Origin of the sequence: Liquorilactobacillus sp. (assembly GCF_047719775.1) — a bacterium.
Classification (GTDB): Bacteria; Bacillota; Bacilli; order Lactobacillales; family Lactobacillaceae; genus Liquorilactobacillus.
In genome coordinates this window covers 1-57,671 of the sequence record NZ_JBDNTS010000008.1, presented here as the reverse complement: position 1 = coordinate 57,671, position 57,671 = coordinate 1, and the positions used below count along the sequence as shown (strand labels likewise).

At 35.5% G+C, this 57,671-nt stretch carries 52 protein-coding genes and 1 other annotated feature (1 of these 53 running past the window's edge); of the genes, 40 read left to right on the top strand and 12 right to left on the bottom strand.

Going from position 1 to position 57,671, the window contains the following annotated elements:
- Positions 1–497 carry the 5' portion of a DeoR/GlpR family DNA-binding transcription regulator gene (locus ABF682_RS06035; protein ID WP_415619267.1) on the bottom strand. 253 nt of this gene lie to the left of the window's left edge, so only the first 497 of its 750 coding nucleotides appear in the window; its start codon is at positions 495–497; its stop codon lies beyond the left edge, outside the window.
- Between the two features lie 156 nt (positions 498–653).
- Between ABF682_RS06035 and ABF682_RS06030 the strand changes: the two genes are divergently transcribed.
- The 11 genes from ABF682_RS06030 (at position 654) to ABF682_RS05980 (ending at position 12,226) form a co-directional block, all read left to right on the top strand.
- Positions 654–1,475: a glycyl-radical enzyme activating protein gene (locus tag ABF682_RS06030; RefSeq protein WP_415619266.1), complete on the top strand. Its 822-nt coding sequence runs from the start codon at positions 654–656 to the stop codon at positions 1,473–1,475.
- Positions 1,476–1,815: 340 nt separating this feature from the next.
- A complete protein-coding gene (locus ABF682_RS06025) occupies positions 1,816–4,269 on the top strand; it encodes a glycyl radical protein (RefSeq protein ID WP_415619265.1) in 2,454 nt (817 codons plus the stop codon).
- 22 nt (positions 4,270–4,291) lie between these two features.
- Positions 4,292–4,978, top strand: a complete 687-nt coding sequence (locus ABF682_RS06020; RefSeq protein WP_289979136.1) for a fructose-6-phosphate aldolase — start codon at positions 4,292–4,294, stop codon at positions 4,976–4,978.
- Between the two features lie 232 nt (positions 4,979–5,210).
- Positions 5,211–5,487: a binding site (T-box leader), on the top strand.
- Between the two features lie 55 nt (positions 5,488–5,542).
- Positions 5,543–6,043: a GAF domain-containing protein gene (locus ABF682_RS06015; protein ID WP_415619264.1), complete on the top strand. Its 501-nt coding sequence runs from the start codon at positions 5,543–5,545 to the stop codon at positions 6,041–6,043.
- Positions 6,030–6,503 carry an S-ribosylhomocysteine lyase gene (locus ABF682_RS06010; protein WP_289979133.1) on the top strand — a complete coding sequence of 158 codons (474 nt, stop codon included), beginning with the start codon at positions 6,030–6,032 and terminating at the stop codon, positions 6,501–6,503. The genes ABF682_RS06015 and ABF682_RS06010 overlap by 14 nt, the downstream gene beginning before the upstream one ends.
- A 21-nt stretch (positions 6,504–6,524) precedes the next feature.
- Complete coding sequence (locus tag ABF682_RS06005; protein WP_415619263.1) at positions 6,525–7,295, top strand: acetoin reductase; 771 nt, start codon at positions 6,525–6,527, stop codon at positions 7,293–7,295.
- A 53-nt stretch (positions 7,296–7,348) separates the two neighbouring features.
- Positions 7,349–8,509 carry an aminotransferase class I/II-fold pyridoxal phosphate-dependent enzyme gene (locus ABF682_RS06000; protein WP_415619262.1) on the top strand — a complete coding sequence of 387 codons (1,161 nt, stop codon included), beginning with the start codon at positions 7,349–7,351 and terminating at the stop codon, positions 8,507–8,509.
- A 43-nt stretch (positions 8,510–8,552) separates the two neighbouring features.
- Positions 8,553–9,590 (top strand): methionine ABC transporter ATP-binding protein, encoded by a 1,038-nt coding sequence (locus tag ABF682_RS05995; protein WP_415619294.1) that lies wholly within the window; start codon positions 8,553–8,555, stop codon positions 9,588–9,590.
- On the top strand, positions 9,580–10,251 hold the full coding sequence (locus ABF682_RS05990) for a methionine ABC transporter permease (protein WP_289979128.1): 672 nt from the start codon (positions 9,580–9,582) through the stop codon (positions 10,249–10,251). The genes ABF682_RS05995 and ABF682_RS05990 overlap by 11 nt, the downstream gene beginning before the upstream one ends.
- Before the next feature lie 13 nt (positions 10,252–10,264).
- Positions 10,265–11,119 carry a MetQ/NlpA family ABC transporter substrate-binding protein gene (locus ABF682_RS05985; RefSeq protein ID WP_289979127.1) on the top strand — a complete coding sequence of 285 codons (855 nt, stop codon included), beginning with the start codon at positions 10,265–10,267 and terminating at the stop codon, positions 11,117–11,119.
- Positions 11,120–11,131: 12 nt separating this feature from the next.
- Positions 11,132–12,226 carry an iron-containing alcohol dehydrogenase family protein gene (locus ABF682_RS05980; RefSeq protein WP_415619261.1) on the top strand — a complete coding sequence of 365 codons (1,095 nt, stop codon included), beginning with the start codon at positions 11,132–11,134 and terminating at the stop codon, positions 12,224–12,226.
- Positions 12,227–12,406: 180 nt separating this feature from the next.
- Here ABF682_RS05980 and ABF682_RS05975 read toward each other — a convergent pair whose 3' ends face one another.
- The 4 genes from ABF682_RS05975 to ABF682_RS05960 all read right to left on the bottom strand — a co-directional run bounded on the left by ABF682_RS05975 (position 12,407) and on the right by ABF682_RS05960 (position 17,032).
- Entirely contained in the window at positions 12,407–13,045 is a 639-nt protein-coding gene (locus tag ABF682_RS05975; RefSeq protein WP_415619260.1) for a TetR/AcrR family transcriptional regulator, read from the bottom strand.
- Positions 13,046–13,091: 46 nt separating this feature from the next.
- On the bottom strand, positions 13,092–14,699 hold the full coding sequence (locus tag ABF682_RS05970; protein ID WP_415619259.1) for an ABC transporter permease: 1,608 nt from the start codon (positions 14,697–14,699) through the stop codon (positions 13,092–13,094).
- A gap of 1 nt (position 14,700) precedes the next feature.
- Positions 14,701–15,621: an ABC transporter ATP-binding protein gene (locus ABF682_RS05965; RefSeq protein ID WP_415619258.1), complete on the bottom strand. Its 921-nt coding sequence runs from the start codon at positions 15,619–15,621 to the stop codon at positions 14,701–14,703.
- Positions 15,622–16,138: 517 nt separating this feature from the next.
- On the bottom strand, positions 16,139–17,032 hold the full coding sequence (locus ABF682_RS05960; RefSeq protein ID WP_415619257.1) for an aldo/keto reductase: 894 nt from the start codon (positions 17,030–17,032) through the stop codon (positions 16,139–16,141).
- Positions 17,033–17,446: 414 nt separating this feature from the next.
- Between ABF682_RS05960 and ABF682_RS05955 the strand changes: the two genes are divergently transcribed.
- The 15 genes from ABF682_RS05955 to ABF682_RS05885 all read left to right on the top strand — a co-directional run bounded on the left by ABF682_RS05955 (position 17,447) and on the right by ABF682_RS05885 (position 31,742).
- Positions 17,447–17,938: a PTS sugar transporter subunit IIA gene (locus ABF682_RS05955; protein ID WP_289979115.1), complete on the top strand. Its 492-nt coding sequence runs from the start codon at positions 17,447–17,449 to the stop codon at positions 17,936–17,938.
- Between the two features lie 193 nt (positions 17,939–18,131).
- Complete coding sequence (locus ABF682_RS05950; protein WP_415619256.1) at positions 18,132–18,437, top strand: PTS sugar transporter subunit IIB; 306 nt, start codon at positions 18,132–18,134, stop codon at positions 18,435–18,437.
- Between the two features lie 39 nt (positions 18,438–18,476).
- Positions 18,477–19,889, top strand: coding sequence for a PTS galactitol transporter subunit IIC (locus ABF682_RS05945; protein ID WP_289979111.1), 1,413 nt, complete (start codon positions 18,477–18,479; stop codon positions 19,887–19,889).
- Positions 19,890–20,212: 323 nt separating this feature from the next.
- Positions 20,213–20,974 carry a DeoR/GlpR family DNA-binding transcription regulator gene (locus ABF682_RS05940; RefSeq protein WP_289979110.1) on the top strand — a complete coding sequence of 254 codons (762 nt, stop codon included), beginning with the start codon at positions 20,213–20,215 and terminating at the stop codon, positions 20,972–20,974.
- A 25-nt stretch (positions 20,975–20,999) separates the two neighbouring features.
- Positions 21,000–21,428 carry a galactose-6-phosphate isomerase subunit LacA gene (gene lacA / locus ABF682_RS05935; protein WP_289979109.1) on the top strand — a complete coding sequence of 143 codons (429 nt, stop codon included), beginning with the start codon at positions 21,000–21,002 and terminating at the stop codon, positions 21,426–21,428.
- A gap of 33 nt (positions 21,429–21,461) precedes the next feature.
- A complete protein-coding gene (lacB, locus tag ABF682_RS05930; protein ID WP_289979108.1) occupies positions 21,462–21,980 on the top strand; it encodes a galactose-6-phosphate isomerase subunit LacB in 519 nt (172 codons plus the stop codon).
- A gap of 13 nt (positions 21,981–21,993) precedes the next feature.
- Entirely contained in the window at positions 21,994–22,995 is a 1,002-nt protein-coding gene (gene lacD / locus ABF682_RS05925; RefSeq protein WP_289979106.1) for a tagatose-bisphosphate aldolase, read from the top strand.
- 113 nt (positions 22,996–23,108) lie between these two features.
- Positions 23,109–23,912: an aldose 1-epimerase family protein gene (locus ABF682_RS05920; protein WP_415619255.1), complete on the top strand. Its 804-nt coding sequence runs from the start codon at positions 23,109–23,111 to the stop codon at positions 23,910–23,912.
- A gap of 96 nt (positions 23,913–24,008) precedes the next feature.
- A complete protein-coding gene (locus tag ABF682_RS05915; RefSeq protein ID WP_289979101.1) occupies positions 24,009–24,689 on the top strand; it encodes a DUF4867 family protein in 681 nt (226 codons plus the stop codon).
- Positions 24,690–24,710: 21 nt separating this feature from the next.
- The gene (locus ABF682_RS05910) at positions 24,711–25,652 is read left to right on the top strand and encodes a hexose kinase (RefSeq protein WP_289979099.1); all 942 of its coding nucleotides are present in this window, start codon (positions 24,711–24,713) and stop codon (positions 25,650–25,652) included.
- Positions 25,653–26,001: 349 nt separating this feature from the next.
- Entirely contained in the window at positions 26,002–27,324 is a 1,323-nt protein-coding gene (locus tag ABF682_RS05905; RefSeq protein ID WP_289979098.1) for a Sapep family Mn(2+)-dependent dipeptidase, read from the top strand.
- 102 nt (positions 27,325–27,426) lie between these two features.
- Complete coding sequence (locus ABF682_RS05900) at positions 27,427–29,073, top strand: peptide ABC transporter substrate-binding protein (RefSeq protein ID WP_289979097.1); 1,647 nt, start codon at positions 27,427–27,429, stop codon at positions 29,071–29,073.
- Between the two features lie 22 nt (positions 29,074–29,095).
- On the top strand, positions 29,096–30,010 hold the full coding sequence (locus tag ABF682_RS05895) for an ROK family protein (RefSeq protein WP_289979095.1): 915 nt from the start codon (positions 29,096–29,098) through the stop codon (positions 30,008–30,010).
- 15 nt (positions 30,011–30,025) lie between these two features.
- Entirely contained in the window at positions 30,026–30,991 is a 966-nt protein-coding gene (locus tag ABF682_RS05890) for a N(4)-(beta-N-acetylglucosaminyl)-L-asparaginase (protein WP_415619254.1), read from the top strand.
- 7 nt (positions 30,992–30,998) lie between these two features.
- Positions 30,999–31,742: a copper homeostasis protein CutC gene (locus ABF682_RS05885; protein ID WP_415619293.1), complete on the top strand. Its 744-nt coding sequence runs from the start codon at positions 30,999–31,001 to the stop codon at positions 31,740–31,742.
- A gap of 951 nt (positions 31,743–32,693) precedes the next feature.
- Here the strand turns inward: ABF682_RS05885 and ABF682_RS05880 are convergent.
- The 4 genes from ABF682_RS05880 to ABF682_RS05865 all read right to left on the bottom strand — a co-directional run bounded on the left by ABF682_RS05880 (position 32,694) and on the right by ABF682_RS05865 (position 37,081).
- A complete protein-coding gene (locus ABF682_RS05880) occupies positions 32,694–33,611 on the bottom strand; it encodes an aldose 1-epimerase family protein (RefSeq protein ID WP_415619253.1) in 918 nt (305 codons plus the stop codon).
- Positions 33,612–33,701: 90 nt separating this feature from the next.
- The gene (locus ABF682_RS05875) at positions 33,702–34,478 is read right to left on the bottom strand and encodes a DeoR/GlpR family DNA-binding transcription regulator (RefSeq protein ID WP_415619252.1); all 777 of its coding nucleotides are present in this window, start codon (positions 34,476–34,478) and stop codon (positions 33,702–33,704) included.
- A 262-nt stretch (positions 34,479–34,740) separates the two neighbouring features.
- Positions 34,741–35,580, bottom strand: coding sequence for a class II fructose-bisphosphate aldolase (locus ABF682_RS05870; RefSeq protein WP_289979089.1), 840 nt, complete (start codon positions 35,578–35,580; stop codon positions 34,741–34,743).
- A gap of 100 nt (positions 35,581–35,680) precedes the next feature.
- Entirely contained in the window at positions 35,681–37,081 is a 1,401-nt protein-coding gene (locus tag ABF682_RS05865) for an MFS transporter (protein ID WP_415619251.1), read from the bottom strand.
- A 412-nt stretch (positions 37,082–37,493) separates the two neighbouring features.
- On the opposite strand from ABF682_RS05865, the gene ABF682_RS05860 reads away from it, so the two are divergent.
- The 5 genes from ABF682_RS05860 (at position 37,494) to ABF682_RS05840 (ending at position 43,238) form a co-directional block, all read left to right on the top strand.
- Positions 37,494–38,921, top strand: a complete 1,428-nt coding sequence (locus ABF682_RS05860) for an MFS transporter (RefSeq protein ID WP_415619250.1) — start codon at positions 37,494–37,496, stop codon at positions 38,919–38,921.
- Positions 38,914–39,966 carry an NAD(P)-dependent alcohol dehydrogenase gene (locus ABF682_RS05855; protein ID WP_415619249.1) on the top strand — a complete coding sequence of 351 codons (1,053 nt, stop codon included), beginning with the start codon at positions 38,914–38,916 and terminating at the stop codon, positions 39,964–39,966. Before ABF682_RS05860 ends, ABF682_RS05855 begins: the two co-directional genes overlap by 8 nt.
- Positions 39,967–39,986: 20 nt before the next feature.
- A complete protein-coding gene (locus tag ABF682_RS05850) occupies positions 39,987–40,946 on the top strand; it encodes a carbohydrate kinase family protein (protein WP_289979084.1) in 960 nt (319 codons plus the stop codon).
- 8 nt (positions 40,947–40,954) lie between these two features.
- Positions 40,955–41,926, top strand: a complete 972-nt coding sequence (locus ABF682_RS05845) for an aldo/keto reductase (RefSeq protein ID WP_415619248.1) — start codon at positions 40,955–40,957, stop codon at positions 41,924–41,926.
- 214 nt (positions 41,927–42,140) lie between these two features.
- Entirely contained in the window at positions 42,141–43,238 is a 1,098-nt protein-coding gene (locus ABF682_RS05840; protein WP_415619247.1) for a zinc-binding dehydrogenase, read from the top strand.
- Between the two features lie 239 nt (positions 43,239–43,477).
- Here the strand turns inward: ABF682_RS05840 and ABF682_RS05835 are convergent, their stop codons facing one another.
- Together ABF682_RS05835 and ABF682_RS05830 are read right to left on the bottom strand one after the other, a co-directional pair.
- On the bottom strand, positions 43,478–44,314 hold the full coding sequence (locus tag ABF682_RS05835; RefSeq protein WP_415619246.1) for a dihydrodipicolinate synthase family protein: 837 nt from the start codon (positions 44,312–44,314) through the stop codon (positions 43,478–43,480).
- Positions 44,315–44,586: 272 nt separating this feature from the next.
- Positions 44,587–45,774 (bottom strand): NADH-dependent flavin oxidoreductase, encoded by a 1,188-nt coding sequence (locus ABF682_RS05830; protein ID WP_415619245.1) that lies wholly within the window; start codon positions 45,772–45,774, stop codon positions 44,587–44,589.
- Positions 45,775–45,920: 146 nt separating this feature from the next.
- Between ABF682_RS05830 and ABF682_RS05825 the strand changes: the two genes are divergently transcribed.
- Entirely contained in the window at positions 45,921–46,295 is a 375-nt protein-coding gene (locus tag ABF682_RS05825) for a winged helix-turn-helix transcriptional regulator (RefSeq protein WP_415619244.1), read from the top strand.
- A gap of 335 nt (positions 46,296–46,630) precedes the next feature.
- Complete coding sequence (locus tag ABF682_RS05820) at positions 46,631–46,765, top strand: hypothetical protein (RefSeq protein WP_289979077.1); 135 nt, start codon at positions 46,631–46,633, stop codon at positions 46,763–46,765.
- Between the two features lie 880 nt (positions 46,766–47,645).
- Here the strand turns inward: ABF682_RS05820 and ABF682_RS05815 are convergent.
- Positions 47,646–48,401, bottom strand: coding sequence for a MurR/RpiR family transcriptional regulator (locus tag ABF682_RS05815; protein WP_415619243.1), 756 nt, complete (start codon positions 48,399–48,401; stop codon positions 47,646–47,648).
- Between the two features lie 169 nt (positions 48,402–48,570).
- Between ABF682_RS05815 and ABF682_RS05810 the strand changes: the two genes are divergently transcribed.
- The 7 genes from ABF682_RS05810 to ABF682_RS05780 all read left to right on the top strand — a co-directional run bounded on the left by ABF682_RS05810 (position 48,571) and on the right by ABF682_RS05780 (position 57,565).
- Positions 48,571–50,421 carry a glucose PTS transporter subunit IIA gene (locus tag ABF682_RS05810; RefSeq protein ID WP_415619242.1) on the top strand — a complete coding sequence of 617 codons (1,851 nt, stop codon included), beginning with the start codon at positions 48,571–48,573 and terminating at the stop codon, positions 50,419–50,421.
- Positions 50,422–50,452: 31 nt separating this feature from the next.
- A complete protein-coding gene (locus tag ABF682_RS05805; RefSeq protein WP_415619241.1) occupies positions 50,453–51,931 on the top strand; it encodes a family 1 glycosylhydrolase in 1,479 nt (492 codons plus the stop codon).
- A gap of 236 nt (positions 51,932–52,167) precedes the next feature.
- Positions 52,168–52,473, top strand: coding sequence for a PTS sugar transporter subunit IIB (locus ABF682_RS05800; RefSeq protein ID WP_289979073.1), 306 nt, complete (start codon positions 52,168–52,170; stop codon positions 52,471–52,473).
- A gap of 29 nt (positions 52,474–52,502) precedes the next feature.
- Positions 52,503–53,735, top strand: a complete 1,233-nt coding sequence (locus ABF682_RS05795) for a PTS sugar transporter subunit IIC (RefSeq protein ID WP_289979072.1) — start codon at positions 52,503–52,505, stop codon at positions 53,733–53,735.
- A 49-nt stretch (positions 53,736–53,784) separates the two neighbouring features.
- The gene (locus ABF682_RS05790) at positions 53,785–54,114 is read left to right on the top strand and encodes a PTS lactose/cellobiose transporter subunit IIA (protein ID WP_289979071.1); all 330 of its coding nucleotides are present in this window, start codon (positions 53,785–53,787) and stop codon (positions 54,112–54,114) included.
- Positions 54,115–54,134: 20 nt separating this feature from the next.
- The gene (locus ABF682_RS05785) at positions 54,135–55,592 is read left to right on the top strand and encodes a glycoside hydrolase family 1 protein (protein WP_415619240.1); all 1,458 of its coding nucleotides are present in this window, start codon (positions 54,135–54,137) and stop codon (positions 55,590–55,592) included.
- Between the two features lie 107 nt (positions 55,593–55,699).
- Complete coding sequence (locus tag ABF682_RS05780; protein WP_415619239.1) at positions 55,700–57,565, top strand: BglG family transcription antiterminator; 1,866 nt, start codon at positions 55,700–55,702, stop codon at positions 57,563–57,565.
- Positions 57,566–57,671 lie beyond the last annotated feature (106 nt).

The window sequence follows — 57,671 nt, the reverse complement described above, 5'->3', positions numbered from 1 at the left end:
AACAGTTGTTGCACACGAAACTCTTGAAGTGTCTGTCGTACTAAGGGGCCGACAACAACCTGTGAACTTGGCTGATATGCACCTCCTAAGACGATAACATTTAAATTTTCATATGCAGCAACATAGTTTGCAATAAAATACGAGATGGTAATAATCGTAACTTTTTTCCCTTGTTTGCCTAATTGCTGAGCCAGTAGTGCGCATGTTGATCCAGATTCAATCATGATAATAGACTGATCTTTGACAAGTTCAGCCGCCTTTTTAGCAATCTCTAATTTGACTTGATAATTTTGCGCTAAACGATAGCTTAAATCGTCTGGGTTGTTAATAATTGCATACCCATGCTGACGTTGCAATAGTCCCTTCTCTTCCAACGCATTTAAATCCTTACGAACGGTTACTCGCGAAACTTTAAGTATCTCAGCCAGTTTAGTAACTTCGATTTTACGTTTTTGATTGACTATCTCCAATAAATCATCTGTTCGTGAACGATTCATTAATTTACCTCCTGCTAAATACAATTCTACCTCTTACAGTAATTATAACTTTTTAAATTCTAAAATCTAGTTTCATATGAAATTAATTATGGTTGCGTTGAAAGTTAAGTGTGCTATAATTTAGCCGAAATAAATAATGTAAGAAGGAGTGATTATATGCAATCTGAATTATCACAGCAAAAACATCCTCTCCCGCAAGTAAAAACCGGTTTGATTTTTAATATTCAGAAATTCAGCCTAAATGATGGGCCAGGTATTCGAACGGTCATTTTTTTCAAAGGGTGTCCTTTGCGGTGTGCGTGGTGTTCTAACCCTGAATCGCAACTACGACGTCCTGAACAAATGTACGATGAAAATAAAAAAAAGAATATTACCGTTGGAAAATATTGGACTGTTGCGGAGTTAATGGATGTTATTTTGCAAGATCGTCCTTTCTATGAAGAATCTGGTGGAGGAGTTACTTTTTCAGGTGGTGAAGTTCTTTTTCAAGCTCCTTTTGCCATTGAACTAGCCAAAGCCATCAAGAAGGCTGGACTCCACTTGGCGTGTGAAACAACTGGTGATTGCAGTTCACGTATTTTTAAAGAATTCATGCAGTACATTGACTTTATGTATTATGACTGCAAACAGTGGAATGCTCGTAAACACCGAATTGGAACGAGTGGTGATAATAAAAGAATTCTAACCAACCTTGAATTGGCAATCGCATTTGAAGTCAATATCCATATTCGCATCCCCATTATTCCGGGATTTAATTATGATTTAGATGATGCAGTTCATTTTGGTGAACTCTTTAATAAAATCGGAATAACAGCTGTTGAATTGTTACCCTTCCATCAATTTGGATTAAAAAAATATCGAGATTTGAACCGTGAATACCCTCTAAAAAAGCAAGCACAATTGCATGCGGAAGATCTAGTAGATTATCAAAAAGTATTGGAACAGGCAGGTATTCGTACAACAATTAATGGTTGGTAAATAAAAAAAGATAGTTAACAGGTTTGAGATGGTCAAGCGAATTTCTTCGAAGCTTTTTTGAAATTCGCTTTTTTGAGTTGAGTTATTTAAAGTAAGTGCACAAAAGTGCATTCTTGAACAATTATTCATTGTCATAGAAGCCAATATTTCCTGCAAAAGAACTTCACATTAGTGTTTTGTGCCTTGCCATGGCGAATGTTAAGTTAGATTAGTGACAAGTAATGAGCTTTACAGTACTTTTGTAAGTAATTTTATGGCTTGACTTGCAACATATAATTGTTATTATTGCTTCGTAAGTAATGATTTATGATTACGTTTGAAGTAAAGGAGGGACTTTAAAATGTCAAAAACAATAGTTAGCCAAGAAACTTTAACAAAGACTCACACTGAGAATCATTTTGGAAAATTAACTCCCAGAATGAATCGTTATCGGGAATCAATTCTTAATGCTAAACCTTATGTGGATCCAGAACGAGCAGTTTTAACAACTGAGGCTTATAAGAATCATCAGCAAGAACAAATCGATGTTCTTCGTGCAAATGTTTTGAAACACATTTTAGAAAAAATGACCATCTACATTGAACCTGATACTTTACTGGTCGGCAACCAAGCACAAGAAAATCGCTGGGCACCTGTTTTTCCAGAGTATTCAATGAATTGGGTCATTGATGAACTCAATACATTTGAAAAGCGTCCAGGTGATGTTTTCCATATTACCGAAGATACTAAGCAAAAGTTATGTGAGATTGCGCCGTTTTGGAAAAACAATACCCTTGAAGATCGCGGATTAGCAGCATTTCCACCTGAAGGTAGAGTGTTTTATGACTTAGGCATTATTGGTGCTGATGGAAATATCACTTCTGGTGATGGACATATTGCTGTTGACTATCAAGCACTGTTGCAACATGGATTGAAATGGTATGAGAAACGTGTAAAAAATGCAATGCACAAGTTAGAACTGACTGATTATGAGCAACAGAAAAAACTATATTTCTATCAATCAAGTTTGATTGTGATTGATGCTGTTAAAGATTTTGCACAACGATATGTTGTACTAGCTCTAAATGAGGCAGCGAAAACAACTGATGCTGCTCGTAAAAAAGAATTGCAGTTGATTGCAGATATCATGGGTCGTGTTCCTTATGAACCGGCAGTTACTTTCCGTGAGGCAGTACAGTCAGTTTGGTTTATCCATAATATTCTTCAAATTGAATCAAATGGTCACTCTGTATCATATGGTCGTATGGATCAATATCTAAATCCGTATTATGAAGAGGATCTGGCAGAAGGGCGAATTACAGAAAAACAGGCAACAGAATTGTTAACTAATCTTTGCTTGAAAACTTTGACCATCAATAAAATCCGTTCATGGGCCCATACTGAATTTTCTGCCGGAAGTCCGTTATACCAAAATATTACGATTGGTGGACAGAATGAATCTGGTGAAGATGCTACAAATGATGCTTCTTATCTAATTCTAAAAGCTATCGTTCAAGCACATCTTCCACAGCCCAACTTAACGGTGCGTTATTTTCATGGACTAAGTAATCACTTCATGCGCGAGTGTGTTGAAGTAATTAAACAAGGGCTGGGGATGCCGGCATTCAATAATGATGAGATTATCATACCTTCTTTCGTTGCGCGCGGTGTAAAGAAAGAAGATGCATATAATTACAGTGCTATCGGGTGTGTCGAGACTGCTGTTCCTGGTAAATGGGGGTATCGCTGTACAGGAATGAGCTTTGTTAATTTCCCACGAACCTTATTAATTGTCATGAACGGCGGGGTTGATCCTGAATCAGGAAAGAGATTACTTCCAGACTACGGACATTTTACGGCGATGACATCATATAAGCAGTTAATGACAGCTTGGGATAAGTCTTTACGCGAGATCACACGGCAAAGTGTCATTATCGAAAATACTTGTGATATGGTTCTTGAACAAGGTTATCCCGACATTCTTTGTTCCACTTTGACTGCTGATTGTATTGGGCGCGGAAAAACTATTAAGGAAGGTGGAGCTGTATATGACTTCATTAGCGGCTTGCAGGTAGGTATTGCCAATCTGGCAGATTCTTTAGCAGCCATTAAACAATTGGTTTTCGAAAAACAGCGAATTACGCCGCAAGAATTATGGGATGTTCTGCAAAATAACTTTGCAGGTGAACATGGAAAACGAATTCGTCAGATGTTATTAGACGATGTTGCTAAGTATGGTAATGACGACGATCAAGTTGATGAACTAGTGGTTCAAGCCTACCAGCCATATATTGATGAAATTAGTAAATATCATAATACGCGTTATGGTCGTGGTCCAAATGGTGGGCTCCGTTATGCTGGCACAAGTTCAATTTCAGCCAATGTTGGACAAGGACATAGTACACTAGCAACCCCAGATGGCAGGTTAGCTAGATCACCGCTAGCCGAAGGATGTTCACCTGAACACGCAATGGATACTAATGGACCGACTGCTGTCTTTAAGAGTGTCTCCAAGCTGCACACTGCTGATATTACAGGCGGAGTTTTATTAAATCAAAAAATGTCGCCGCAAATTTTACGCAATGAAGAAAATTGCATGAAATTAGTTGCATTACTACGTACATTTTTTAATCGTCTTCATGGATATCATGTGCAATATAATATTGTTTCGCGCGATACTTTAATTGCTGCACAGAAGCATCCTAAAGAATATCGTGACTTAATTGTTCGGGTTGCAGGATACTCAGCTTTCTTTGTAGGTTTATCTAAGGAAACACAAGACGACATTATTGAACGAACTGAACAGAGCTTATAATTTGGAAAGGCAGGTCATTGTCATGGAATTTTTATTAGACACTATTGATCTAGATTGTATTGAAAAATATACTAAGGCATTACCGGTAGCAGGGGTAACTTCTAATCCAAGTATTGTAAAAAAACAGGGGAAAATTGATTTTTTTAATCACATGAAGCAAATCCGACAAATAATTGGTCCCAGTGCTACCTTGCACATCCAGTTGGTTGGCCAAACTATTAGCGAAATGCTTGCTGATGCGCAGACAATTTTTGAACAAGTTGGTCCTGAAACCTATGTTAAGGTTCCGACAACATTAATTGGATTAGAGGTCATCAAAAGACTGAAGCAAGAAGGTCATAATGTAACGGCCACTGCTATTTATACTAAGTTACAAGGACTCTTAGCAATTTCAGCTGGTGCCGATTATATTGCACCTTATTATAACCGCATGCAAAATATGGGAATTAATGCGCCAGAGGTCATCAAGGAATTCGCAGCTGCGATAACAAGCAATGGGACTCAAACTAAAATTCTCGCTGCTAGTTTTCACAATGTTGATCAAATTACAACGGCGTTAGCCAATGGCGCGCAAGCAGTTACTGTTGATCCAGCTTTAATTGCCACAGGGTTGAATCATCCCGCTATTCAACAAGCCGTTAATGATTTTACCAATGATTGGGAAGCGACTTTCGGTGTAGGTCAAACAATCACTAGTCTTTTAAGCTAGTTTAAAAGACTAGTCTAGTGCTTAGGTCTCACCCTTCAATTTCAAATTTACAAGAATTATTTTTGAAGGAGATACAAATATTTCACCATGTAAAAATTCATAAATGTTAGGTATATTTTATTGATAACCGACTGGATTTATTAATTTAAAATGAAAAACAACTCATTTAATTATAAAATAGATATTGACAATTATTATTTGATGAGACATAATACTGGAAAGAAATTAATAAAGTTAATGAACGTAGAGATGAGTAAGTTGGGATGTTGTTATAATAGAGAGTCGTCATATGGTGAAAGACGGTAGCAACGAAGAACTGAAGATGGTCTTAAGATGAGTTTGCACTATTGAGCATAAGCTAGGTAGTGTCGGGTACTCCCGTTACAGGGTTAGGGTATGAATTTTCAGTAATATTTTTTTATTATTGTGTTTGAGTACCTGAAGTGAGGCGGTTCATGAGAACTGCTTAAATTAAGGTGGTACCGCGGAAAAGCACTTTCGTCCTTTATCTATTAAAGATAGATAATTGACGAAAGTGCTTTTTTGTTACGGAAAGGAGATTTTATGGAGAATCGGGTAAAAGACTATCAACTATTAGTCAAACAGGCTCAAGAATTGTTAACTGGGGAAGAAGATTTGATTGCCAATATGAGTAACATGGTTTCATTAATTTTTAACAGTTTGCATAAAACAAATGGAGTTACCTATTACCGCTTTATCAATAATGAATTAATCTTAGGTCCGTTCCAAGGTAAACCTGCATGTATGCACATTGAAATTGGAGCTGGTGTTTGCGGAACTGTTGCTAAGATTAAAAAAACAGTAATTGTACCTAATGTTCATGAATTTAAAGGACACATAGCTTGTGATAAGTCATCAAAATCAGAGATTGTTGTGCCAGTTTTTAAGGAAAATATATTTTGGGGTGTTTTAGATTTAGATAGCCCTGAATTTAATATATTCAATGAAATTGATCAAAAATATTTAGAACAAATTGCACCCTTTATTTTTGGAGTGAAAACAGTGGATGAAGAAACGGAGAGAAAAATTAATGGCAAAAGTTGAAAGTTTTACATTAGATCATACAAAGGTTAAGGCACCATACGTTCGATTAATTGCAGAAGAAGTTGGTCAAAATGAAGATATTATTAGCAATTTTGATTTACGACTAGTACAGCCAAACGAGAACGCTATTCCTACAGCGGGGCTACATACAATCGAGCACTTGTTAGCTGGGTTGTTGAGAGACCAACTAACGGGAGTTATTGATTGTTCCCCATTTGGTTGCAGAACAGGCTTTCATTTAATTACTTGGGGTGAACATTCAACAGTTGAAGTTGCTCAGGCACTAAAAAATGCCTTATCTGAGATAGCAACTAATATTACTTGGGAAGATGTACAAGGAACAGATATTTATAGCTGTGGCAATTATCGAGATCATTCATTATTTTCAGCTAAGGAATGGGCAAAAAAAATTTTAGAAGAAGGCATCAGCAGTGATCCTTTCGTAAGAAAAGTTATTTAAAAATAAGGAGGTAATTTAAATATGGCAGGGTTAGCAATTATTACAGGTGCAGGGCAAGGAATTGGTGAAGGAATTGCATATCGATTGGCTAAGGAAGGATATGCAATTGCAGTTGCTGATATTAATCAGCAAAAAGCAGATCAAGTAGTCAATAATTTGATTACTCAAGGTTTTCCAAGTAAGGCTTACTACTTAGATGTAGCTCATCGTGATGAGGTATTTAATCTAGTTAATTTAGCAGTAAGCGATTTTGGAGACTTGAAAGTATTTATTAACAATGCTGGAGTAGCGTTTATTGAGAAATTCGTAGATACAGTACCTGAAGATTTTGAACGTCTAATTGATGTGAATTTAAAGGGCACCTATTGGGGAATTCAAGCCGCTGCTAAACAATTTTTGAAGCAGGGTAAAGGAGGAAGAATTGTTAATGCTGCTTCTCTAGCTGGGGTTGAGGCTTCTGCACTTCAAAGTGCATATTCAGCTTCTAAATTTGGAATTCGAGGATTAACTCAATCGGCTGCCAAGGAACTAGCCAAAGATCGTATAACAGTTAATGCCTATAACCCTGGAATCGTGCGTACTCCTTTGCGAGATGGTATTGATAAGAAAACTTCTAAGATCAAGCATATAAGTGTTGCTGAACAGCAAGCAAGATGTCTAACAGAAATTGCTAATGGTCGTGAGGCTACACCGGCAGACGTTGCAGATGTTGTAGCATGGTTTGTCTCGCCAGGAGCTGAATATATTACGGGACAATCAATTATGGTTGATGGTGGCATGAGATATCTTTGACCTTTTAAGTTCAAGAATATAATATGTTGTCCTCATTAAGGAGGGTCTAAGGAATGCAATTCTTGACATCCAATAAAATGGCAGATATTGTGCCTAATTTTTTTGAACAATTGGATAAAAAAATCAGTCAAATAGAGGATAAAGGGTCAATGATTGATCTAGCGAAAGGAAACCCAGACCAACCAACACCAGAATTTATTATTGAAAGTCTGAAAAAAGCGGTGGACTTAAAAACTAATCACGGGTATACCCCTTTCAATGGTAAACAAAATTTTTTAGATGCAATTGCACGATATTACCAAAGAATTTATAACATCGAAATAGAAACGAAAAGTGAAATACTAACTTTTAATGGTTCAGTAATTGGTATATCAGCAATACCGCAAGTTATTTTAAATCCAGGAGACTATGTTATTACCACAGATCCTTGCTATCCGGAATATTATACTGCTGTGTCATTAGCAGGTGGAAAATTATATCAATTACCGCTTACTAGGCAGAATCACTATTTACCAGATTTAAGCAAAATTCCACATGAAATTGTCAAACAAGCTAAAATATTATTACTTAATTACCCTAATAATCCCACAGGTGCTACCGCAACTGAAGAATTTTTTAAACAGGCAATTGAATTTGGTAAAAAAAATAAAATTTTAGTAGTAAACGATTTTGCGTATGCAGCTATTGCATATGATCAGCGACCTGTAAGCTTGTTACAGATTGAAGGTGCTAAAGATTATGCAGTTGAATTGAACACTTTATCTAAGACTTACGATATGGCTGGTTGGCGTGTGGGATATGTATTAGGCAATGAATCAGTTGTCACAGCACTCAAGAAGTATCATTCACATGTGTATAGCACTATATTTGGTGCAATTCAGGATGCAGCAGTTGCTGGGCTTGATTCGGATCAAGAAGCCGTAAATCATATTAGAGATACTTACCAAAAAAGACGAGATGTGTTAGTTGCTGGATTAAGAAATCTTGGTTGGGATGTTGAAGAACCTCAAGGAGCATTCTTTGTATGGATAAAAACTCCAGCTGAGTATGGTGGTCAAAAGTTTGCAGAGTTGATTTTGAAACAAGCAAATGTTGTAGTAGCCCCTGGAATTGGTTTCGGGCCGAGTGGTAAAAATTATATCAGATTAAGTCTAACGCATGATGAAAAAATACTGAAAGAAGTGATTAAGCGATTTTCAGTACTTGAGTATTAATTATCTTGAACGAGAAGAGGTGTAGCCTTTGACAACACAAAAAATTGTTAGTTTTGATCATGTCAGTAAGGAATTTGAGGGTAATAATAAGAGTTCTAAAATACAGGTTTTGAAAGATGTTAATCTATCAATAAATGAAGGCAGTATTTTTGGAATTATTGGATACAGTGGAGCTGGTAAGTCAACATTAATTCGTTGTATTAATGGGATTGAGAGCCCTACAAAAGGGGATATTTATTTCAAGGAAACAGTAATTAATCGAATATCAAATGTTGAATTAAGAAAACGAAGAAAAGAAATTGGAATGATTTTTCAGCAATTTAATCTAATGCCCTCACGAACGGTTTTTGAAAATATTGAATTACCTATCAAGTACAGTGGTAAATCAAAAGCGGAAATAAAGCAAAAAGTGAATAAATTACTTGAATTGGTCGGACTGCCCGAGAAAATCAATACTTATCCAGCAAATTTATCCGGAGGCCAAAAGCAACGAGTTGCAATTGCAAGAGCATTAGTCAATGATCCACAGATTCTGCTATGTGATGAGGCAACAAGTGCGCTGGATCCACAAACGACGGCGGATATTTTAGAACTATTAAAAAAGTTAAATGAAAATTTAGGAATCACTATTATTGTTGTAACTCATGAAATGCATGTAATTGAAGACCTCTGTGAATATGTAGCTGTACTAGATAAAGGACGAATTGTTGAACAGGGGGAAGTCTATTCGATCTTCTCCAATCCACATAATGAATTAACAAAGAATTTTATTGCAACTACTTCTAAATTGAATTTACCAGATGAAGTGTTGCATAGCGATTTGTTGGCACTGTCAGGAAACAAATTATTAATTAAGATTACTTACGTTGATAGTGAGGCAGTCGAGCCACTAATTTCTTATGTTTCAAGAAAATTTGAGGTAGATGCAAATATTATTGTTGGTGATATTAAGATTCTTCAGCAAAAGCCATTAGGTGGTTTAGTAATTATTCTAGACGGTACGAAGGCGCATATAAAAGAAACAATTGACTACATTAAAGGACAAAACATCAGGTTGGAGGTGTTGGAACATGCCAAGTAAACTATTTCCAAATGTGGTTTTAAACTATTCGATATTTAAGCTAGCTATTTTGCAAACGCTAGAAATGCTTGTAATTACAGCAGTAATTTCTTTTTGTATCAGTATAATTTTTGGAATTATTCTAGTAGTTACCAAAAAAAATGGAATTTTAATGAACACTGTCATTTGGAATGTTTTCGATAAAATAATAAATTTATTTAGATCAATTCCGTTTATTATCTTGATTGCAGCATTGATTCCTTTAACTAGGCTTATTTCAGGAACTGCAATTGGAGTAAAAGGAACTATTTTTCCATTGATTGTTGGGATAGTTCCCTTCTTCTCACGACAAATTGAAGCCGCTTTGAATGAATTAGATGGAGGACTGGTCGAAGCCGGTCAAGTTATGGGATTATCACCTTTTCAAATTATTTATTCAATCTACTTGAAAGAAAGTATTGGGAGTATTGCTAGGGTAACAACAATCACAATTATTTCATTAATCGGGTTGACTGCAATTGTTGGAGTTGTAGGTGGTGGTGGAATTGGAGATTTTGCTATTCAGTACGGATATCAACAAAATCAGCAGGATGCAACAATTGCTTGTATATTAGTGTTGTTAATTATTGTTTCAATAGTTCAAGTTATTGGAACTTTAATAAGTCGAAGAGTTGAACATTAGGGGAGGAATAGATATGAAAAAAAATTGGGGGATAGGACTTTTCCGTCCATTAATAATTATATTAATATTTGTTGGAATTTCTGGGATATTAACTGGATGCAGCGGTAAATCGTCTAGTACTAAAACAGTTAAGGTTGGTGTTGTTGGGACAACAGATAATCCAATTTGGAAACAAGTAAATAAGAATTTAAAGGGACAAGGTATTAAAGTGAAGCTAGTATCTTTTTCTGATGGAATTTTGGCAAATCAGGCACTTAACAACAAGGAATTAGACATGGTAGCTTTTCAACATTATGCTTTTTTACATCAAGAAGAGAAAGAAAAAAATTATAAATTTTCTGTAATTGCACAAACATATTTAACACCAATGAATATTTTCTCTGATAAGATTAAGAGTGTTAAGGATATTAAAAAGGGTGATAAGATATCTATTCCTAATAATGTGACAAATGCTGGCAGAGCTCTAACAGTTCTTCAACAAGCGGGATTAATTAAATTGGATGCAAAAGCAGGTGATATGCCCGCTATAAAAGATATTACTGAGAATAAATTGAATTTAAAAATTTTGCAACAAGATCCAGCAAAAATTATGAATCTTTTGCCAGATGTCACGGCAGGTATTACTAATAGTAATTTTGTCAAAGTAGCACATAAGGATCCAATTGATGATGCCATCTATAAAGAATCTTTTAGTTATTCAAATAAAGCTAATAAACCATGGATTAATGTGATTGCGGTTAGATCAAGTGACAAAAATAATGCAACCTACAAAAAAGTTGTTAAGGCATATCACAAGAAAAATGTAATTAAAGTTTATCATACAAAATTCAAGCACATGTATGTACCTGCTTTTAAGGCTGAAAAATAAAAAGGAGAGAGAATGATTTCACAAGGAGGACCGCAGCGTTATATATCCGATACAGAGGCATATCAGGAATTACCATTATTTATACAGGATTTGCAGGTAAAGCGCATATTGTTTTTACATGGAAGTAAGTCATTAGCAGTAGCAAACCCCTTTTTACCTTCTTTTGGTGATAATATTGAAGTAATTGATATTTTGTTTAGTGGTGAGTGTACGTACGACGAAATTAAAAGAGTCCAAGAAATTGCATTTTTGCATAAAGTTCAAATGGTTGTAGCTCTTGGAGGAGGTAAAGTACTTGATACTGCTAAAAGCGTGACAACGGGAACATTAATGTATTTGGTATTAATCCCGACTTTAGCAAGTAATTGTGCACCATGGTCGGCATTAAGTGTGCATTATAAGGGAAATGGTGAGCATTTTGATCACAAAGTTTATAAGGAAACTGCTAATTTAATGTTACTAAATCCTGAAGTAATCATGAATTCTCCTGTAAAATATTTTGTGGCGGGAATTGCTGATACATTGGCTAAATTTTATGAATCTCAACTGATTTTTGAAAAGCTACCGGAAGAAGAATATACGGTTGCACTTGAAATTTCACAACAAATGGCACTTAAATGTAAAGAGACTCTACTTAAACAGGCAATTCCTGCAGTTGAAGATATGAAGGCAGGTAGACTCTCACATATTTGGAGAAATGTTGCAGAAACAATTATTGTCACTGCAGGAACGGTTGGTGGATGGGGAGATGCTTTTGCTAGATCAACAGGTGCCCATGCAGTGCATGATGCATTAACGTTATTCCCACAAACGATTGATTTATTACATGGAGAAAAAGTTGGTTATGGAATATTAGTTCAACTTGCAATCGAAAAGAGATTTACGGAAATAAAAAAACTAATGCCTTTTTACCGTAAACTTGGCATCCCTACAAATTTTTCTGATTTGAACTTGGCTAATCTTAGTGAAACGGATATTAATAAAATTGCTGAAGCTTCTGCAGATAAAGGAACAACTATGACATTAATTCCACTACCAATTGATGCATTGCGGGTAAAACAAGCAATGCTGCAGTTAGAAAAAATTACAAGGGAAACTGAGGAATAGATATTTCTTTTAAAAATCTGTTGAATGACGGGAAAATTTGAGCCTTAAAATCTTTAATTCAGTACATGTGGTAACAACATGATTTCAATTACAAAACAAGAGTGGTTAACCAGATAGTCGAGGTTTAGATATCTGATTGACTACTCTTTATTTTGTAATTTAGTTACTTTTTGCCAGATATTATTTTTTTACAATTCCATATTCGATCATATCCATATAGCTTTTAACCTCGGCAATAATATCTGTCATATCTTCTATTCGTTGTATTTTTGGATGCTTTTCAAAATAAGACTGAATTTTTTTTGAAATTTCTTGAATCATGATGGATAAATAGTTTTTTACTGTTTCTTTATTAAGCCCAGGGCGCAACTCTAACTTATCAACAACTGAATTTACAATTATACTTTGTGTTTTCTCTGCCCACTTATTAAATGTTAAGAACACCTCATTTCTAAGTTGTTCAGGCATATTGATGTCGTGTGCGTATACTCTTGTTAACAGGCCGAATTCGTGCGGATATTTATGTGATAATTCGGTTTTGTACTTGGTTGCACGAATAATCATGTTTACTAAATCAGTAGAATCAGTCCAAACATTGAAATCTACAACTGAAATCAGGGTGTTCATTGCTTGGTGGACTGCTGCTACATACAATTTTTTCTTATTATCAAAATATCTAAAAACAGACCCTTTTGATACACCAGCCGCTTTGGCTATTGTATCAGTACTTGCTTGAAAACCATCAGTTCCAAAAGCCATAACAGCTGCAGCAAGGATGGCCTTCTCTTTTTGTGGATCCCTTGTTAGGCGCTTTGCCATTATTAATCTCCTTTAGAATTTATCCATTCTTATTGTGATAGCTATGCTAACTCTCAATGTCCCTGCGATTATATCCAACGAAGCCAAGCACAAGCATCACAAGTGCAATCCCAGTCATCCAAGTTACTGGGACAACGTCAATGTGCTCCAATGGAACTTTTCTAAACCAATAGAAGGGCGATAACTTCATTGCCCAAGCTGGTAAATCAATTAATCTGCCAAAGTAGGAAATTACAAATGAACCACCGAGAGCGACCCAAACAGCTGCACGCCATTTTGGCACAAACCCAATTAATGCAACCAAAATTCCAGTAAAGAGCGCTAAAATGGGTAACATTGCAATGAATATTTGCCAGAAATATTTAAATGCTAACGGTTGTCTTAGAACTGAATTACCAGCTTCCATGGTAGCTATCAAAGCTGCAAATAAAATAATTACTGAAAGAACAAAGCCGTAAGCCATGTATGCTGCCAGTAATTTGGATCGACTTTGAGGCTTTGTACTAATTATCTGCAAGTATCCCTGACGTTCTTCAGTATAAAGATGACTAGTCACCATTGCACCACCAACAACTGCAAGAACACTAAAGATAACTCCTAAGATACTAACGAAAGACAAGATTTGGTTCTGTTCCAAATGGCGCATAACATTTTGACCAAGGACTTGGCGCACGACAGGTGAATCATTTGCAATTTTACTAATACTATTGAAGACTGATCCATAGCTGGCACCTAAAACAGCCATACCAATAATCCAAAAAAGACTGCTTGTTTTTTGGTTCCAAAACAATAGTGTTCCAGAGCCGCGAAGAAAGCGACTTGTTCGTTTACCACCACGAACTTGAATAATTCCGGAATCAATATCACGATTGCCATTTAAAAGGACGGCGACAGCAAAACCGATTATTCCCAGTCCAAGCAGCAAGATGACTGGCAACCAATTGTTTTTCGTGTAGATATCAGCTTTTTCAATCCATCCAAATGGTGAGAGCCAAGTATAGTCTGGATTGGAAACATCGGTCATCATCTGTACTAAATATGTTATTCCAAAGAATGCATAATTATAGATAGTGACATTATGACTATCAGCAACCAATTGCGCAAAAATAAGTGAAATTAACCCAAAGCTTAAACCGACAGCACCTAGTGTAATTGCAAACAACCAATTCCCATTTTCATCACTTTCAGGCATGTTTGCAGCCATCATTCCAGCTCCTGTTGCAATAACAAACACACTATTAGCAATCACTAATTCCAAGCAGGCTGCCGCAAGTGGTGCTAATCTGCCAACTGGATGGCCGCCCAAAACCATTTCAGTTAGACCAGATTCTTCTTGACCACGGGTTATGCCAACTGAAAGTGAAAAGTTGAAGATCACTACGAAGATACCCCAAAAAACCATCATCTCGACTGCAAAAATAATGGCGGTGTTTAAATGATTTGTTGTCAGTGGGCCGAATAATGACACCATTGCTTGAGACTTCAATGTTTGTGCAATTGCTGAAATCTGTTTAGTTGTTCCATAAATACTCTTGAACTTTGCGGCTACTGCAACGAACATCCCTACCATTACAATTAACCAAATAGTCATTTTTAGCCAATCGCGCTTTAAATTCGCTTTTAAAAGTGTAAATGTCTGAGTATATTGTGTCATGTTACTCGCCACCTTTTTGTTCATCAGCAGATTGGTAATAACGCAAGAAAAGATCCTCTAGCGTTGGGGGTGTTGTTTTCAACTGGAGAATGATTTTTGCTGAAAGCAAGGTCATAATATCTCCAATCTGGTCCGAATCAGCACTAAACTCAGCAGTTGTTCTAGCTGAATCACTGAACTTTAATTGATAAACACCAGCAACTTTTTGTAACTCATCAAGTGGCTCTTTTGTGCGAACAGCCACAGTATTACGCGTTAGATGCTGCATTGACTCCAGCGAACCAGTTTCGATTACATTTCCTTCACGAATAATGGCAATCGTGTCACACATTTTTTCAACTTCTGAAAGAATATGGCTTGAAAGCAAAATACTTTTGCCGTTCTTTTTAAGTTCAGCAATGTGATGTTGAAAAATCACTTCATTTAGCGGGTCCAGTCCCGAAGTTGGTTCATCAAAAATATATAATGAAACAGCAGTCGAAAATGCCGCTATTAGTGCAACCTTTTGCCGGTTTCCTTTTGAATAGGTACGATTTTTCTTACTAGTATCCAATTTGAACTCTTTGATTAAGTCATCTGTTTTAGTCGTATGCTTTTGTCCAGACATATGCAGCAGTAAATCAATTGTCTGCCCGCCAGTTAAATTAGGCCACAGATAAACATCTCCTGGCACGTAAGACAGATTCTTATGAACAGCAACGGAGTCTTTCCAAACATCTTTGCCAAAAACTGCTGCTGAACCACCCGTTGCTTTAATTAGTCCCAGAATCACACGAATTGTTGTAGACTTTCCTGCACCATTTGGGCCAATAAAGCCTAATACTTCACCTTTATGGAGCTTTAGATTAACATCTCGCAATGCTTGAAACTTCCCAAAGGATTTCTTTAAATTTTTTGTCTCTAAAATAATTTCATTATCCATTGCTAATACCTCCCATACCCCAGAATGAGTTGTTTCTTTTATTTCACTCATAGTATATATAGTGATGACTGATCAGTCAATAACTTGGTAGTCATTATTTAAAAAGGGTTTTCTAGTCAGTAAAATGTCTTGATACTGAGGGTTTATGACGGTCATTGTGTAGAAGGGTTATTGAAATAAAACATTATAATTTGGTTGTTAATTAATAAATGCAGAAGAGGGAGCATGACATAAGACGGGAAAAATTGAGTACTGATTTGACGGTAGATGGAGAATTTTGATTTATGAAACATGTTTATTCGTAACAAATAGAAGGAGTAGTCAAAAGTTGACTTTTATACCGAACACCAAAAAGCTCTGAAAGTGTGACTCAAGTCGATAAAACTTAACTTTTGTCTCAACTTCAGAGGAATATTTTTATATTTGCATTTTGAATAGTGAACTTTAACGATTAACGAGATAATGACTGGTCTGAAATGTAAACAAAATAGCTCATTTTAAAAATCAAATTTGTCTATTACTTTTTAGTGTCCGGCCATTGATCTATGCCATTAGCAAATGCACCTTTTGGATTATGCCATTGAAAGTTATCATACCAAAGATCACGTTTTCCTTGATCAAGCGCATTAAGCTGTTGAACATCTTCAGCACTTAATGAGAAGTCAAAGATCTGGCTGTTTTGAATAATTCGTTTTTCATGGACAGATTTAACAACGGTGATAATATTTCGCTGCCATTCCCACCGTAAAATAATCTGAGCAGCTGAGCGATCATACTTTTTAGCTAAGGCAGTAATGACCGGATTCGTCAAAGACGCACCGCCGCCAAGTGGTGACCACGCTGTCATTTCAATTTTATGGCTTTGATCATATTCCAAAATTCCATGTTCCTGATTAGTTGGATTGAATTCCATTTGATTAACGGCTGGTATGATTTCAGCTTCGTCAAGCAGCTTTTTCATCCGGTCATTATCAAAATTAGAAACACCAATGGCTCGAATCTTACCTTCACGATACAATCGTTCCATTGCATGATAGCTTTCAATGTAGGTCTTATCTACCGGCCAGTGTATCAAATAAAGATCGACATAATCGAGCCCTAAGTCTTTCAGTTGGTTTTCAAATGCACTAGAAACTTGAGCATAGTCTCCTTGCTCACCATTATCAAGCTTAGTTGTAACAAAGAGATCGGATCGCTTTAACCCTGTCTGTTCCAAACCAAGCTTAATCCCGGCACCAGTACCCTGCTCATTACCATACTGTCGGGCAGTATCAATTCCCCGGTAGCCATTTCGAATTGCAGTTGCAACGGAATCGCGAGACGTCTGGTTATCGGTTTTCCAAACTCCCAAACCAAAACGCGGCATTTTAACGCCGTTATTCAAGGTAATTGTTGAATGTAATCCGTCCATTATGAAACATCTCCAATCATTTTATGAACCACCTAAAGAATAACACACCAATTAATACGATACCAAACGAAGAAGATGGAAGTAATGCATAGAAAAATAATAAAGAAGCTTCTGAAAATCACTGGAGTTTACTAAAAACATGAATACTTAATTCAAACAAAAGAAGCGGATTAATAAGATTGAAGTGTATATTCAAAAATTGAATACAAAATCTCCAAATTATTTGGCAGACATAGTTTGATGATATGTTGCATCTGGATTGATAATTCAATATATAAATTAAAATTATCGATTGTGTACAAGCTTAAAGATAGAAAATGTGCTTGACATCTTTTTTGAAAGCGCTTATTATTACCTTGTAAACAAAAACAAACAAAAGTAGTTCAAAAACAAACATAAAAAGAAGGTGAGAAATTGTCTTTACTAGAAAAGAAAGAACTTTTTGTAGTAAAAGATACTTTTGTTTCAGATCAAAAGAATAAGGAGGATGTTTTTAAAGAGGTTTTTAGCAAATTAAGTGCTGAAGGGTTGGTAAAACCAGAATTTTTGGAAAATTTGTTATTACGGGAAAAAAATTTTCCTACTGGTATTGATTTGTCTGTAGTAGATCCTGATTTACCAAACGTTGCAATTCCGCACACTGAGGGAAAATTCGTGAATGTGTGTCAAGTGATTCCAATTAAATGTAAAAACCCAATAACTTTTTACAATATGATTGAACCGCAAAAAAAGATAGAAGTAAGTTTTTTGTTTATGATTTTAAATAATGATCCAGAAGGACAATCCAATATTTTGGCTCAAATCATGGATTTTTTAACAACAACATCAAAGAATTCGCTCAAAGCATTTTTTAAAGCAGATGAAGATATAGTAATTTTTAATTTTTTAAATAATAATTTCAGTTAGGCGCTAGTGCTTGTCTTTTTGAGACAAACTAAAATTCAAAGGGCATATTTATGTATTACCTTTATTCGATTAGTTAGGAGGATATCTGAATAAAACTATACTTTTTAAATTTTTAGACAGAAAGTTGAAAACTCAGCAATGTATAAAAGATTTGACTGAAAGGGTAAATCTAATAATACGAGGAGGGAATATTATGATTAAAATTTTAGCAGCTTGTGGAGCTGGAGTTAACTCAAGCCATCAAATTAAAGATGCAATTGAAACTGAATTTAAGAATCGTGGATATAATGTGAAAGCTGATGCAGTTATGGTAAAAGACATCACAGAGGATATGGTTACACATTATGATATTTTCACGCCAATAGCTAAAACTGATTTGGGATTTACACTTGAAATACCTGTAATTGACGCGGGACCAATTTTGTACAGAATTCCGACAATGGCCCAGCCGGTTTACGATAAGATTGAAGCAATTATTAAAGAGAAAGGCCTTAAATGAATTTTGATTTGAAATTTACTGAAAAAGGAAGGTGGAATAATGTTACACACAATAATTCAAGTGTCCAACACAATTTTTAAACCAATTATAAATCTAGGTGCTGCTCCAATTATGTTAATCGTATTAACAATAATTGCGTTAGCGTTTGGAGTTAAATGGACACGAGCTCTTGAAGGCGGGATAAAGCTCGCAATTGCTTTGACAGCTATCAGTGACATTATAAATATTTTAACTACCGCATATCAGGTGCCTCTGGATGCATTTGTTAAGTCAACAGGTATTTCGCTAAAAATAATTGACGTTGGGTGGGCTCCACTTGCGACAATTACTTGGGGTTCAGCGTATACTCTATTCTTCTTATTAATAATGATTATAGTCAATGTTGTTATGTTATTTTTGAAAAAAACCAATACTTTGGATGTTGATATTTTTGATATTTGGCATTTATCATTTACAGCATTAATGGCAATGTACTTTGGAGCAAATTTATTTGTTGCGACAATTTTGATTATCTATGTTGGGGTTTTAAAAATTATAAATTCAGATTTAATGAAACCAACTTTTAATGATTTATTAGACGCACCAGATGATAATCCTATGACCACTACTCATTTGAATTACATGATGAATCCAATAATAATGGTTTTTGACAAAATATTTGATAAATTATTTCCTTGGCTCGATAAATATGATTTTGATTCAGCGGAGTTGAATAAACGAATTGGTTTTTGGGGAAGTCATTTTGCAATTGGCTGTTATCTAGGTGTCTTTGTTGGATTAATTGGACGACAAGATCCAAAAGAAATCTTTACATTAGCTTTCACAGGTGGGGTCTGTTTAGAGTTGTTTAGTCAAATTGGTTCTTGGTTTATTGCAGCTGTAGAGCCGTTATCACAAGGCATTTCTACTTTTGCTACTAAAAGATTAAAAGGCCGTCGTTTCAATATTGGGCTTGACTGGCCCTTCGTTGCTGGTCGTGCTGAGGTTTGGGCAGCAGCCAACTTTTTGGCTCCAATTTTGTTAATTGAAGCATTGGTTCTCCCAGGTAATCACATCATGCCTTTAGGATCAATTATTGCAATGGGGGTTACTCCAGCGTTATTAGTTGTCACTCGTGGGAAAATTATTAGAATGATTGTTATTGGTGCAATAGAAATGCCAATTTTTCTTTGGGCGGGAACCTTATCTTCACCGTTTATAACACAAGTTGCTAAACAAGTGGGAGCGTTTCCATCGGGTGCTGCAGGGCATCAAATTGCGGAGGCAACTAAAGAGGGACCAATTGAACAGTATCTTGCTTATTTAGTAGGAAAAGCATCAACTGGCGAGATAACATTTTTGTTGTACGCAGTCTTGGCATTAATAGCTTATGGATTAATCTTTTGGTGGTATGCGGGCCAAATGAAGAAACGTAATACAGAATATGCAGCAATATCCAAGGAGAATAATTAGTTAGAGGGGTGATTGCAGTGGAGTATTCCAAAGAATTAAACCGAGTATTGAGGTGGTCAGGGATTGTTATATCAATAAATACAGTAGCTGCTATTTTTCCAAATACGGTTATGAAAACTATTGTTACCCTAGTAACTTTGTATTGTTGCTATAAAGCAGTTGGAATAAAACATAAATTTTAAGTGAATAAAGCTAGATTAAAGTTCAAGTTAAAACAGGAATAAACATTATTAGAAATGCATTACCCTTATTTAGGTGATTTTATGTGCTACAATAAACAAAAACAAACATAAAATGCGTAAAAATGAAAGGGATGCAAGTAATTGTTAAAAAAAGAAAGATTGTTAACTATTTTAGAAACTGTCAATCAAAGGGGGATTGTAACAGTTACTGATTTAATTGAAAATTTAAAAGTATCAGATATGACAATCAGAAGAGATTTGGATGAGTTGACTAAGAGTGGCAAACTTATTAGAATCCATGGCGGAGCACAGAGTATCCAAAGTGATGCTTCAACTGAACTTTCGCATAATGAAAAAAAAGAAATTCATATTCAGGAAAAAATTGCGATTGCACAAAAAGCAGCAACTTTAATGAAGAATAAAGATACTATTTATGTTGGACCAGGAACGACGCTAGAGTTAATGTGCAAGTATATTGAAGGTGTACAGGATTTAAGAATCGTGACGAACAGTTTGCCCATTTTTGAAACATTGAAAGATAATGAACAAGTTGACTTGATATTAATTGGAGGGGCTTATCGGGAACGTTCAGGAGCGTTTATTGGTGGTTTGACTAACACAATGCTATCGCAGTTTAAATTTGATTATGCATTCATCGGAGTAAATGGGATTCACAGTGATAGCATAATGACCGCAAATTTGGAAGAAGGTGATTCTCAAAGAATTGCTTTAAATAATGCACAGCAGAAAATAATTGTGGCTGATTACCATAAGCTTAATAAAGATGATTTTTATAAATTTTATGATTTATACGATATTGACTGTTTAATCACAAACAAAGAAATCGGCAAGGAAAAGCTTAAACATTATCAACAGTTTACGACAATAGTTGTTACTGATTAATTATAGACATGGGAGGATTTAGCAAATGAAAATTGCATTAGCAGCAGACAAAGATGGCTTTACTTTAAAAGAACATATTAAAACTTTTTTGAGACAAAAAGATTATGAGATTTTAGATTTATCAGAAAAACCAGCAAATGATTTTATTGATTCATCTGTGGAACTTGCACATATTATTTTGGATAAAAAAGCTGATCGTGGTGTGATGTTTGATGAATATGGACTAGGGTCAGCAATGGCAAGTAATAAAGTTCATGGTATGGTGACTGCAAATGTTAGTGAAGAAAATACCGCACATATGACAACGCAGCATAATGGAGCAAAGGCAATTGCAATTGGGGCAGGGATTGTTGGTGAAAGGCTTGCTGAACAAATTGTTACTGCATATTTAAGTGTTGATTATGCAGGTGGTAGACACCAAATTAGGCTTGATATGCTAGAAAAAATGTATTAAAAAATTTGTAGTTTATTTAGGAGGGATAGAACTATGATTATTGCACTTGGAAACGATCACATTGTTACAGATGTTAAAATGCAAATTTCGGATTTCTTAAAAGCAAGTGGACACCAAATAATTGATGTTGGTACTTATGATAATACGAGAACACATTATCCAATTTATGGGTTAAAAGTAGCTGATTTAGTTCGGGATGGCAGAGCTGATCTCGGGGTAGTTCTTTGCGGCACAGGTGTTGGAATTTCTACTGCGGCCGATAAAAATATTGGCATTCGGGCTGCATTAGTAGGTGATGTAGCATCTGCAAAGTACGCAAAAGAGAAATTAAATGCAAATGTGATTTCCTTTGGTGGAGCGGTTGTAGGGGAGCATTTGGCAGAAGATATTGTGGCAGCATTTATAAAGACTGAATATCAAGCAACAGCAGAGAATAGAAAGCTGGTAGAAAAAATCAATCAGGTTGAACAAGACAATACGGATCAACATGATAATCCACATTTTTTTGATCATGAAATGAATTTATGGTCTGAAGGATATTATCATGACTGAGGGGGGATACTAGTTGAATACTTTAATTAATAGTAGTGGAGAAAAGAAAATGAGGTTAGAACATATTACAAATGAAAACGGTATCATTTCAGCGTTAGCTATTGATCAGCGTGGTTCATTGAAAAAAATGTTGGCTTCAGCTGCAGGAGAAACAAGTAATGAAACGGATATTGTAGAATTTAAGGAATTGATTTCGAGTGAATTAACCCCATATGCTTCTGCAATTTTGTTAGATCCAGAGTATGGATTACCAGCAGCAGAAAAACGTGCTGAAAATGCAGGATTGTTAATTGCCTATGAAAAAACGGGGTATGATATAACTGCTCCTGGTAGAATGCCCGATTTATTAGCGGATTGGTCTGCTTTGAAATTAAAAGAGGCTGGGGCAGATGCAGTTAAGTTTATGCTCTACTATGATGTCGATGAAGATAATGAGATAAATCGTCAAAAACAAGCATTTGTTGAACGTATTGGGGCAGAGAGTGCTTCTGTAAATTTGCCTTTCTTCTTAGAATTAATGTCTTATGATACCAAAATTTTGAATACAAAGAGTCAAGCGTATGCAAAAATCAAGCCACATAAAGTTAATGAAATGATTAAGGAATTTTCCCAAGAACGGTATCAAGTAGATGTTTTAAAGGTGGAAGTTCCAGTTGATATGACATTTGTGGAAGGATTTAATGAAAACAATAAAAGTGTTTATTCTAAAAGAGAGGCAGCTTTATTTTTCAAAAAACAGGCGGAACTAACAAATAATATACCGTTTATTTTTCTGAGTGCAGGGGTTAGTGCACAATTATTTCGAGATACATTGAATTTTGCGGCTCAATCAGGTTCAACTTTTAATGGGGTTCTTTGTGGTCGAGCTACTTGGAGAGGTGCAGTTGATCCTTTTGCCAAAGAAGGTAATGAATCTGGAAAGCGCTGGTTAGATACTGTGGGACGTAAAAATATTGAGGAGTTAAATAAAGTGTTGCAGGAAACTGCTAATTCAGTGTTTGAAAAGCTTAAGTAGTTGCCGTTGCCCAGTAAGAGAAGCAAACGTGTATTTTATCGGGGGCTTCTCTTACTTTTTTTGCATTAAAAATTTGTTGGAAATAATTAATACCAGTTTAGGAGATGAAATATATGATTGTCACAATTGAAAATCAAAATTTTCAAGCGATAATTGATTCCGTGGGAGCCCAGCTTATCCATCTGTATGAAAAACAAGAGGATTTTGATTATATTTGGAATAATGAGAGTTGGAATAAACATGCGCCAGTGTTATTTCCCGCAATTGGTCGTTCAAATCAAGACAAATATTTACTTAATAATAAAGAATATAAAATGCCTCAACATGGTTTTATAGCAAATCAAGAATTTAAAATTATAACTCATACAAAAAATACAGTAACTTTTGCGGTTAGTGAAAATACGGAAACTTACAAATTATATCCGTTTGCTTTCAATCTAATGATAACTTTTGTTCTTTTATCTAGTGGGTTATCTATCTCGTTTTCTGTGAAAAATAATACTACTATACAGATGCCCTTTTCGCTGGGATCGCATCCAGCGTTTAACGTTCCATTAGATGGGAAAGGAAAATTCGATGATTATTTTTTAGAATTTGATGGTGATTTTCAATTACCACTGGAAAGTTATGAAATTATAAAAAATCCTGTACCATATAGAACCGGGAAGGCCGAATTTTTCTCTGAAAATAAAAAAATCAAATTAAGTTATAAATTATTTGAAAAAGGACTACGAATTATTTCAAATTCTAATGTCAAAAAAGTGAAATTATTTTCAGTGTATTCTGACCATTTTGTGATAATTAATTTAGAAGATTTTGCGAATATCTGTTTGTGGACGAAGGAAACGGAAAATTTAGCATTTATGTGTATTGAACCATTTAATGGATTACCAGACGTTATCGGTAATTCCTGTTGACTGGAATAAAAAAGAAGCAGGTTATAAATTAGCTCCTGGAAAAACGAAAACGATGAAGTATGAAATTTCTTTGAAATAGTAAAGTGAGGTAATTAGATGCAAGAGAAACAAATGTTACTAAAATTGCAACAAAGAAATCCTGAATATCAAATTAAAAAAATTGATCAAAATGGGTTTAATGATTATGGAAATTTATTACAAGAATATGATTTAACGGATATAAAAAAATTTTTTGGGAAAAAAATATGTTGTGCAAAAAATGGAAATTTTTATAATCCATCAAATAATTATTTAGAGAATATGGAAACGATTGAGAAAATTGGATATGATATCTACGCAGGAATGAATTTCACGGCTGGAGAATGTACCGGACAAACTCAAAGCTTTTCAGCAGTTGAGTATCATCAAGGAAGTGAAATCAATATTATGCTAACGGATGTCGTAATGGTTTTAGGAAAGAGAAATCAAATCATAAATGGGTTCTTTAATGCGGCGAAAGATGCAACTTTATTCTTCATTCCAGCAGGAACAGTAATTGAAATGTATGGTGATACACTGCACTATAGTCCCATAAAGGTTCATCAAGAAGGATTTAAGGCGGTTGTAATGGTATTACAAGGAACTAATCAAGCTTTACCAAATAATTTCTGCTCAGAGAATACATGGATTGTTAAGAAAAATAAGTTTCAAGCAGCACATGCCATTAGAAAAGATAAAATTGCAAAAGGAGTTATTGTGGGAGTTTCAGGAGAACTAATTAAATTGAAACAAATTTAATTATTAAAGGGGATGAATTGAATGATTTTGACAGTAACAATGAATCCATCAATTGATATGGCCTATGATTTATCAAGCTTACAGCTAAACAAAGTCAATCGAGCCATTGCAGTTCATAAAACAGCTGGAGGCAAGGGGCTAAATGTAACACGAGTAATAGGTCAAATGAATCAGCCTGTAATGGCTACTGGAATATTGGGTGGACGTTTTGGAGAATATATTTCCGATAAATTAGCAGAAGAAAAAATTGAAAGTCAGTTTACAAATACTGCAGGAGAAACACGTAATTCAATCGCATTATTACATGATGGAAATCTACAGACAGAAATATTAGAAAAAGGACCAATAATTACTGAAGAAGAGCAAAAAATATTTCTGGAAAATTTTAATTATTTACTAGGAAAAGTTAATTTAGTAACAATTTCTGGAAGCTTACCAAAAGGTACTAAAGCTAATTTTTATGCTGAATTAATAAAGGCTGCTGCTAAGAAACATGTGGATGTAATATTAGACACATCGGGTCAATCATTAGTTGATGCAATTAATGGGAAGCAATTGCCATTATTGATAAAGCCAAATGCTGCAGAATTAGGAATACTGATTCATCAAGAAGTTACAGACCATGATACTGAGAAAGTTATTAAGGCATTAAAAGCAAAGATCTTCTCTAGACTAACCTGGGTTTCAACTTCATTGGGAAGCAATGGAGCAATTGTAAAGTGTCGCGACGTTTTATATCGTGCGGAAATTCCTAAAGTAAAAGCAATTAATCCTGTTGGATCTGGAGATGCTTCTTTAGCAGGATTAGCAATAGGGATAACATTAGGAAAAAGTCCAAGTGATATTATTAAAACTTCTATGGCACTGGGCATTTTAAATGCGCTGGAACCAGAAACCGGTAAAATTAATGCTAATAATTTTAAAAAATATTTTGATCTAGTTAAGGTGTATAGAATAAATTAATTGTGAACTAAATAATTCTTAATTTAATAATTAAAGCAGTGAAGTTTCTTGATCAGAGTATCTCTTTATTTTTAGTAATTAGATGGAAAGGATTTCACTCAAACTATGTGTTTGTTCTAAATCGTAAGTGATTTTCAATTATAATTTTCGAGAATATTGTCATAAGCAATCTTATTAATTCCCTTCAACCGGAAATGATGAAATTGCTTTTTTAATACACCAATAATATTGAACCTTTAAGAGTGAGAATTAGCGAATAGATGCTTTTATTAGAAAACAATCATTTTTGCAGTAAAATATATGTTAATATTAAAATTGTCTAATAAAATCTTTGATAGGGGTGCAAAAAATGAAGTTAGAGGACTTAAGGAACAAAATTGATAAAAACATGGTTTATTATCAGACATTGTTGAAGAAGGTTATTAAAATTCCCAGTGTTAAAGGGGAACCACTTGCTCAGGCACCGTTTGGTAAACAACCGCGCAAGGTTTTGCAGCAAGTTTTAATAATTGCAGAACAATTAGGGCTTAAAACGAAACAGTTAAACGATCAAGTTGGGTGGGCAGAATTAACTGGAGAAAGTGTTGATTATGTTGCAGCTTTAGGACATTTAGATGTAGTAGCAGCTCCAGCACAAGGATGGAAGACAGATCCTTTTGATTTGGCAATAAAGGATGATTACATGTATGGGCGAGGAGTATTGGATAACAAAGGGCCAATCATGGGGGCATTATTTGCTTTAGCGTTATTGAAAGAAGAAGGATTCAAGCCCAAACAGAGTATTAGAGTTATTTTTGGAACGGATGAAGAATCGGGCAGTAGGGATATGAAAACTTATAATTTAAGCGAAAACCCTCCTATTGCGGGCTTTACTCCAGATGGTAAATATCCAGTTGTCTATGCAGAAAGAGGCATGCTTGGTTTGTCACTAACGACTGACATCAGTGATAACAGTGACGTAAATTTGTCAGAAGTTAGTGGCGATTTTTCAGCGAGCTACATTCCAGATAAAGCTAAAATTAAATTTTCATCTGGAGAAATTAAGGATTATTTTGGGAAAAAATCGCCTAGTAATGCACCAGACTTGGGAGAAAATGCTTTATTGAAGTTGGCAGTAGAACAGCAATCTTTATCAGGACAATTGGGTGAAGTAATGAATTGGTTATACCGAGCAACTGCAGACACATCTGGGAAGAAAATAAATATTAGTTTCACTGGTAAATCTTCTGGAAAATTACAATGTAGTGTTTATGGGATGCTTTTTAGTAAACATCAAAGCAAAATTTGTTTTTCGATTCGATATCCCATTGAGTTAACCAAGCAGAAGTTATTGGATAGATTAAAAAAGCAGATGCCAAGTGAAAGCCAGTTGACTATTGTACGTGAAGTTGCACCACTTTATCATTCACCAAATATGCTGATGATTAAAATAATGCAGCAGGTTTATGAAGATGTTACTGGGCAAGATGGCTCGCCTGTGACTACGACAGGGATTACGTACGCACGCTTTTTATCAAATATTGTCGCTTTTGGTCCGTCTTTTCCGGGTCAGCGTGGGATAGCGCACAAGGAGAATGAATGGTTAAAAATATCGGATTGGAAGAAGATAATTACCATGGAGTATTTAACATTGAGAGCATTAGCTGAGCGAGAAGACAAAGATTTTTATTAAAAAATGGGAAAATTATAAATTTAAGTTGCTTTTATTCTAATTATAATTTAATATATTAAAAGTAGATTAAATTACAATTAATATTATTGGGGGCTAGTTTTTATGATAACGAAGAAACGTTTTGGGGCTTTATTAGGAACTTTGGTAGTATGTACAGGACTACTAGCAGCTTGTGGTAACAAGAGCACGCAAACCAAGCATGTCTTGAATTTAGCTGTAAGCAGTGATCTTACAACAATGGATCCAGCACATGCATCTGATACAACTAGCATGCAAATGCTAGAAAATACAGGTGAAGGTTTTTTGCAATTAGGTAAAGACAGCAAAATTGAGAAGGAATTAGCAACTAAAATTTCTACTTCGAAAGATGGTTTAGTGTACACCTTTACATTGCGAAAGAATGCTAAATGGAGTAATGGAAAGGCAGTTACTGCAAAAGATTTTGTTTATGGTTGGCAAAGAACGGTTAATCCTAAAACAGCTTCAGAGTATGCTTATCTTTATTCGGGAATCAAAAATGCCGATGCAATTATGAATGGTAAGCAAAACTATAAGACGTTAGGGATTCAAGCATTAGGTAAATATAAAGTTCAAGTAACTTTGGAACATCGGATTTCTTATTTCAAATTATTGATGGCGATGCCTGTATTTTATCCACAAAATCAGCAATCAGTTGAAAAATATGGTTCTAAGTATGGGACCAACTCAACCAAAACCATTTCGAATGGACCTTTTATTTTGAAAAATTGGAAGGGAACAAATGAAAAATGGAAATTAGAAAAAAATAGCAACTATTGGGATAAAAAAGCGGTTCATCTTACAGCTATCAACTTCCAAGTAGTTAAGTCACCATCAACCGGTTTAAACTTGTTTCAAACAGGGAAATTGGATCAAACTCAATTATTGGGTAATCAAGTTGCGAATAAAAAGAAATCCAAGAATTATGTTTTAAATAAATCTGCAACATCTATCTATCTGCAGTTTAATCTTAAAAATCCAACAGACAGTGATCTGAAAGCTGCATTCAACAATGTTAATATTCGTAAAGCCCTTTCATTGGTTTTAGATCGTAATCAGCTCACTAAAAAAGTTTTGGCTGACGGTTCATTATCCGCTAAGGGATTCGTAACAGCTGATTTATCTAAGAATCCAAAAACAGGTGCGGATTTTGCTAGTCAAGCATATGTTAAGAGTGGTGTATCCTATAACAAGACGCTTGCTAAAAAATATTGGGAAAAAGGGCTGAAACAACTTGGAGTTTCTAAGCTGAAAGTTGGACTTTTGAGTGATGATGATGATTCTTCAAAACAAACGGCTGCATTTATTCAAAGCAAATGGGAGAGTCTCCTTCCAGGATTATCGGTAGATGTTCAGAGCATCCCTAAGGCAGTGAGAATTTCTCGCTCAGAAAAAGGTAACTTTGATATTGTTATATCCGGTTGGGGAGCTGACTTTTCAGATCCAATCACATTTTTAAATCTTTATCAGGCTGGAAATTCAGGTAATGCTGGCGGATATGATAATTCAAGTTATAATAAACTAATTGATGACATTAATAACAATCCATCAAATAATGAGGTAGTTCGCTGGGACAATATGGTTAAAGCAGAAAAAATATTGATGAATGATCAGGTAATGATTCCACTGTATCAAAGATCGAATTCCTTTTTGCAAAGTAATAAAATTAAAGATTTGATTGTAAATACAGCTGGACCTGCTCATAATTATAAGGGAGTATATCTTAAATAATTAGCCATTGGAGGACCACAAGTTGAATTTTCTATCAATAGACATTGGGGGAACAAACCTTAAATATGCATTGGTTAATGAGTTTGGTCAGATTATTATCAAGGGGACCAATGCAATTAATACACAAGATGAGATCCAATTTTTAAAATCTCTATATAAAATTATTGATTTGCATGGACAAGATATTCAAGGCATTGGATTTAGTTTACCGGGGGTTGTTGATCCCTTGGCTAAGAAGCTTCTTTCATCAGCTCGTTTGTCCTTTTTAGAAAAAAGTGAGTTCTTTAACGAGCTGCAAACAAAGTATGGAATGCCAGTTACCATTGAAAATGATAGTAATTGTGCTGCTTTAGCTGAAAAATGGCAGGGGAGTATTGCTGATGAAAATAATGCAGCAATGATTGTTTTAGGAACTGGAATTGGATCCTCAATCTTTTTGAATGGTCAATTAATTAGAGGAAATCACTTTGCTGCAAGTGAACCTAGTTTTATGGTTATTGATAAGAGCAAGACAGGTGTTAACCAAACCGCAGCGTTCTTATCAGCTGTTGGGATGATTGAAGATATTGGAACGCATCTGAGCTTGCCTAACGTAAAAGATGGTAGACGTGTCTTTGCTGCAATTATGGCTGGTGAAGAATATGCTTGGAAGACATTTGTTGACTTTTGTGATCAAGCAGCACTCCTAATGTATAACATTCAAAGTATTCTTGACTTGAACAAATTCGTGATTGGTGGGGGAATTAGCAGTCAACCAATTTTAATCAAACAATTACGAGTTTCGTTTGAAAAATGGCATAAAGTAACATTATTATCTGAACGAACAATTACGATTCCAGAAATAGTCAGTGCTCATTTCTATAATGACGCTAACTTGATAGGGGGAATTGTTCCTTTGATAAGGCAAATTAAAGAACAAAAAAGTGATGTACAGTAACGAGAGGAATTTAATATGTGGGGAATTATAGCTACATGGAGCATGTCGTTAGATAGTATTAAAAATGTTAGTCAAAAATTAAGTTTTAATGAAACAGCTGCTGATATGGTGGTATCGGCTGTTAAGCAAATTGAGGATTTTCCTTTTTATAAATCAGTTGGGTATGGTGGATTACCGAATGAAGAACAAGAGGTCGAATTAGATGCGTCATACATGGATGGGGATACTTTGTCAATTGGGGCAATTGGGGCAGTCAAGGATTTTGCCAACCCTGTGTTGATTGCTAAAAGCCTATCTCAAAGAAAAGTTAATAATTTTCTTGTTGGAACTGGTGCAGAAAAATATGCCAGCATTAATGGATTTCAAAGAAAAAATATGCTGACTAAAAGGGCTAAAGCTTTTTATGAAAAGAGAATTAAGCAAGAAGCAGAGGAGATTAAACCATATGCTGGTCATGATACAGTTGGAATGGTTTGCCTTGATGCTATGGGTTCGATGTCTTCTGCCACATCGACAAGCGGTCTTTTTATGAAGAAGGCTGGACGAGTGGGAGATTCACCGATTCCTGGCTCTGGATTTTATGTGGATAGTCAAGTTGGTGGTGCTAGTGCCACGGGTTTGGGTGAAGACATTATGAAGGGATGCTTGTCCTATGAAATAGTTCGGTTGATGAAAGAAGGAAAGAGTCCTCAGATTGCTTGTGACCAAGCAGTCTTTCAATTAGATAAGCAATTGAGAGAGCGGCAGTTAGTAGCAGGTGATATTTCGGTAGTGGCCATGAATAAAAAGGGTGGTTGGGGTTGTGCAACAAATATTAAAGATTTTTCATTTGTTATCGCAACTGCAGCTAATCCTAAACCGGTAGTATACGTGGCAAATGAATCTGATGGGCACACAAAAATCGAACCAGCGTCATCCAAGTGGTTGCAAGAGTATTTTGCGACACGTGGTATGCAAGCGAATGATTGCTTGAAGGGGTGAGGAGAAAATAAATATCTTAGAAGTTTGTTGTGGAGGATATGAAGACGCACTAAATGCTTCTGCTGCAGGAGCTGAACGAATTGAATTAAATAGTGCTCTTTTCTTAGGTGGTTTAACACCAACTTTAAGTTCTCTACGTTTAATTAAACAAAATACGAATTTAAAAGTTATTTGCATGGTTCGACCGCGGGGTTCTGGTTTTTGTTATAGTGAAGTAGAATTCCAAGAAATTCAAAATTCAGCAAGAATGTTGCTGGAAAATGGTGCAGATGGTTTATCTTTTGGATTTTTAACTAAGAATGCAAAAATTGACTTAGAAAAGACTAGAAAAATAGTTGAGCTGGTTCATTCATATAATAGGGAAGCGGTTTTTCACCGAGCATTTGATTGCTCAACTGCAGCAATGCAGAATATTTATAAATTGGTTGATTTAAAGATAGATCGCTTATTAACAAGTGGTCTCCATACTACCGCTTTTGAGGGTCGGCGATATTTACAACAGATGCAAACTGTATTTGGGCAGCAAATAGAAATTTTAGCTGGGAGTGGAATTAATCCAGCTAATGTTCTTCAAATAATGAATGAGACGGGTATTAAACAAGTTCATGCTTCCTGTACAGAATTAATTTCTGATCAAACAGCTCAAGGTAATCAAGCAGATTTTTCTTACTGGCCCATGCAGCCAAAAGGCAGTCACGAAGTGGTTTCGGAGTTTAAGGTAGAACAGTTATTGTCTGCTATTAATAAATAATAGGCAGTATTTGAATAATCTAAATCAAAAATATGAGCTTTGACAGCTCTGTTCGGCAAGGCTTTTATTTAAAGTAACTAATTAATAGCAACATTTATAGTTTTAAGTCTAAGAAAACTTAGTAATTTATTGCTAAAATTAATTAGATGGTATATAATTAAATAAAGTATGAATAGCGAAAACCAAGCTAGAATATACTTACTAGATTGGAATTAAGAGCTAGAACTAAAATATAAAGCAACACAATGGTTTGGGCTAAACCTTAGTAAAATAGAGTAAACTGCTGTCGAATACTGAAATGTATGAGATAAGTTATGCTTGTTCCTAGAAGCTCGGTACTTTAGTGCCGACGTAAGTCACAGAGACTTGGGTCAAAAATTAAATTTTGATCCAGTCTTTTTTGATTTTAAGAATATTTTTACTGTGCAAATTTTAGGAAGAATTTTCCATAATCTCACTTTGTTTTTGGGACTATAAAGTGAAATTAGTAATGAAGGTGATGTTTTAGAATGGTTCTTTAGTTCAACATTAGAATGAGGTTCTATTAAAGCACAGAAAGATGCCGTTAAAGTACAGCAAATTTAAGAAAATGTAATTGTAAGGTAAACTTAAAGACACGAAGTAAAGACCATGAATAGCATGCTACTTCGTTAAACAAATAACTGAGATTAAAATTCTTTGTTTAATTTTTGTAATGTATATTTATAATTATTAAGAAGAAAAGAAGCTGGTTAATTCAACCTAACAAAATGACAAATTGTCAGAATGTTGGAGATTGCACCAGCTTCTTTATATTGAATTGAGAAAATTTGCTCTATTAGCACCAAATATTACAGAACCGTCTTTTATAATAATTTATTTCGTCAGTAATGCTTGATAAAGAACTTAAAATTGCGTTTATCAAAGCAACCATTGAAGAGGATTAGTTATAAACTCATGTTCTTAAAAAAGCTATTTGCTAAAACTATTCAGAGAAGACGCCAATACATCAAAGCGAAATACCTCAGTTTTTTCAGGGGCTAAGAAATTATTAGCTTCTTTGTGTGACCAATCAACAGGATTGCCATAGATATCAGGTAAACCCTCAAATGGTTCCAGGCAGAGCAAGGAATGCTTAGTATTTTCCTTAGTCCATAAACATAGATAGCGGAAATCTTTAATATTTAATTGAATCTTTCGCTGAGTTTGAGAAGAAGCTAAAGTGACTGAATCAATTCCCTTATTTTCAATAATGACCAGCCCCTCAGCAAACATTGCGTAATTCAAATGTAGCTTTCCTTGACTGTAGTTAGGAACAGTAGCGAGGTCACCACGGCGAAACGGATATGGTTTCTTAATAATTTTGTAATATGATAATTTTGCTGGTGCAGGATCAAATGACAAGGTATAGTCAGTAAACTCACCCTGATGGTTAATTGGGACATTGAATCCAGGATGATTACCAAGTGAAAAGGGCATTACTTCTTTTCCACAGTTTTTCACTTCGAATTTCCAATGCAAACCATTGTCATCTATTGTTGCTAAGACGGTTAATTCAAAAGTAAATGGATACATTTTTTTAGTTTTTTCATCAGCAGAAAGAGTCATGATTACCTTGTCATGCGACTTAGCAACGATTGTAAAGACGAAATCTGATGCAAAGCCGTGTTGTGGCATAGAATACGTCTTTCCGCGATAAACATAACTGTCCTGATTAGAGCGTCCAATAGCTGGGAATAAGATACCGGGGAAAGTAACTGGTTTATCTGACTTATGGAGAGCATTATCCCACACATAATCGTAACCGCTTGCTCGATCAATTAGATGAACTAATCGAACTCCAATCTCGTCAATATTAGCAATGAACTTGGTACTTTCAATAGTTTGCATAATCCACATCTCCTCGTTTTTGAAAACGAATATTTTTGATGAATATTGCCGATGATATGAAGTATGTTTAATGCCTGCTTTAATTGTAGTTTATGATATTGTTACTTGTGGATAATGCACGCTAATACCCAATTTAGTAAAGAAATCAAGCCAAATTGGTGAGGGCTTCTGATCAGTAATGATATCTGTAACTACATTAAAGTCACCAAGCTTCACAAAAGCTTTTTTATCAAATTTTGATAGATCTGCTAGTAAAATAACTAGATCAGCTTGATCAATCATTAATCGCTTTAAACGCGCTTGAGTCTCATTGGTATCAGTAATTCCTGTTAACATATCAATCCCCTTACAGCTTATGACAGCAGCTTCAGTGTTATAACGACGAACTGAACTCTCTGCAAGCTCACCTTCATAACTAAGAGATTGCTTATTTAGCATACCACCGGTTGAAACAACATTAACTTTTGAAATGAAAAGTTCGCGACTCATTTCAGCTGAATTACTTACAATTATCAAATCGTTCCGTTCTTTTAACAATTTAACCGTTTCCATTACTGTCGAACTAGAATCGGCAAAAATTGTGTGTTTATCCCTCAAAATTTTTGCAGCAGTAATTGCAATCTGCTTTTTCTCTTCCACTTTCTCAGAAGCCCGCTTAAAAAATGGAATGTTTGAAACGGTTTGAACGCTGTTAAGCACAGCTCCACCATATGTGCGAGTAATGAAGCCCTCTGCCTCGAATTTGTCTAAGTCACGCCTAATAGTCTCTTCTGTTACCCCAAAACGTGCGCTCAAATCTGATATAACAACTTTTTTATCATTCAACAGCATCTGTTTGATTATTGGATGTCGATTTTTACTGGTCATAACTTCACCCCCTAACAATTGTTGATATAGTTACTAATTGTGAACTAATAAATACCAGTTTATTATACCATTAAAAAGCAGCCAATACGCTTGCTTTATCTCATCGGATAGTGCATTTTGAACAGTTTTATAAAAAAAGCGGGGTTGAGTCAAAAGTTAAATTGTGACCCAGCTCCCCTAATTTATTACGGATAAACGTGTTTCATAAGTCAAACTTCTCCGACTTATGTCACACTCACATTGATTCAAGTTTTAGAAGCGATTAATCTTCTTCTTTATCCTGATCACCCATTAATACAATTTTTTCCATTGCACGTTGTTTAACAGCTTCACGAACATATTTTTGTAATTCTAAGTATGGCAAGGTTTCGTGCTCACGAATTGAATCGCTGGCTGCCAAACCTAGTTCAGTGTGGATGTTAACTTTGCAGATTCCTAAAGAAACGGCTTTTTTAACATCATCATCAGGAATACCGGAAGCACCATGTAATACTAATGGAACCTCAACAGCATTGCGGACTGACTTCAAGACATCAAAGGCAATTTTTGGCTTTGCAGAATATACACCGTGAACATTACCAATCGCAACTGCTAATGAGTCACAACCTGTTCGTTCAACAAATTCAGCAGCTTTGTCTGCTTCAGTGTAGTGATACTGTGCTAAAGCATCCTCGTAAACTTTTTCACGACCAACATGTCCTAATTCTGCTTCAACAGGAACACCAAGTGGATGGAAGTAATCGACGACTTCTTTAGTTTCACTAACATTTTCTTCGAATGGTAATGCAGATGCATCACGCATAACTGAGTTCATTCCATAATTGTATCCATTCTTAACAATATCCATGCTCCGACCATGATCCCAGTGAGTAATCACATGAACATGAGCATGTTTAGCCATCGAAACCATCATGCTGGCGTATTCTTCAAAAATTGTGTTATCAATGAAACCGGTACCGAAAGAGATAATAATTGGAGCGTTCTTTTCTTCAGCTGCCTCCATAACACCTTCGAGCATTTCAACGTTCCAAACATTAAAATGAGGAATGGCGAATCCACCTTTTTGTGCTTTCTTTTCCCAATAATCGATATTTGCTAACATAATTATGATCTCCTTATAAAATATTTTTAAAATTTATTACCAGAATAATTAATTGAAACTTTCTTTCACTTCACCAGTTAATCAGATTCTCAAACACTACTTATTTGGTAGTAACTTTGCCGTCCATATCGGCTTTACCAATATCTTCAACGGATTCATTCCGAGTTTCAATACCTAAAGCCATGATAATAACTGCAGTGATTAATGATATGGCACCCAAAAAGATAAACACACCAGTCACACCCGTGGTAGTTAACAGATAGGCCACGGCATATGGAGCTAAAATACCACTAATCCGGCCAACTGAATTGGCTAAACCTGAACCTCTTAGTTTTGCAGCAGTTGGCCAAATTTCTGGAACATAGACAGCAGAGGCATAACAAACATACATATATACAAAGATAATGAGAAAGAAACCTAGTACAGAAATCATCGTCATGCTCTTCTGGAGGGAGTAAAGATAGCCAAGTATAGCAATGATGATCAGTAAGCCGCTTCCCATTATTTTTCGCGGAATTCGATCAATGATCAATACGGCAATGAAAATTCCAATGGGGGCACCAAACATACTCATAGTGTTTAGCAGCACTGAATTTTTTAAATTGATTCCCTGACTCAAGAAAATTGTTGGTAACCAGTTGATTAAGGTATATTGAACGACATTCATCGAAACCAAAATAAGTGAACCCAAGATAACTCGCTTGAAAAGTTCACCCCTGAATAAATCACTGTAAGGAATCTGGATGACTTTTGGTTTTGCTTCGGCAAGAGTGTCATCAGCGATTTTTTCTAATTTTTTTCCAGTTGAACTTTCAACATTCTTTTCGATTTTATCTAAGATTACATTTGCTTCCGCATAACGACCCTTTGCCTCCAACCAACGAGGTGATTCTGGAAATTTGCGCCAAACTACCAAACATACAACGGTAGATAATATGGCAGGGATTACAAGTTGGATTCGCCAATTCATATTTGGTGTAACGAGTGGTGTAATAAACATGGCGATTAATGAACAAATTGGATAAGACCAGTTTCCGATGAAAGAGGCCCGTGAAGACCAAGTACCACGCATGCGAGATGGGACATATTCTGTGTAGCAAGCAAACAGTACAGTTAATAATGCACCAAGTGCAAACCCCATAACTATGCGAGTGATAATTAAAAAGGTCATGTTCGGTGATACGGCCCCCACTAGCATTGAACAAATATGCAGTGCAATGAAAAGTAGATAACTATTACGACGGCCAAATTTGTCACCGACAATTCCGCCAAGCAAGGCCCCAAAGAACATCCCAGCAGTGGTCAGTGACGAGAAAATTGCAGTTAATGTATTGTTCGTCCAACCAATTTCAGCCAACTGGGCTAACATTATTCCACCAATTGCATTACTCCAATTCACCAATAGTCCAAAAGCAACCATAGCGAATATTTGCCAATGAAATCTAGATGTTGGTAATCTATCTAATCGCTTACCAGCATGTGGTTGAGCATTATTATTCATTTTAAACCTCCTTAAATGGAAATCTTTGAAATCAACATCTTAACTTGAAGCGCTTTCAAATTATGATAAACATCTCCGCTGTCTATCAATAAAACTCAGTTTAGAACTCTAAATGTTGTTTGTCAACAATAAATATAAAAAACACAGATATTTTTGCAAACTTATTATTAGTTAATCATTTATCAATTAATTGCTATATATACAGTGATTAGGTTGATTAACTTTTAATAAATCAAATTTATTATGGAGTAAATAGATACTTAATAAGAGTTTTACAGCCCTGTTTTAACATTTTAGTCACAAATAAATATTTTTTTCTGACATTTTTTGATAAAACTATTGACTTTGTGTAACAGTTTGGCTAGAATCAAGTTGTCTTTGAAAACGCATACATAAAATGGAGGTGATCTTTTTGAATCAGAATGAATTATCCAAATTAGATCAATTACCGATTTCTAAGTGGCATTGGAAAATGTTTTTTCTCTTGGGACTAGGGCTGCAATTTAATGGTTTTTTAAATTCTTCAGGAAGTTCAATTTTAGCTGATTTAGTATCACGAGGTTGGTCAAATAATTATTATAATGCAATGTTCCAATCAGCTATGATGGTGGGTTTCTTTATTGGTTCATTACTTGGAGGGGCATTAGGTGATCGTATTGGCCGAAAATATGCATATGAGATTAGTATTGGTATCTTCGGTATTTTGGCACTAGTTGCGTCATTTTCACCAAATATCTTCTTTTTAATTACTTGTCGAGCTTTGATGGGAATTGGAATGGGGATGGGAATTGTGCTTGGATATGGTACCTTTACGGAATTAATGCCTGCTCATGTACGAGGTAAATGGTCTGCGCGAATTTCATTTTTGGGGAACCTATCACCTTTGATTGCTACTTTAGTTGGTTTTTTGGTTATTCCAAGAACAAGTTGGCGAATGATGTTTGTAATTGGCGGTATTTTGGCACTTGGTATTTTAATATTTATTGCGAAGTTTTTAGAAGAATCTCCTCGCTGGTATTTTAAAAACGGACGCGAAGCTGAAGGAAAAGCGGTCTTAAACGACATCGTCCAGTCAATTGAAACTGAGCGTGGTGAAAAAGTACACTTTAATATGTCGCTGGAAAAATTGGAAAAAATCGCCCATGAAACTGAGAGTCATGAAGAAAAAGTTCGATTTAGGGACTTTTTCCATGGTACTCTGGGACGTCGAACTTTAGTTTCTTCGATGACTTTGATTGCGATGAACTTGTCCCTTTATACAATCACTGTGTGGATTCCAATCATCTTTGTAGACAATGGCATCAATATTTTAAAATCATTATTAATGTCGACGCTTATTATGGTTGGGGCACCTCTTGGGGTCTTTGTTTCTTCATTAATAATGGATAAAATTCCACGTAAATGGTTTGGTGTGGGCTTTATTCTCGCTATTGCAGTGTTGGGATATGTTTATGCAAATCAGCGCACAGATATTGGGATTGTCACTATCGGTGTATTGTTAACGTTTATTCTGTATATCTATAATAGTTTTTCATCAGCTGTATATGCACCTGAGGTTTGGCCAACTCGCGAAAAAATGCGGGGATTGGGTATCGCGGATGCGATAGGGCGCTTAGCTTCAATTGTAAGCCCATTCCTGATTGCCTGGCTATTAACTGATTTTGGTGCAAAAATTGTTTTCTTAATCGTCGGTTTATTACTTGCAATTTGTGCTTTGATTCTTGCGATTTTTGGGATTGAAACGCGAAATAAATCTTGTGAAGAAATCGATGATCTCTTAAAAAAAGGTAATGATAGTTCAAAAAAAAATATTGATAAAGGAGAAATGAATTATGGATAACACCGTTGCAGTATTAGAAAAGCCCGGGAAGATGGTTATAAAGTCAATACCGGTAGTAGAACCAAAAAATGACGAATTATTAATTAAAATTGCTCAAGTCAGCATTTGCGGTTCGGATATGCATGGCTTTCAATTTGGCCCTTATTTACCTCCGAAGGATCCAAACACAATTGTTGAATTAGGCCATGAAGCTGCAGGCATTGTTATCAAGGTCGGTAGTAATGTAAAAAACTTCAAAGAAGGTGATCGAGTTGCTGTAGAGCCTGGTATTCCATGTGGTAAGTGCGAATTTTGCCGAACAGGTCATTACAATGTCTGTCCAAATGTCGATTTCTTGGCAACTGCACCTAATTATAAAGGGGCACTTACTAATTACATTACACATCCTGCTGAATGGACCCATCATCTACCAGATAGCATGAGTTTAGTCGAAGGCGCTCTAGTAGAACCGGCATCTGTTGGTGTTCATGCAATTGAAGCTGGTGGTAATGTTGTTGGAAAAAGCATTGTTATTCTTGGTTCTGGTGCTGTCGGTTTATTTGCAACAATGGTTGCTCGTCTAAGCGGTGCTAATAAGATTGTCGTAGTTGATGTTCTTGAAAATCGTTTGAAAAAAGCTAGAGAAGTAGGTGCTACGGCAACTTTTGATGGCCGTGACAAAGACATTGTTGAGAAAGTCAAAAAAATTGTTGGTCCTTATGGTGCTGATTTAGTTTATGAAACTGCTGGTGCAGTACCAACTGCAAAATTAGGTTTACAACTGGTTAAGTGGACTGGTACTTTCTTCATCGTTGGAACAATTCCAGATGAGGTTTCAGTTGATTTCTTAAAAATTAACCGCGAAGTCACGGTTCGTACTTTATTCCGTTATTGTAATGATTATGAAAAGACTATCAATTTGATTGAAAGCGGCAAATTAAATGTGCTTGGTATCACCGATAAATATTTCGATTACAAAAATATTCAAGAAGCATTTGATTTCGCTGTTAACCATAAATCTGATTTTCTAAAAGGTGTTATTACTGTTGATGGAAGCTTGAAATAGGGACTGGTGGGTGAGTAACAATGTCTAAATTTGATGTAATTTGTGTTGGCACTGCGATTGTTGATATTCCTTTATATCCGGTTAATCCTGATATTTTGGATCAAGTGTCCTTTCCCTTGGAAGATATCTCAATGAAAATTGGTGGGGATGCTATCAATGAAGCTACAATTATTGCCCGTTTGGGTAATCAAGTTGCTTTAATAAGTGCTGTCGGAAATGATAGTTCGGGAGACTTTATTGTTAATTCTGCAAAAGAAAATGACATAAATGTTGACCATTTAAAACAAAGTGATGATTTAACAACATCAATCAACATTGGATTGATCCATTCTGATGGTGAACGAACATTTCTAAATAACCGAAATGGCAGCCTTTGGAAAATGAGTATCAATGACATTGATGTTGATAGTATCAAGGATGCAAAAATTTTATCACTGGCTAGCATCTTCAATAATCCATTGCTCAATAATCGAGCACTAGTTAAGATTTTCAGACAAGCCAAGAGTCAAGGAATGATTATCTGCGCTGACATGGTTGCAAGTCGTTTGCATGAAAGATTAAACGATATTGCTGAGGCACTGAACTATGTTGACTATTTTTTCCCTAACTATGATGAAGCTTCAATGTTAACCGGTCTCACAGATTTAGATGAAATTGCAGATAAATTTATGTCTCTTGGTGTTAAGCATGTCGTAATTAAGATTGGTAAAAAAGGTGCATTCATTAAGAGTAAGAATGTGAGAACTATTGTTCCTGCTTTTCTTAATAAAGGAGCTATTCACATTGATACTACTGGCGCCGGTGATAATTTTGCTGCTGGTTTTATTTCTGAACTTGTTCAGGATAAGTCTTTTGAAGAATGTGCTCGTTTTGCTAGTGCTGTTGCTGCAGTTTCTGTGGAAGGTTTAGGAGCAACTGCAGGTGTAAAGAGTAAGCAACAAGTTAATCAAATGATTGCAAATTATAGTGTGAAAGGTTGATAGATAATATGAAATTAGGAAAAACAGGACTTAACGTATCAAAGATTGGTCTAGGTACTTGGGCGATTGGTGGCGGACCAGCATTTAAGGATACTGATGACAAAGCGGTTTCAATTGCAACTATCCAAGCTGCCTTAAAGAACGGAATTAATTTCATTGATACTGCTCCTGGTTATAATTTTGGGAACAGTGAAAAAATTGTCGGTGAAGCTATTAAAGGCAACCGCGAGGAATATACTATTATCACTAAATGTGGAATTACTTGGGAACGTAAAGGTGCTCTATTCAATAAGGTTGGAGATCGTCAACTTTATAAGAATTTATCACCAGAATCAATTGCACTTGAATTAAAGGATAGTTTAAAACGATTGCAAACTGACTACATTGATATCTATATGACCCATTGGCCATCAGTTGAACCATATAAAACTTCAGTCAAAGAGACAATGACATATTTGATGGGTCTGAAGAAAAAAGGAATTATCAAGGGTATTGGTGCAGCTAATGTCAATGCAGATGATGTTCGTGAATATCTTAGGTATGGCGAACTAGATATTGTACAAGCTAAATATAGTATTTTAGATCGTGAAGTTGAAGGTGATTTATTGCCATTATGTAAGAAAAATGACATTGTTCTCCAGGCGTACTCTCCCTTAGCTATGGGTATCTTATCTGGTACCATTGGCCGAGATTATGTTCCAGCTAAAGGATCTGCACAGAATGGTAAAAAGTGGTTTGAACCGAAAAAACTAGCTGCGATTAACGATATGTTAGACGCGTGGGCTTCACTGACAGATAAATACAATTGTAGTTTGGCAAACTTAGCGATTGCATGGGTTTTAGCTCAAGGTAACAATGTAAACGTACTCAGTGGTTCTACCACTCCGGAACAACTGGATGAAAATAGTAAAGCAATGCACATCAATTTAGATCCTGCTGATGCGGCTGATATGTTGGAAATGGCCAAAAAAATTGATTAATTGTATTGCTATTACATTTGTACCAATTAACATTTTGAAGCAAGTATTATTTTCAACTTAGCAAGTACATCAATTTCTCCCGAATATGGTGTGAAATGTTACACACTTTCCTAGGGTAGTTAATGAAGAGAATTAGCCTGTTAGCTGACATAGGTGAGAATAACAGCTTGTTTGTCAAAAAATTGAGAAAAAATATTGAAAGAGGGCAATAACAATGAAAGCATTAGCACGTTATGGTAAAGAATTTGGTGGCTATCGAATGATCGATGTTCCCGTTCCTAAAATTGGATCTGAAGACATTTTGCTTCGTATTTGTGCTGCTACAATCTGTGGCGCCGATATGAAGCATTATAAAGTAGACAATGGGTCAGACGAATTTAATTCAATTCGTGGACATGAATTTGCTGGTGAAATTGTTAAGGTTGGCAAGGATGTTACTGACTGGCGTGTTGGTCAGAGAATTGTTTCAGACAACAGTGGACATGTCTGCGGTTATTGTCGCGCAGATGATCAAGGTGATTTTCTAAACTGTATTCACAAGGTGAATCTTGGTTTGGATAACAACCGGTGGGGCGGTGGTTTTTCCAAGTATGTTTTAATTCCCGGTGAAATTCTTCGGATTCATAAGCATGCTATTTGGGAAATTCCAGACAATGTAAAATATGAAGAAGCGTCTTCATTGGATCCCATATGTAATGCTTATAAAGCTGTTGCTCAACAATCGAGTTTACTACCTGGGGAGGATGTTGTTGTCTTTGGTGCAGGTCCACTTGGCCTTTATTCTGTTCAGATTGCTAAGTTGATGGGTGCAAGTCATATTGTATTAGTTGGTATGCAAGAAGACACCGTTTCTCGCTTTGATATTGCTAGGAAATTAGGTGCCACTGAGACTATTAATGGCTCGACAGAGGATGTTGTTGCACGATGCAAAGAGATTTGTGGTGAAGATAATCTTGGCTTGGTAATTGAATGTTCTGGTGCCAATCCAGCATTAAAACAGGCTATTGAAATGGTCCGTCCAAATGCCGAAATAGTTCGGGTTGGAATGGGCTTTAAGCCATTGAATTTCTCTATTAACCGGATAACTGAATGGAACATCAGTATTCTTGGACATATGGCCTATGACTCAATTACTTGGCGCAATGCAATTGAATTGTTGAAGACTGGTAAAATCCAAGTTGAACCAATGATCACGCATCGTTTTGGTTTATCTCATTGGGAAGAAGGCTTCCAAGCAATGGCTGATAAAAAAGCCATCAAGGTCGTTTTAACATATGATTATCCTGATGCCACTGATACCAGCGATTTTTAGCTACAGATAGCGTGAAATAATATAATAAAATATGAGTATTAGCTCAAAACTACAAGTGAATATAGTTCTGTTCTTTGCTATGAGACTTCGAAGTTAGACGGATAGTCTTGACTAAACGTAGGAAGAGGGTAGGTCAAAATTTAATTTGATCCACTCTCTTTTTGTACACAATAAAGTTTTAAACAGTATTAAGTTATTTTATTTAACACTCATAATTAGTGCAATTAAAAGTAATCAAACTAATTTCCTAAAGGTTTACGACAGATACCCATAGAAATATTTTCTTTTTTAGAAATTTCTTGTTTAATAAAAGGGAGAAGACTGTTTTTACTGCCTGATAACATTGTGGTTGTCACAGTAACAGGTAAAGTGGCTTTTTTTCCGTCAGATAGATCGTTAAACCAGTTCTTGATTTCCTCTGGATATAGATTTCCCCATATTGATGATATCCGATTAAAGCCAAGAGAAATATTTTCTTCTAAGTTATTTTCACCGCCAGCATAAATATAAAATTCTTTTTTATTTTGAGGTAATCGCTGCAGTATTTTTTTAATTTTTTTAGGATCACCAGCCTCTTTGATGCCAATCACTCGTGGATCATGCGATATCTCAATTATACTGTCAATACTCAAATCGAATCCTGTTCGTCTGGGGTTGTTATAAATAATCGCTGGTTTATCGACCAGATTAACAATACTCTTGAAATATTGTATGGCTTCTTTTTGAGTTGGTAGTACATAAGGTGAGAAACCCACTAGAATAGCTTTAACAATGTCAGTGTTGTGAACTAAGCCAGCTAATAATTCTGCCTTTTTTTGGCGAATATTTGAAATACCAAAAATTATTTCAAAATCATTTTTAAATTCATCAATATGATTAAGATTTAAAAGTAATTCTTCTTTTTCATAATTTGATAAACTGTGTTGCTCTCCCGTTGAGCCTGATACAAGAACGGAATGAATTCCTCTTTTTTGCAGATTAATAATATGCTGAATAGTTGCTTCGACGTTCAACGATTCATCAGTATTGAATGCTGTTGGTACTGCGATATGGAATGACTCGTTTAAAGTTGACATCTGACATATCTCTTTCTATAGTGAACAAAGTATAACATTTAAAAATTAACAAAAAAGTAAATTTAGGTAAGGATATCTATTAATAATCTTATTCCATGATAAAAAAACAATATTTTTAGAATTTACAGTGCTTTTTGAGTTCAACATGAAGTTGTTAGTATTTTGAAAACTTATTGGACGATTAAGATTTAAAAAGGTAAGAAAATAGTACTTATAAAAAATACCTGACACAAACTATTTTTTAGCTGTGTCAGGTACTCTTTTAAGATGATTTAAAGTTTCTTTTCAAAGCCCTCCATTGGTGCTAAAGAATTTTGATAATCCGTGCTAAGTTCTGGATCATCTGTAAAATGCATGACGGAATAAAAGGATTCTCTTAAATAGGTCTGCATTACTGGTGGAATAGCTAATTCATCCATATCCGATGGACTAATTTGAGTTCGGATACTACTTAAATCATTATTAGCAACTTTTTGAACCCACTGTGGTTCCCTAATAAATTCACGACCGATAGCAACTAAATCGGCACCATCAGCCATTGCTGCAGTGACATCTTCTGGTGTCTCAACAGACCCAATTCCAATGAGCGGAATAATTCCATGTGTGTGTTGGGCAAATTGAGAAATTAATGTTTTTTTATTGCTTGGGTCATTTAGTGATGTGCGTTTATAACTACCAATGGAAAGATGAAGATAATCAACCTTATCCTTGATCTTATCAACAAGGTATAGAGAGTCTTCTAAACTAATTCCGGGTGTTTCAATTTCTTCTGGTGAAATTCGATACCCTACTAAGAAGGGTCTATTTGCATACTTCTTAACAACTTCATTTGCAGTTTCAATGACAGCTAATGGAAACTTTAGCCGGTTTTCTCTGGAACCGCCCCATTCATTTATTCGCTGATTTGAATTCTCAGAATAAAATTGTTGCAGTAAATATGTGTTGGCTCCATGAAGCTCAATACCGTCAAAACCAGCTTTGATAGCTCGCTTAGTAGCTTCACCAAAATCAGAAATAATTTGAAGAATTTCGCTGTTCTTTAGTGCCCGTGGAGTTTCAGAATTTGCTGGATAGCTAGCAGAAATTGCACTGGCACTGACCGGCTTTTCACCGCGAAGAATGGAGCTGTTTGATTTTCGACCAGCATGAAAAATTTGTAAGATGGCTTTAGTATCGTTTTTACGAATGGCTTTAGCTAGCTTAGTTAGGCCAGGCAGCATTTCATCATGGGCGACGGATAATTCCCCTTCAAATCCCTTACCACTATCACTGACATTAGCAACACCAGTCAGCATCATTCCAGGTCCGCCAGCCCGTGCTGCATAGTAATTGAGTTCATCGGTCGTAATCATGCCATTATAAAAGCTGGTCATCGTTGTCATAGGCGACATCACGATATGATTTTTGATTTCTAGGCCATTGTTGAATTTAAATGGTAATAAGAATGCTTTTTTTGCCATCAATTAATTCCTCCTAATATTACTAGATTTTATAAACTATATATAGTATAGTAATCGCGGATATTAAAACAAGTACGCACTAAAAAGTTATATAGGTACTAAAAAGTGCCTAATGTGATATATCTGAAATAATAAGGAGATTAATAATGAAAAAAAGTTATCGTATTGGTGTTGAAGTGACCTTAGATGTAATTGGCGGTAAGTGGAAACCAATCATTCTATGCCATTTAGGCAACGGTCCGCTTAGAACTGGCGAGCTTCGCCGGCGAATCCCCAATATTACTCAAAAAATGTTAACTCAGCAACTACGTGAATTAGAAGAGGATCAGATTATTACCCGCAAAGTCTATAAGCAGGTGCCTCCTAAGGTTGAGTATTATTTATCTGATGAGGGGAAAACACTACGTCAATTATTGGTTACGATGTCTATTTGGGGTGAGAGACGGGTTAAACGGCTCCAAGCAGAGAATCAACCAATCGAATTATTAAGTAGGGATCATAATGGTTATTTGAATTTTTAGCTATGGGAGTATGCCATAAGTGAAGTGCCTTACAAAATTTGGGTACTAACTCGAAGTTACAAACATAGCGAGGACTTTGCTATGAATAATTCGAAGTTAGGCGGAGAGTTTTGACTTAGAAACACGTTTATACGAAATAAATAGAGAAACTGAATCAAAATTTAACTTTTGACTCAGCCCCTTAGAATTTCAGAGTACAAAAGAAAATTAAAATTTTACGGCAACTCAATTGCTTATTTAAGTTTTATGTATTAAAATAATAAATTAGGGAAGCCTAAAAATGATTTAGATTACCTTTGCGAACTTTCTTGCAACAGCTTAAGGAGGTGATTGAAATGACAACAGCAGAAAAAAAGTTAATTTGTATAAGAATCGACGATATTAAGAGTGTTCTAGAAGAAAGACATGTATCTCCAACAGATTTTTCCAATATCTTAAATGCCTTGAAAAATGATATTAATTCAATTTAGCTTTTATTAAAGCGAGCAAATTAGTACTCGGTTGGAGTCCAGTCAATACGTTGTACCCCATGCAAGCGGTAATTTGTTCACTTTTTACTAATACATTGAAAAACTTACAACATAAGCAGGGAATTAAAATAGATATGATTTATATAATAAGGTAAATAGTGTAAGTAAAAAAGAATCTTAAAATTAAGAAGCAATAAATAGTAAACAATCCAAGATTAGTTCTGGTATTAATTGGTGAAAATCAGTTAATATCAGAACTTTTTGTTTTACACTGAAAGTGAAGCTAAGTTCGACTATAGCCCCTGGAACTTCGAGCCCGTATTTTAAAATGACTTCCTTTACTTTCTATGCACAAATATGATTCGGCAAAAGGCTGCCACGCCTAATCACATTGTTTATTACTATTACTGCTTAAAAAAGCGACCTCTCCCTAAACGAAATAAAGTCGCGATTATTGCCTGTATGAACAGGACTTTAAAGTGTCTTTTCGCCATGGCTCTATGGCCAACACCAAGTATGTTTACGCATACGCGGACTCGAAGTCCATTAAAAGTGAAAATTAGCTTACTCCCAATTGCATAATAGCTCTTTTCGCAATTTTTTTAAAGTAATATTTTGCGGTTGTTTTCTTGTACTTAAATTTTGATTCAGCACCTCTATTTATTCCATATAAACGGGTTTCATAATTCAAAATTCTCCGTCTAACTCATAGCAAAATACTCACGATGTTCGCAATTTCTAGTTGGTACTCAAATATTCCTGTGCATTTTATACACGGTCTTCGTTTTTTTTGAAGTTGAGCTGGTGAAAATGGGAAGTAACTAACCTAAAAATAAGCAAGTTTGGCATACATTTAACAAATTATTTTTAATAAGGGATCTTACTGTTTATCATGAATCATATTCAATAAAACCTCAACAAGCATCATAGGTATAGTTTGTATATCGACGACCGAGCGATTTGAAAAACTGTAACCAGGTAAAACAATAGTTTGAGTAAAGAAAGTTTTCAATTCTGCCTTAGGATTCATAGTGATAAGAAATGAATTTTTAGGCATATTGGAAGTTACTGATGATAAGAAATTAGTGAAGTTTTGCTTGCTTCCACTTATGGAGAAAAGGACGATTGTATCTTCATCTTTTAAAGTATTTGTTAAATGCGAAGCACTGATATAGTCATTTGCATACAAGGATATTATGCCCAGATCTTCCAGCCCAAGAAAAAGTCCCTTGGCAGGTAAGGCTGAAAAGTGTACTCCGACTATATAATTAGTGGTTGGACTCATCAGGGCAACTACTAAATTTTTTAATAGTTCTTGATCTAACTGTTCAAGCTGATTAATGGAATCAATATAATAATTAAAAAATTGTGAATTATTATAGTTCTTATCTGTACTTAGATGGCGCATTGTTCGTAAAGAGGAGATGAGTTCAAAACGAAAGTCCTTGTAACCCTTAAATCCCATGCTTTGACAAAAACGAAGTACAGCGGAAGTTGATGTTCCTGATCGATCTGCAAGCTTTGTAATTGTGAAGGTTTCAATATGATCCAAATTTTTAAGGATATAGTTGCTGACTGCTAATTCGGTTTTGGAAAAATCTGGTTGATGTTTTTTTATAGTTTCAATAATTTCCATAGAGTATTTTCCTTGTATAGAGTTTAACAATAGTCTAGAGCGTCTTGGCAAAATTGTCAAAAAATATAAAATCATATTGACAGCGCTTTCCTAGTATGATAGAATTCATTTGTTAACAAAATTGCCATTATATATTGACAAAACTATCAAAAGAATAGGATGGGTGATTATGGACTACAAAAAATTATCTTCTGACATTGTAAAAAATGTCGGAGGTGCGGAAAATATCCAAGTGGTTAACCATTGTATGACTAGGCTTAGATTTAAGTTAAAAGATGTTTCAAAAGCAGATAAGGAGGCACTTGAAAATCTTCCAGGTGTCTTAGGAGTCATATATGCAGGTGAGCAGTATATGGTGATACTTGGGCAACATTTACTTCCGACTTATGAAGCTCTGATTAAAGATTTGGGTATAAGTGGTGGGGAAACTATCAATGAAAATCTGGATGACTTATCTGGGAGTAAAGAAAAATTGACTTGGAAAACGGCAGGCAATAAATTTATTGGTTATATTTCTGCTTCAGTGACACCACTAATTCCGGGGTTGGTAGCTGGTGGAATGTTAAAAGTGGTGTTACTTTTAATTGTTACCTTTGTTGATACTGCATATACGAAGAGTAGTTCGTACATGTTACTCTCAGCTATTGCAGATGCCCCTTTTTATTTCATGCCGATTATTGTAGCATATGGTGCCGCTACAAAATTAGGTGGAACACCAGTCTATTCAATGATTGCCGCGGCAGCATTACTTCATGGAAACTATACTGCGTTAGTCACAGCTGGCAAGTCAATTGATTTATTTGGAATAAATGTTCCGTTGTTATCGTATGGAACGAGTTTGTTACCTGCATTGTTGCTTGCCTTTGTGGCCTATCACTTAGAACGTTTCTTTAACAAAATCGTTCCTGGTATTTTTAGATCGGTTTTTGTTGGAATGGGGACAATTTTAGTATCTGGGATATTAGGATATATTGCATTAGGACCGCTGGGTAATATTTTAGGTGAGGGCATTGCGAATTTCTTCATGTTTCTGAATGGAAGTATGGGCCCGCTTGCTGTAGGTACATTGGCTGCCTGCCTTCCATGGATGGTTATGGCTGGGATGCATACTGCTCTGGCACCTTTTATGGCGCAACTCTTAACCAATCCTGGATATGATACGATATTGAGACCTGCATTTATTTTGCATAATATGGCAGAAGGAGGATCCAGCTTAGGGGTTGCTGCGCGTATCAAGAATAAACAACTTAGAAGTGAGTATATTTCTATTGCAATTGGCTGTATTGTGGCAGGGGTTGCCGAGCCTGCAATTTACGGCGTCAATTTGAAATACAAAAGGCCAATGTATGGTGTTATGGCGGGAGGCTTTGTTGGGGGAGCAATAGCTAGCTTATTAGGGGCAAAAGTATATATTATGGGATACTCAAATATTTTAGCTCTTCCAATTTTCAAAGAAACTATTTTAGCAATTGTTATAGCTATTGTGGCAGCGATTATAACATCTTGTGCTGTAACTTTTATTTTGGGAATTGAGCAAAAAGAGAAACCAAGCGTAACGAAACCTGTTCAAAAGGTATATCAAGATGACGCAATTGTTGCAATTAGTGATGGAACTCTAATGGATTTGAAAAAAGTAAATGATGAAACTTTTGCTAACAAAATGTTGGGTGATGGTATTGCGCTAAAACTTGAAAATGATTTCATTTGTTCTCCAGCTAATGGAACTTTAACAACACTATTCCCAACAGGTCACGCTTTTGGGGTCCTAACAGAAGAAGGAGTTGAGCTTTTGGTCCACATTGGGATTGACACGGTGAATTTGAAGGGGGAGGGATTTGATGTTTTAGTCAAACAAGGAGATAGAGTTCGAGCGGGAGAACCAATCGTAAGAGTAGATCGTTCCAAGATTGAAAAAATGGGATATGATTTAACGACTATGCTTATTGTTACAAACGACAATGGTAAGACTATTCAATTAGCAAATCTTGGGCAGGTTAAAAACGGAACCATATTAAATTAATAAAAGGTATTGAATTGAAAGAGGAGAGAAAATGAAAAAATTAAATACTAAATTCCCTGAAGACTTTCTTTGGGGAGGAGCAACTGCTGATTTCCAATATGAAGGTGGATTTAACGAAGGTGGACGTGGTATTTTGTCACACGATTATGAGACAGCAGGCTCAAATGAGACCCCCCGGCATCATACTTTAAGAAATAAGGATGGAAAACTAATAACACCGAATAGTTCTTTCATATTGGCTGAAGATGTTTCAAATGATGTTGAACCTGTCTTCTTAGAGAATGAATACTATCCAAGCCATCAAGCGGTAGACTTTTATCATCGTTACAAAGAAGATATTAAGCTCATGGCTGGTGTGGGTTTTAACATATTTCGCTTCTCTGTTTGCTGGAGCCGAATTTTCCCAACAGGTGAAGAAACAGAGCCGAATGAAGAAGGACTACAATTCTATGATGATGTAATTAGTGAAATGGCAAAATATAACATGGAACCACTTATTACAATTTGCCATGATGAGCTTCCAATGAACTTGGTTTTAAAATATAACGGATGGACTTCCAGAAAGGTTATAGATGCTTACGTTAAATATGCTGAAGTCCTATTCAAAAGATATGGCAAGCGTTGTAGATATTGGTTAACTTTTAACGAAATAAATGCAGTTCGAGGATTCGGCCCAACTGGAGTAAGAAAGGCAAGTGGAAAAGACCGTTATCAAGCTGCACATAATATGTTTGTGGCCTCAGCAAAAGCGGTTAAGCTAGCTCATCGGATTTCTTCAGACAGTCAAGTGGGAGCGATGTACGCAATGAGTGAACAATATCCAGCAACATGCAAACCAGAAGATATCTTTCATCATATGCAGGCTAGACGCGAGAACTGGTATTTTGTAGATATTATGGGGAGAGGATATTATCCAAGTTATGCCCAGAACTTGTGGCAACGACATGGATTTGATCGGCTAGATATTACACTGGAGGATACACAAATACTAAAAGAGGGACAGCTTGACTACATTGCTTTTAGCTATTACCGATCTAATATTACAAAAGCTGGTGATGCATGGCGCAATGTTGGGGGTGATACTAACCCTTATTTGGAAGTTACTCCATGGGGATGGCCGATTGATCCATTAGGTTTAAGATATTGTATGAACGAGATATACGATCGAATTCAAAAACCAGTATTTATTGTTGAAAATGGAATGGGTGCGGTTGATGAACCAGATGAAAATGGTTATGTAGCTGATGATTATCGAATTGATTTTCTAAAAAAGCATCTTACAGCTATGGCAGACGCAATCAACATTGATAAAGTTCCCTGTTTAGGATATACAATGTGGGGACCAATTGATTTAGTCTCATTATCAACTGGAGAAATGAAAAAAAGATATGGATTTGTCTATGTTGATATGGATGACCGTGGTAAGGGTTCTTTAGATCGAACTCCTAAGAAATCTTATACATGGATGAAGAATGTTATCGCTACAAATGGAGAAGTGTTAATAGACTAGCAAACGAACTAATATTGAGAGTTAGATGACAGATTTAACATGGTAAGTAAAGGATTCTTTAAGATTAAGCAAAGCTCAAGCAGATAAGGTTCAGTTCTCCTATGAGGCTGATTCTTATTTGTTTGAGCTTTTGCGTTATTATTTTGCACCATGCCGTGCAAAAATAAAATTTATCCTTTGATGAAAGCGCATTATTATATAGATGTAGAAAAAATTAAATCAAGGGAGAGGTTATTATGAGCTTAAAAGTCTTATTGATTTGTGGATCAGGAGCATCATCAGGATTTATGGCAGCAAACATGCGTAAGGCAGCAAAAAAAGAGAATTTGGATTATATTATCAAGGCTCGCAGTGAGGCGGAACTTTCCGACTATTCTAGTGATATTGATGTGTTGTTAGTTGGACCGCATTTGAAAGCAGAGTTTGATGCGTTGAAAGAACAAGTTCCCTCCAACGTGACAACAATTCTTATGAGAGCGGATTATTATTCAATATTAGACGGAGCTGCTGCAATCAACCACATTAAATCTGAAATTGAATAAAACCTATTGCTAAGAAGGAGGTCAATGGTATGAATAAGTTTATGAGTGTACTGAACAATGATTTTGCACCAAAAGCCCAGAAGATTGCCAGTAATGGATGGATAGTTACCATTAAAAATTCCATTTTGCAGGTTCTACCATTTATTTTTGTTGGCTCACTGATTACGTTACTTGATATCCCACAGAATTTTTGGAAGTGGTGGCCTGATTTATCACCAATCAGCAGTTTTACATTTGGATTAGCATCGATTTTTATTTCATTTTTGTTTCCATTTAATTTTATGGAATACCGAAAGTTAAATAAACAAAGAATTATTGCTGGTTTATCATCAGTTGCCTTGTTCTTGATGTTGGCTAATCCAACATGGAATGAATCTGGTTCTGTGATTTCTTACAAGTTTTCAGAATTAGGCGCCGGTGGGATGTTTGTTGCATTAGTCGTTGGAATTTTTGTTGCCTTGATTATGGAGCTTTTCGGTAAATTTAGTTTCTTTAGTGAGGATACCGCACTACCAGACTTTGTTACTTCTTGGTTTGATTCTATGCTACCAATTATTATAGTAATTGGAACTGGGTGGATCTTATCATATATTTTGAATTTTGATTTATATCAAGTTGTTATTGCTATTTTTTCACCGTTATCGCATTCACTAGACACTTGGTGGGGATTTTCACTCTTTTTGTTTTTTGAATGTTTTATTTACTCAATGGGGATTTCAGGCTGGGTTTTAGCTGCAATCAGTCAGCCAATCATGTTGGCTGGAATTGCAGCTAATGTTCAAGAATATGCACATGGGGAAGCTTTGACGCATATTTTTACTAGTGAACTGATTTATAGCTTTCCATGGATTGGCGGAGTAGGTTGTACATTGCCATTAGTATTGATGATGATGTTTTGGACAAAGTCAAATCGCTTGAAGGTTCTTGGAAGAGCATGTATCTTGCCATCACTTTTTAACATCAATGAGCCTGTCGTATTTGGAACAATTGTCTGGAACCCATATTTGATGTTGCCGCTATGGATTAATGGCTTTATTTTGCCATTAATTACAGCAGTATGGTTTAAAGCTGGTTGGTCAGTAATACCGCACGCATTAATGCAGATGTGGTACATCCCATATCCATTTTTGACCTGGATTGTCAGTCCTTCAATCAGTGCGATTGTTTTGATGCTGATTCTTTTCTTTATCGGCGGAATGATCTATTATCCATTTTTAAAAGTTTATGATGGTCAGCTGATTAAAGAAGAGCAAGAAAAATAGCAATGTCAGTTAGTTATTGAGTTGCAGTACAAGGAGAGGAAGATAACGTATGAATAATGAAGAAACATCTAATAAAGCAGTTAAATCTACAATGGAGATTATCATCAATGCGGGTGATGCTCGAGATTTTATTTCTAAAGCATTAGATCAGGTTGCGGATAGTAATTATGTAGCAGCAAAGGACCTGATGGAACAAGCTAATCAAAAACTGGTCATTGCACATCGAATTCAAACTAGAGAGCTACAAAAAGAAGCAGAGGGTAGTACGGTTGAATACTCAGTTTTATTTACCCATGCACAAGATACGATCATGACAATCATGAGTGAATATAATTTGACCAAAAAATTGATCAATATTTTTGAAAAGAAAGAGCAATAAAAAAAGAGGAGCTATATATTATGAGAAAAAATGAATATCCGTTTTTTCCTCCTGATTTTTTATGGGGAGGGGCCCAGGCCGCTAGCCAGGCAGATGGAGCATATCAAGCAAATGGAAAGGGATTAAATTCCTCAGATGTTCAGCCATTTCTTAAGGGATTGACAAATATAGAGATTCAACAGCTTGAAAAAGAGGGAATGACACTTGATGCAGTCAAAAATGCGGTGACAGATACAAGACACTATTATCCTAAACGATACGGAATTGATTTTTATCATACCTACGAGAGGGATATTGATTTGTTAGCCGAAATGGGATTCAAATCTTTTCGCACGTCCCTAGACTGGGCACGTATTTTTCCAAATGGTGATGATGAACAACCAAACGAGAAAGCTTTAAAGCATTATGAAAAAATGATTGATTATTTGCTTGCTAAAAAAATCGAACCGATTATTACGATGAACCACTATGAGACGCCATTGAACATTACTCTTAAATATGGAGGCTGGCCGAATAAAAAAGTTATCGCAATGTTTGTCAAATTTGGAAAAACATTGTTGGATTGGTTTGGTGGCAAGGTTAAATATTGGATTGTAGTCAATCAAATCAATATGGTGCAGATTGAACCATGGCTATCAGTCGGAGTGACATCAGACCAATATGATAACATGGAGCAGGCATTGTATCAGGCAACCCACAATCAAATGGTAGCTGCAGCAAAAATCAAAGAATATGCTCGAACACTACAGAATTCGAATCTTAATATTGGAACCATGGTCGCGGATGGAACAGTTTATCCCGCATCAAGTAAACCAGATGACGTGATTTTAGCAATGCAGCAAAATAGAATGCAATATTTGTTCACAGATGTTCAGTTTAAAGGTGCATACCCGCAATTTGCGTGCAATTACTTTGCAGATCATCAGATTAAATTAGCAATTACCGCAGATGAAATGAAAGTAATTTGTGATAATCATATGGATTTTCTAGGGATTTCCTATTATTATTCTAAGATGGTTGATTCTACTAAAAATAAGTATGAGGTCAATGACACCTCAAGTAATCCAAATTTAGATGCGAATCCATGGGGATGGGCAATTGATCCGCAGGGATTGTATAACACACTATCCCAGTATGCGGACCGGTACAATGTGCCAATCATTATCGCCGAAAACGGAATCGGAATGTATGATAAGTTAGAAGCGAATCAAGTTGTCCATGATGATTATCGTGTGAATTATTTGGGGGAACATATTGAACAGGTTGGTCGTGCACTACATGATGGAGCAGATATCATTGCATATTGCGCTTGGGGTCCAATTGACCTAGTTTCATGTTCGTCACAGCAGATGTCAAAACGCTATGGTTTTGTCTATGTTAACTTAGATGATAATGGGCAAAGAAACGGGAATCGTTATAAAAAAGATAGCTTTTATTGGTATCAAAAAGTTATTTTGTCCAATGGAAAACAGATTTGATGAAAAAACATGTCAATTTTCCTAGGGCGGTATAAGGTTGGCAAAGTTAGATGGAGAATGTTGGCTTATGGAACACGTTTATTCGTAACAAACAGGGGGGAGTCAAAATGAGCGAGAAAAAGAAACTCATGTTAGATTATTTGGTCGATAATTCTGGTTGGCATAGTGTCGCTGAACTTGCCATATACTTGGATATCTCTCCTCGAACCGTCAAAAACTATTATAAATCTTTGTCCAATAACAGTTACCTTAGAACATCTAAATTAGGATATAGGTATCAAAAATATACTAATAATGACGATTTACAAAATAAAACTACCTTTCCTAATAATGAAAATGAGCGAATATTTTTATTGTTGAATAAGCTGTTAAACAACACGCAGAGGTTAAATATCTATGACTTAGCTGCAGAATTTTTTGTTAGTGAATCAACGTTAAAGAACGTAGTGCATGCTGCAATCAATTATACGCAGAAATTTCATATTACAATTAAAACAAATGGTGATTTTTTTAGTATAAAAGGTAAGGAAAGCGATAAAAGACATATGCTGTCTGACATGCTGTACAAGGAAAGCGAAGGAAACTTTATTAATCAAATGACACTTAATGAGAATTTTCCGACGATTAATATTGATCAATTATTTGTAATCACAAAAAATTGTGCGACAAGTAGCAATGTTTATTTGAATACTTTTGACTTGAGCAATATTATTTTGCATATTGCTATTGCGATTCAGCGAGTCGCGGATGGTTATGATCTTCAAGAAAATGATGTTTCTAGGTTAAAGGTGCAGAATAGCCAGTTTGCTGATAATTTGTTAAAAAGTATTGAAAACTCCCACATACACAGGGTATTTCAAATAGATGATTTGAAGCAATTGGGTCTGATCATTGATGGTTCAGTTTCTCGCTGGAGTTCTGATATTCTTAATAATTTACCAGAAGAATCTTTGCTTTTGATCGAATCAATTTTAGCGTATATTAAGAAAATATATCGAATTGATTTAAAAAATTCAGGTTATATCAACCAATTCACCATTCACGTTAGTCGCTTGATTCAGCGTTTGCAGAATGAGCAGATTATTCATAACCCGATCGCATCTTCAATCAAGGTACAAAGCCCAACTATTTACGAATGTGCGGTTTTGATTTCTCATAAAATATCTGACTACGTTGGGGTGGATGTTCCGGAAAATGAAATTGCATATATTGCAATGCATATTGGTAATGCAATTGCTGAGCAGATTGAAGACAAACGACAAAGTAAGGTGATAATTGTTGCACCAGATTATCAGGGGGATTTGTTAGCAATTGCTAATCGCATTGAGCATAATTTTAGTGGGGAAGTGGAAATTATAGATGTTGTTACGAGTGAAGAGGATATTGGTGATGTTGACATTATTATTGCTATCAATAAAAAAATCCAAACCAAAGTTCCAATTGTCTATATTTCACCTTTTTTGACTGCCAAAGATATTATTGCAATTAGAGATAAAATCCAAGAAACTACGGAACTGAAGGAAAGACTGAGCTTTAATGATCAACTATTTAATTTTTTTGATGCAAAATTCTTTTTAATAGACTCAACTATGCATTCCAAGGAAGAAGTAATTAACTATATTACGACTAAATTTTATCAGGGAGGGGTTACTAAAGCAGATTACCGCGCTAATCTGCTCCAAAGAGAAAGCATGTCTTCAACCGCATTTGGTAAGATTGCAATTCCACATTCACTGAGAATGGAGTCTAATGAGACGAAGGGATTTGTGTATATTAACCAAAAGGGAATCAGCTGGGATCAAGACAAAGTTTATCTGGTAATTGCATTAGCCGTACGGGAGAACGATTCTAAAATATTCAGGAACATATTTGATAAGTTTTCAGATATTATGACAGAAGAAAAAAAGGTTACCACTATTGTTTTGAGCAAGGGCTATAGTGACTTTTTAGATAACTTGAAATTAATGGAATGATTAAAAATATAAATTATCCGTATATTTTTCTTATTATTGGTAGATGAAATGGAGCTGGGTCAAAAGTTAAATTTTGATTCAGTTTCTCTATTTATTCCGTATAAAC

Coding starts and splice junctions, on each gene's coding strand:
- ABF682_RS06030 (WP_415619266.1), top strand. CDS start 654: ATGCAATCTGAATTATCACAGCAAAAACATCCTCTCCCGCAAGTAAAA.
- ABF682_RS06025 (WP_415619265.1), top strand. CDS start 1,816: ATGTCAAAAACAATAGTTAGCCAAGAAACTTTAACAAAGACTCACACT.
- ABF682_RS06020 (WP_289979136.1), top strand. CDS start 4,292: ATGGAATTTTTATTAGACACTATTGATCTAGATTGTATTGAAAAATAT.
- ABF682_RS06015 (WP_415619264.1), top strand. CDS start 5,543: ATGGAGAATCGGGTAAAAGACTATCAACTATTAGTCAAACAGGCTCAA.
- ABF682_RS06010 (WP_289979133.1), top strand. CDS start 6,030: ATGGCAAAAGTTGAAAGTTTTACATTAGATCATACAAAGGTTAAGGCA.
- ABF682_RS06005 (WP_415619263.1), top strand. CDS start 6,525: ATGGCAGGGTTAGCAATTATTACAGGTGCAGGGCAAGGAATTGGTGAA.
- ABF682_RS06000 (WP_415619262.1), top strand. CDS start 7,349: ATGCAATTCTTGACATCCAATAAAATGGCAGATATTGTGCCTAATTTT.
- ABF682_RS05990 (WP_289979128.1), top strand. CDS start 9,580: ATGCCAAGTAAACTATTTCCAAATGTGGTTTTAAACTATTCGATATTT.
- ABF682_RS05985 (WP_289979127.1), top strand. CDS start 10,265: ATGAAAAAAAATTGGGGGATAGGACTTTTCCGTCCATTAATAATTATA.
- ABF682_RS05980 (WP_415619261.1), top strand. CDS start 11,132: ATGATTTCACAAGGAGGACCGCAGCGTTATATATCCGATACAGAGGCA.
- ABF682_RS05975 (WP_415619260.1), bottom strand. CDS start 13,045: ATGGCAAAGCGCCTAACAAGGGATCCACAAAAAGAGAAGGCCATCCTT.
- ABF682_RS05970 (WP_415619259.1), bottom strand. CDS start 14,699: ATGACACAATATACTCAGACATTTACACTTTTAAAAGCGAATTTAAAG.
- ABF682_RS05965 (WP_415619258.1), bottom strand. CDS start 15,621: ATGGATAATGAAATTATTTTAGAGACAAAAAATTTAAAGAAATCCTTT.
- ABF682_RS05960 (WP_415619257.1), bottom strand. CDS start 17,032: ATGGACGGATTACATTCAACAATTACCTTGAATAACGGCGTTAAAATG.
- ABF682_RS05950 (WP_415619256.1), top strand. CDS start 18,132: ATGATTAAAATTTTAGCAGCTTGTGGAGCTGGAGTTAACTCAAGCCAT.
- ABF682_RS05945 (WP_289979111.1), top strand. CDS start 18,477: ATGTTACACACAATAATTCAAGTGTCCAACACAATTTTTAAACCAATT.
- lacA (WP_289979109.1), top strand. CDS start 21,000: ATGAAAATTGCATTAGCAGCAGACAAAGATGGCTTTACTTTAAAAGAA.
- lacB (WP_289979108.1), top strand. CDS start 21,462: ATGATTATTGCACTTGGAAACGATCACATTGTTACAGATGTTAAAATG.
- ABF682_RS05920 (WP_415619255.1), top strand. CDS start 23,109: ATGATTGTCACAATTGAAAATCAAAATTTTCAAGCGATAATTGATTCC.
- ABF682_RS05915 (WP_289979101.1), top strand. CDS start 24,009: ATGCAAGAGAAACAAATGTTACTAAAATTGCAACAAAGAAATCCTGAA.
- ABF682_RS05910 (WP_289979099.1), top strand. CDS start 24,711: ATGATTTTGACAGTAACAATGAATCCATCAATTGATATGGCCTATGAT.
- ABF682_RS05905 (WP_289979098.1), top strand. CDS start 26,002: ATGAAGTTAGAGGACTTAAGGAACAAAATTGATAAAAACATGGTTTAT.
- ABF682_RS05900 (WP_289979097.1), top strand. CDS start 27,427: ATGATAACGAAGAAACGTTTTGGGGCTTTATTAGGAACTTTGGTAGTA.
- ABF682_RS05890 (WP_415619254.1), top strand. CDS start 30,026: ATGTGGGGAATTATAGCTACATGGAGCATGTCGTTAGATAGTATTAAA.
- ABF682_RS05880 (WP_415619253.1), bottom strand. CDS start 33,611: ATGCAAACTATTGAAAGTACCAAGTTCATTGCTAATATTGACGAGATT.
- ABF682_RS05875 (WP_415619252.1), bottom strand. CDS start 34,478: ATGACCAGTAAAAATCGACATCCAATAATCAAACAGATGCTGTTGAAT.
- ABF682_RS05870 (WP_289979089.1), bottom strand. CDS start 35,580: ATGTTAGCAAATATCGATTATTGGGAAAAGAAAGCACAAAAAGGTGGA.
- ABF682_RS05865 (WP_415619251.1), bottom strand. CDS start 37,081: ATGAATAATAATGCTCAACCACATGCTGGTAAGCGATTAGATAGATTA.
- ABF682_RS05855 (WP_415619249.1), top strand. CDS start 38,914: ATGGATAACACCGTTGCAGTATTAGAAAAGCCCGGGAAGATGGTTATA.
- ABF682_RS05850 (WP_289979084.1), top strand. CDS start 39,987: ATGTCTAAATTTGATGTAATTTGTGTTGGCACTGCGATTGTTGATATT.
- ABF682_RS05845 (WP_415619248.1), top strand. CDS start 40,955: ATGAAATTAGGAAAAACAGGACTTAACGTATCAAAGATTGGTCTAGGT.
- ABF682_RS05840 (WP_415619247.1), top strand. CDS start 42,141: ATGAAAGCATTAGCACGTTATGGTAAAGAATTTGGTGGCTATCGAATG.
- ABF682_RS05835 (WP_415619246.1), bottom strand. CDS start 44,314: ATGTCAACTTTAAACGAGTCATTCCATATCGCAGTACCAACAGCATTC.
- ABF682_RS05830 (WP_415619245.1), bottom strand. CDS start 45,774: ATGGCAAAAAAAGCATTCTTATTACCATTTAAATTCAACAATGGCCTA.
- ABF682_RS05825 (WP_415619244.1), top strand. CDS start 45,921: ATGAAAAAAAGTTATCGTATTGGTGTTGAAGTGACCTTAGATGTAATT.
- ABF682_RS05820 (WP_289979077.1), top strand. CDS start 46,631: ATGACAACAGCAGAAAAAAAGTTAATTTGTATAAGAATCGACGATATT.
- ABF682_RS05815 (WP_415619243.1), bottom strand. CDS start 48,401: ATGGAAATTATTGAAACTATAAAAAAACATCAACCAGATTTTTCCAAA.
- ABF682_RS05810 (WP_415619242.1), top strand. CDS start 48,571: ATGGACTACAAAAAATTATCTTCTGACATTGTAAAAAATGTCGGAGGT.
- ABF682_RS05805 (WP_415619241.1), top strand. CDS start 50,453: ATGAAAAAATTAAATACTAAATTCCCTGAAGACTTTCTTTGGGGAGGA.
- ABF682_RS05800 (WP_289979073.1), top strand. CDS start 52,168: ATGAGCTTAAAAGTCTTATTGATTTGTGGATCAGGAGCATCATCAGGA.
- ABF682_RS05795 (WP_289979072.1), top strand. CDS start 52,503: ATGAATAAGTTTATGAGTGTACTGAACAATGATTTTGCACCAAAAGCC.
- ABF682_RS05790 (WP_289979071.1), top strand. CDS start 53,785: ATGAATAATGAAGAAACATCTAATAAAGCAGTTAAATCTACAATGGAG.
- ABF682_RS05785 (WP_415619240.1), top strand. CDS start 54,135: ATGAGAAAAAATGAATATCCGTTTTTTCCTCCTGATTTTTTATGGGGA.
- ABF682_RS05780 (WP_415619239.1), top strand. CDS start 55,700: ATGAGCGAGAAAAAGAAACTCATGTTAGATTATTTGGTCGATAATTCT.